Source organism: Cupriavidus sp. HPC(L) (assembly GCF_000307735.3).
Taxonomy (GTDB): Bacteria; Pseudomonadota; Gammaproteobacteria; order Burkholderiales; family Burkholderiaceae; genus Cupriavidus.
This window is the reverse complement of sequence record NZ_AMPR02000101.1, coordinates 1-40,456: the sequence shown is the minus strand read 5'-3', so window position 1 is coordinate 40,456 and position 40,456 is coordinate 1. Positions and strand designations below refer to the sequence as shown.

At 67.7% G+C, this 40,456-nt stretch carries 34 protein-coding genes and 1 tRNA gene; 8 read left to right on the top strand and 27 right to left on the bottom strand.

The features are described from left to right. The 3 genes from B551_RS07695 to hrpA all read right to left on the bottom strand — a co-directional run. A partial coding sequence (locus B551_RS07695; RefSeq protein WP_023263808.1) for a polysaccharide deacetylase family protein occupies nt 1–405 on the bottom strand: 405 nt, incomplete at its 3' end. Between the two features lie 253 nt (nt 406–658). Next, nucleotides 659–1,648 (bottom strand): cytochrome D1 domain-containing protein, encoded by a 990-nt coding sequence (locus B551_RS07690; protein WP_023263806.1) that lies wholly within the window; start codon nt 1,646–1,648, stop codon nt 659–661. A gap of 199 nt (nt 1,649–1,847) precedes the next feature. Next, nucleotides 1,848–5,972: an ATP-dependent RNA helicase HrpA gene (gene hrpA, locus B551_RS07685; RefSeq protein WP_023263805.1), complete on the bottom strand. Its 4,125-nt coding sequence runs from the start codon at nt 5,970–5,972 to the stop codon at nt 1,848–1,850. A 23-nt stretch (nt 5,973–5,995) separates the two neighbouring features. Between hrpA and argA the strand changes: the two genes are divergently transcribed. Beyond that, nucleotides 5,996–7,489 (top strand): amino-acid N-acetyltransferase, encoded by a 1,494-nt coding sequence (argA, locus tag B551_RS07680; protein ID WP_023263804.1) that lies wholly within the window; start codon nt 5,996–5,998, stop codon nt 7,487–7,489. A 115-nt stretch (nt 7,490–7,604) separates the two neighbouring features. Next, entirely contained in the window at nt 7,605–7,877 is a 273-nt protein-coding gene (locus B551_RS07675) for an oxidative damage protection protein (protein ID WP_006577139.1), read from the top strand. A 204-nt stretch (nt 7,878–8,081) separates the two neighbouring features. Here the strand turns inward: B551_RS07675 and rpiA are convergent, their stop codons facing one another. Further along, nucleotides 8,082–8,768, bottom strand: coding sequence for a ribose-5-phosphate isomerase RpiA (rpiA, locus tag B551_RS07670; protein WP_006577138.1), 687 nt, complete (start codon nt 8,766–8,768; stop codon nt 8,082–8,084). 205 nt (nt 8,769–8,973) lie between these two features. On the opposite strand from rpiA, the gene tal reads away from it, so the two are divergent. Next, complete coding sequence (tal, locus tag B551_RS07665; protein WP_006577137.1) at nt 8,974–9,927, top strand: transaldolase; 954 nt, start codon at nt 8,974–8,976, stop codon at nt 9,925–9,927. 43 nt (nt 9,928–9,970) lie between these two features. Here the strand turns inward: tal and B551_RS07660 are convergent, their stop codons facing one another. The 3 genes from B551_RS07660 to rnr form a co-directional block, all read right to left on the bottom strand. After that, nucleotides 9,971–10,714 (bottom strand): NAD-dependent deacylase, encoded by a 744-nt coding sequence (locus B551_RS07660; RefSeq protein WP_023263803.1) that lies wholly within the window; start codon nt 10,712–10,714, stop codon nt 9,971–9,973. A gap of 26 nt (nt 10,715–10,740) precedes the next feature. Next, nucleotides 10,741–11,487 carry a 23S rRNA (guanosine(2251)-2'-O)-methyltransferase RlmB gene (gene rlmB, locus B551_RS07655; protein WP_006577134.1) on the bottom strand — a complete coding sequence of 249 codons (747 nt, stop codon included), beginning with the start codon at nt 11,485–11,487 and terminating at the stop codon, nt 10,741–10,743. Nucleotides 11,488–11,866: 379 nt separating this feature from the next. Then, nucleotides 11,867–14,539, bottom strand: a complete 2,673-nt coding sequence (rnr, locus tag B551_RS07650) for a ribonuclease R (protein WP_023263802.1) — start codon at nt 14,537–14,539, stop codon at nt 11,867–11,869. Nucleotides 14,540–14,609: 70 nt separating this feature from the next. On the opposite strand from rnr, the gene B551_RS07645 reads away from it, so the two are divergent. The 3 genes from B551_RS07645 to B551_RS07635 all read left to right on the top strand — a co-directional run bounded on the left by B551_RS07645 (nt 14,610) and on the right by B551_RS07635 (nt 16,370). Beyond that, nucleotides 14,610–14,696 (top strand) — tRNA-Leu (locus B551_RS07645). A gap of 515 nt (nt 14,697–15,211) precedes the next feature. After that, nucleotides 15,212–15,646 carry an Rrf2 family transcriptional regulator gene (locus B551_RS07640; protein WP_006577133.1) on the top strand — a complete coding sequence of 145 codons (435 nt, stop codon included), beginning with the start codon at nt 15,212–15,214 and terminating at the stop codon, nt 15,644–15,646. 103 nt (nt 15,647–15,749) lie between these two features. After that, nucleotides 15,750–16,370 carry an NAD(P)-dependent oxidoreductase gene (locus B551_RS07635; RefSeq protein ID WP_006577132.1) on the top strand — a complete coding sequence of 207 codons (621 nt, stop codon included), beginning with the start codon at nt 15,750–15,752 and terminating at the stop codon, nt 16,368–16,370. A 198-nt stretch (nt 16,371–16,568) separates the two neighbouring features. On the opposite strand, the gene B551_RS07630 is transcribed toward B551_RS07635, so the two are convergent. From B551_RS07630 to ndk, 16 genes are all read right to left on the bottom strand, one after another. Beyond that, entirely contained in the window at nt 16,569–17,132 is a 564-nt protein-coding gene (locus tag B551_RS07630; RefSeq protein WP_006577131.1) for a phosphoribosyltransferase, read from the bottom strand. 131 nt (nt 17,133–17,263) lie between these two features. After that, nucleotides 17,264–18,604, bottom strand: coding sequence for an adenylosuccinate synthase (locus B551_RS07625; protein WP_006577130.1), 1,341 nt, complete (start codon nt 18,602–18,604; stop codon nt 17,264–17,266). 96 nt (nt 18,605–18,700) lie between these two features. Then, nucleotides 18,701–19,852, bottom strand: a complete 1,152-nt coding sequence (locus B551_RS07620) for an ATP phosphoribosyltransferase regulatory subunit (RefSeq protein WP_023263801.1) — start codon at nt 19,850–19,852, stop codon at nt 18,701–18,703. Between the two features lie 202 nt (nt 19,853–20,054). Then, nucleotides 20,055–20,945 (bottom strand): protease modulator HflC, encoded by an 891-nt coding sequence (gene hflC / locus B551_RS07615; RefSeq protein WP_006577129.1) that lies wholly within the window; start codon nt 20,943–20,945, stop codon nt 20,055–20,057. 13 nt (nt 20,946–20,958) lie between these two features. Continuing rightward, nucleotides 20,959–22,320, bottom strand: a complete 1,362-nt coding sequence (gene hflK / locus B551_RS07610) for an FtsH protease activity modulator HflK (RefSeq protein WP_006577128.1) — start codon at nt 22,318–22,320, stop codon at nt 20,959–20,961. Between the two features lie 102 nt (nt 22,321–22,422). After that, the gene (gene hflX / locus B551_RS07605; RefSeq protein WP_023263800.1) at nt 22,423–23,868 is read right to left on the bottom strand and encodes a GTPase HflX; all 1,446 of its coding nucleotides are present in this window, start codon (nt 23,866–23,868) and stop codon (nt 22,423–22,425) included. A 173-nt stretch (nt 23,869–24,041) separates the two neighbouring features. Next, nucleotides 24,042–24,281 (bottom strand): RNA chaperone Hfq, encoded by a 240-nt coding sequence (gene hfq, locus B551_RS07600; protein WP_006577126.1) that lies wholly within the window; start codon nt 24,279–24,281, stop codon nt 24,042–24,044. A 230-nt stretch (nt 24,282–24,511) separates the two neighbouring features. Continuing rightward, entirely contained in the window at nt 24,512–25,855 is a 1,344-nt protein-coding gene (der, locus tag B551_RS07595; RefSeq protein ID WP_006577125.1) for a ribosome biogenesis GTPase Der, read from the bottom strand. 272 nt (nt 25,856–26,127) lie between these two features. Further along, nucleotides 26,128–27,297: an outer membrane protein assembly factor BamB gene (gene bamB / locus B551_RS07590; protein WP_370646875.1), complete on the bottom strand. Its 1,170-nt coding sequence runs from the start codon at nt 27,295–27,297 to the stop codon at nt 26,128–26,130. Nucleotides 27,298–27,410: 113 nt separating this feature from the next. Beyond that, nucleotides 27,411–28,043: a tetratricopeptide repeat protein gene (locus B551_RS07585; RefSeq protein ID WP_006577123.1), complete on the bottom strand. Its 633-nt coding sequence runs from the start codon at nt 28,041–28,043 to the stop codon at nt 27,411–27,413. A 63-nt stretch (nt 28,044–28,106) separates the two neighbouring features. Next, nucleotides 28,107–29,498 (bottom strand): histidine--tRNA ligase, encoded by a 1,392-nt coding sequence (gene hisS / locus B551_RS07580; RefSeq protein ID WP_023263799.1) that lies wholly within the window; start codon nt 29,496–29,498, stop codon nt 28,107–28,109. A gap of 55 nt (nt 29,499–29,553) precedes the next feature. Next, nucleotides 29,554–30,840, bottom strand: a complete 1,287-nt coding sequence (ispG, locus tag B551_RS07575) for a flavodoxin-dependent (E)-4-hydroxy-3-methylbut-2-enyl-diphosphate synthase (protein WP_006577122.1) — start codon at nt 30,838–30,840, stop codon at nt 29,554–29,556. Nucleotides 30,841–30,904: 64 nt separating this feature from the next. Continuing rightward, entirely contained in the window at nt 30,905–31,924 is a 1,020-nt protein-coding gene (locus B551_RS07570; RefSeq protein WP_006577121.1) for a RodZ domain-containing protein, read from the bottom strand. Beyond that, nucleotides 31,917–32,783, bottom strand: coding sequence for a tetratricopeptide repeat protein (locus tag B551_RS07565; protein ID WP_023263798.1), 867 nt, complete (start codon nt 32,781–32,783; stop codon nt 31,917–31,919). Before B551_RS07565 ends, B551_RS07570 begins: the two co-directional genes overlap by 8 nt. Further along, nucleotides 32,780–33,928 carry a 23S rRNA (adenine(2503)-C(2))-methyltransferase RlmN gene (gene rlmN, locus B551_RS07560; RefSeq protein ID WP_023263797.1) on the bottom strand — a complete coding sequence of 383 codons (1,149 nt, stop codon included), beginning with the start codon at nt 33,926–33,928 and terminating at the stop codon, nt 32,780–32,782. Before rlmN ends, B551_RS07565 begins: the two co-directional genes overlap by 4 nt. A gap of 53 nt (nt 33,929–33,981) precedes the next feature. Then, complete coding sequence (gene ndk / locus B551_RS07555; protein ID WP_006577119.1) at nt 33,982–34,407, bottom strand: nucleoside-diphosphate kinase; 426 nt, start codon at nt 34,405–34,407, stop codon at nt 33,982–33,984. Nucleotides 34,408–34,743: 336 nt separating this feature from the next. On the opposite strand from ndk, the gene B551_RS07550 reads away from it, so the two are divergent. After that, nucleotides 34,744–35,448, top strand: a complete 705-nt coding sequence (locus tag B551_RS07550) for a Bax inhibitor-1/YccA family protein (protein WP_006577118.1) — start codon at nt 34,744–34,746, stop codon at nt 35,446–35,448. Nucleotides 35,449–35,499: 51 nt separating this feature from the next. Here B551_RS07550 and rlmD read toward each other — a convergent pair whose 3' ends face one another. Beyond that, a complete protein-coding gene (gene rlmD / locus B551_RS07545; protein ID WP_371259301.1) occupies nt 35,500–37,068 on the bottom strand; it encodes a 23S rRNA (uracil(1939)-C(5))-methyltransferase RlmD in 1,569 nt (522 codons plus the stop codon). Between the two features lie 40 nt (nt 37,069–37,108). On the opposite strand from rlmD, the gene B551_RS07540 reads away from it, so the two are divergent. After that, nucleotides 37,109–37,969, top strand: a complete 861-nt coding sequence (locus B551_RS07540; protein ID WP_043438012.1) for an endonuclease/exonuclease/phosphatase family protein — start codon at nt 37,109–37,111, stop codon at nt 37,967–37,969. 42 nt (nt 37,970–38,011) lie between these two features. Here the strand turns inward: B551_RS07540 and B551_RS07535 are convergent, their stop codons facing one another. The 3 genes from B551_RS07535 to B551_RS07525 all read right to left on the bottom strand — a co-directional run. Next, nucleotides 38,012–38,854 carry a 3'-5' exonuclease gene (locus B551_RS07535; RefSeq protein WP_006577115.1) on the bottom strand — a complete coding sequence of 281 codons (843 nt, stop codon included), beginning with the start codon at nt 38,852–38,854 and terminating at the stop codon, nt 38,012–38,014. Beyond that, on the bottom strand, nt 38,851–40,017 hold the full coding sequence (gene rpoS, locus B551_RS07530; protein WP_043438004.1) for an RNA polymerase sigma factor RpoS: 1,167 nt from the start codon (nt 40,015–40,017) through the stop codon (nt 38,851–38,853). Before rpoS ends, B551_RS07535 begins: the two co-directional genes overlap by 4 nt. A gap of 6 nt (nt 40,018–40,023) precedes the next feature. Beyond that, nucleotides 40,024–40,456 (bottom strand): murein hydrolase activator EnvC (locus B551_RS07525; protein ID WP_043438002.1); only part of this gene is annotated, 433 nt, incomplete at its 5' end.

The window sequence follows — 40,456 nt, the reverse complement described above, 5'->3', positions numbered from 1 at the left end:
CATGCCGACCCCGGCCAGGCGCTGCAGCGCGGCGGCGCTGCGGTCCAGTTCGGCGCAGAAGGCGGCCTGGTCCATTGCGATGTCCTGGCCGGCCTTCGGGCCGAACTGCGGCCGCATCACGACCTTGCCGCCGCGCGTGCTGCGCAGGTACACGTGGTCGAAGGTGTGCGAGCCGAATACGTGGCCGTCGGCCGCCAGCGCCTTCCAGTACGGCGCCCAGCCGGGATCGAGCGAATGGTCGCCGCGCACGGTCGGCTCGTTGGCCAGGAAGAAGGTCGCGCGCACGCGCTGGCGGCGCAGCACGTCGGCGATCAGCTGCGCCTGGCTCATGCTGCCGGTGTCGAAGGTCAGGTACAGCGTGCCGGCACGGCAGTCGTCGGGCGCGGCATCGGCGGTGGGCGACATGACCGTCAGCCAGGACGTCAACAACGCGGCAATCGTGCGACTGCGTCCGGCGCGGCGTTTCTCGATTGACGATGGGGTCCTCCCTCTCCCCCCCAGGGGGGAGAGGGTCGGGGAGAGGGGGTGGTTTCCGGCGGCGGTGACATAGCCCACGCCGCTTGCCCTCTCCCCCGCCCCGCTCCCGCTGGACGCGAGAGGGGACAAAACCGCGAGCATCGATACCGGCAGCAGGTTCCCTAGCCTCATACCGCCCCCGTCAATACAGCGGCGCCCGCGTGCGGAAATAGATGCCGTGCGGCGAGCGTCCGACGCGGATGGTCTTGATCAGCTTGCGGCTCGGCACGTCGATCACGCCGACCGACCGGGCCCAGCGGAAGGTGACCCACAGCGTCTTGCCGTCGGCGGCCAGTTCCATGTCGTCCGGTCCCGGCGGCAGGCCGGTGATGTCGCCGACCTTGGTCAGCGTCTGCTGGTCCAGGATGCTGATGGTGCCGGAGACGCGGTTGGTCAGCAGCAGATGGCGCTTGTCGCCGAGCGCGCGGAAGTTGTGCGCGCCCTTGCCGGTCTGGATCTGCTTGACCACCGCGCGCGTGCGCCAGTCGATCACGGCGACATAGTCGGCGCCGGTCATGCCGACCAGCAGATAGCGCTGGTCCGGCGTGATCCAGATACCGGCCGGCGCCGAACCGGCCTCCATGCGCCACAGCAGCGTCTGCGTCGGCAGGTCGATCGCCGCGACCTCGTTCGAGTCCTGCAGCGTCACGAAGGCGATGCGGCTGTCGGCGGTGAAGGCGATATGGCTGGGCGTGCGGCCCAGTGGCAGCTGCTTCGCCGCCTTCAGCGCGCGCCCGTCCCAGCGGTACAGGTCGACGCGGTCGAGCCGGTTGCCGGTGACGACGAACCATTTCTGGTCCGGCGAGAAGCCGATGTGATAGGGATCGTCGATGTCCGGCACGCGCTGCTGGACCCGCCCGCTGACCGGATCGAGGAAGACCAGGTCGTTGCCGACCGCGTTGGCGACGATCAGCGAGCGATCGTCGGGCGTGGCGATCAGGTGATGGGGCTCCTTGCCCACCGGAAAGGTCTCCAGCACCTTCTGGCTGTCGCGGTCGATCAGGGTAACGCTTGCGTCACCCGAATTAAGTACCACGACGACTTCGGCATGGGCCGACAGGGCTGGCAATGCCGCCGCGCCAAGACAGGCCCAGGTCAGACAGGCAGCGACGACACGGCGAAAGGCGGGCATAGACACGGCGAACGGAACGGTTGGCGGACCGTTCGGAACGGTCGGCGAAAGGTAGGAACAAGGAAACGGATCAGGCGGAAGGGCACGGTCCGGAGGGTCCGGTTGCCCCCGGATAATGCGACCGCCAAGGCCCACGCATTCTAACGTCGAGCCCCACCGTTTCGATGACCGGGCGCGCCAAAATCGTGCGCCACCCGCCCTACCGTTGCATCGACTCCCACACCTTCTGCAGACGCTTGACAGACATCGGCACTGGCGTTCGCAATTCCTGCGCGAACAGCGCGATGCGCAGCTCCTCCAGCATCCAGCGGAATTCCTCGAGCCGCGCGTCCTCGCCGCCCCTGGCCTGCCGCCGCTGCTTGTCCGCGCGCTGCCACTGCTGCAGCAGCGGCGCCATTTCCTGCTGCCGCTGGGTATCCCGGGACGGATCGCCCTTGAGCTTGTCGATCCGCATCGCGATGCCCTTCAGATAGCGCGGGAAATGCACCAGCCTGTCGTACGGCGTCTCGGCCAGGAAATGCTTGCCCATCAGCTGCGACAACTGCGCCTGCATGTCGGCGTGGGCGGCGGCGAAGGGCTTGGCCTGCAGCAGCTTGCGCGGCAGCGCCGCGTACTCGGCCAGGATGGTGCCCGCCAGCCGGGCGATCTCCTGCGCCAGCAGGCCGAGCCGCCCGCGGCCCTCCTCCTTGCGCGCGGCGAACTCCGCCTCGTTGCGCGGCAGCGGCGCCTGCATGCAGGCGCGCTCGAGCGCCAGCGTCACGATCTGGTCGCGCAGCATGTCCTGCGTGCCCAGCGTCATGTACTGCATCGCCATCTGCGACAGGCCGGGGATGTTCTTCTGCACGAACTTGACCTGCTCGCGCAGCTGCAGCGCGAACAGCCGCCGCAGCCCGGCATGGTGCAGCCGCTCGGCCTCCTGCGGGTCGTCGAACACCTCGACGTCGCAGTGGGTGTCGCGGTCGACCAGCGCCGGGTAGCCGAACAGCGTGCGGTTGCCCTTGCGGATCTCCAGCAACTCCGGCAGCTCGCCGAAGGTCCACCCGGTCAGCCCTTCGTACTGCGCCGCCTCGGCGACCGGCGCCTCGCGCGCGACCAGGCTCTGGAACGACTGCTGCGCCTGCCCGCCCAGTTCGGCGCGCAGCTGGGCCAGGTTGCGGCCCATGTCGAGCTGGCGGCCGTGCTCGTCGACCACCTTGAAGTTCATGAAGTGGTGGGCCGGCAGCGTCTCCAGCTTGAAGTCCGCGCGCCGGATCATCGTGCCGGTCTGCTCGCGGACATCGGCAATCAGCACGTCGATCAGCTCGCCCTCGCCGAATGGCCGGCGCTCGACGAAGCCCGCCGCATAGTCGGGCAGCGGCACGCAGTGGCGGCGCAGCTTCTGCGGCAGCGACTTGAGCAGCAGGTGCACCTTCTCCTTGATCATGCCGGGCACCAACCAGTCGGCGCGCTCGGGCCGAACCTGGTTCAGCGCGTACAGCGGCACCGTCAGCGTGACGCCGTCCCGGTGGCTGCCGGGCTCGAAGTGGTAGCTCAAACCCATGTCGACGCCGGCGACGTTCAGCGTCTTCGGGAACAGGTCGGTGGTGATGCCGGCCGCCTCGTGCCGCATCAGCTCTTCGCGGTTCAGGTACAGCAGCTTGCGGTCGCCCGCGCTCTCCTTCTGGTACCACTGCTCGAACTGCGTCTGCTGATGGATGTCGGCCGGGATATGGCGGTCGTAGAACGCGTAGATCAGCTCGTCGTCGACCAGCACGTCCTGCCGGCGCGCCTTGTGCTCGAGGTTCTCGATCTCGCGCACCAGCCGCTGGTTGTGCGCGTAGAACGGCAGCCGCGTATCGAACTCGCCTTCGACCAGCGCGCGGCGGATGAACAGCTCGCGCGCCTCCCGCGGATTCATCGGGCCGTAGTGCACACGCCGATGCTGGTAGACCGTCAGCCCGTACAGGGTGGCGCGCTCCATCGCCAGCACCTGGCCGGCCTTCTTCTCCCAGTGCGGATCGCTCCAGCTGACCTTCAGCAGATGGCGGCCGACCTGCTCGAGCCAGTCCGGCTCGATGCGCGCCAGCGTGCGCGCGAACAGCCGGCTGGTCTCGACCAGCTCGGCGGCGACCAGCCAGCGGCCCATCTTGCGCGCCACCAGCGAGCCCGGCCACAGGTGGAACTTGATGCCGCGCGCGCCAAGGTACTCGCGGCCGCGGCCGTCGGCCTCGTCCAGCTTCTGGCCGATATTGCCCAGCAGACCGGTCAGCAGCGCCTTGTGGACCTGCTCGTAGGTCGGCTCGCTGTCGTTGAGCTTCCAGCCCTGCTCGGCGACCGTGGTCAGCAGCTGCGAATGGACGTCGCGCCATTCGCGCAGCCGCAGATGCGACAGGAAGTTGGCGCGGCACTGGTCCTGCAGCTGGCGATTGCTCTTCTTGTGCGCGACCGCGTCCTCGAACCACTTCCACAGCTTGACCCAGCCGAGGAATTCCGAGCGTTCGTCCATGAACTTGCGGTGCGCCTGGTCGGCGGCCTCCTGCGCCTCCTGCGGCCGGTCGCGCGGATCCTGCACCGACAGCGCGCTGGCGATGATCAGCACCTCGCGCAGGCAATGCTGGTCGCGCGCGGCGAGGATCATGCGGGCCACGCGCGGGTCCAGCGGCAGGCGCGCCAGTTGCTTGCCGAGCGGCGTCAGCGCATTGGCCTCGTCGACCGCGCCGAGCTCCTGCAACAGCTGGTAGCCATCGGCGATCGCGCGCCCGAGCGGCGGCTCGATGAAGGGGAACGACTCGATCGCGCCGAGGCGCAGCGCCTTCATCCGCAGGATCACCGCGGCCAGCGACGAGCGCAGGATCTCGGGATCGGTAAAGCGCGGGCGCGCGGCGAAATCGGCTTCGTCGTACAGGCGGATGCAGACGCCGTCGGCGACGCGGCCGCAGCGGCCGGCGCGCTGGTTGGCGGCCGCCTGCGAGATCGGCTCGATCTGCAACTGCTCGACCTTGTTGCGATACGAATAGCGCTTGACGCGCGCCAGGCCCGTGTCGACCACATAGCGGATGCCGGGCACCGTCAGCGAGGTCTCGGCGACGTTGGTGGCCAGCACGATGCGGCGCGCGTTCGACGGCTTGAACACGCGCTCCTGCTCCTGCACCGACAGCCGCGCGAACAGCGGCAGGATCTCGGTGTGCGGCGGATGGTGCTTGCGCAGCGCCTCGGCGGCCTCGCGGATCTCGCGCTCGCCGGGCAGGAACACCAGCACGTCGCCGGGGCCGAGCCGGCTCAGCTCGTCGACCGCGTCGACGATGCCGTCGTACAGGTCGCGCTCGCGCGCCTGGGCCGCCTTCGCCGGGCCATCGCCGGCCCTGGCACCCTTGTCGCCCTTGTCGCCCTTGTCGCCCTTGTCACCCCGCTGGTTCGCGCCGCCTTCGTCGGCGATCGGCCGATAGCGGACCTCGACCGGATACAGCCGCCCGCTGACCTCGATCACCGGCGCCGGCTTGCCGCCGCTGCCGAAATGCTCGGCGAAGCGTTGCGCGTCGATCGTCGCCGACGTGATGATCACCTTCAGGTCCGGGCGGCGCGGCAGGATCTCCTTCAGGTAGCCCAGCAGAAAATCGATGTTCAGGCTGCGCTCGTGCGCCTCGTCGATGATGATCGTGTCGTAGGCGCGCAGCAGCGGATCGGTCTGCGTCTCGGCCAGCAGGATGCCGTCGGTCATCAGCTTGATCGACGCGCCGGGCGACATCGTGTCGTTGAAGCGCACCTGGTAGCCGACGTGCTCGCCCACCGGCGAGCCCAGCTCCTGCGCGATGCGCTTGGCGGTCGAGGTCGCGGCGATGCGGCGCGGCTGGGTATGGCCGATCAGGCCGCCGCGGCGCCGGGGCTGACCGTCCTTGTCCTTGCCCTGGTCTTCGCCCGTCTCTTCGCCATGCTCTTCGCCCTTCCCTTCGCCGCCGGCGGCATCGGCGCGCGCCGGTCCGCGGCCGATCGACAGGCAGATCTTGGGCAGCTGCGTGGTCTTGCCCGAGCCGGTCTCGCCAGAGACGATCACCACCTGGTGCTGCTCGATCGCGCGCGCGATCTCGTCGCGCCGTGCCGAGACGGGCAGCGCTTCAGGGAAGGTGATCGGCGGCAGCGGATTGGCGAGCACGGCGCGGCGCGCGGGCCGGCCTTCAAAGCGGCGTTCGGGCTTGCGTTCGGGCTTGCGTTCAGCCTGGTCTTCGGTCGGACCCTGGGACGAGCCCTGGGAGCGGCTCTTCGATGGGCCCTGGGACTGGCGTGCGGACTGCGGTCGGGACGGCCTGCGGCGCGGGGCTGCGGGTGGGACGGGGCGTTGTTCGGACATTGGCGGGGATTATAATCCGCGCCATGAACGCCAGAACCGCCACGACCCCGACAGCCGGCACGCACAACGACGCCGCCGGCGATCCCCTGCCCGACCCCGCCGCCGACGCGCTCGATCCTCCGGCTGCGACCGTGGCCGTTCCCCCCACCCCTGCCGATGTGCCGAGCGTGCCGAGGGCACCGGCCACGCCCGAGCGCGCCGCGCCCGGACCGGACCGCCAGCAGTTCGTCGACTGGCTGCGCGCGGTCGCGCCGTATATCCACGCCTTCCGCGGCAAGACCTTCGTGATCGCCTTCGGCGGCGAGCTGGTCAAGGCCGGCATGCTGAACGCGCTGGTCAACGACGTTGCGCTGCTGCACGCGATGGGCATGCAGATCGTGCTGGTCCATGGCTCGCGTCCGCAGGTCGAGGAACAGCTGGCGCTGCGCCAGGTCGAGTCGCGCTTCGTCGACGGCCTGCGCATCACCGACAACGCCGCGCTCGAATGCGCGAAGGAAGCGTCGGGCGAACTGCGTCTCGATATCGAGGCCGCCTTCAGCCAGGGCCTGCCCAATACGCCGATGGCCGGGGCGCAGCTGTCGGTGGTGTCCGGCAATTTCGTCACCGCGCGCCCGGTCGGCATCGTCGAGGGCACCGACTACCAGCACACCGGTCTCGTTCGCAAGATCGACGGCGACTCGGTACGCATGTCGCTGCAGCACGGCAAGATCGTGCTGCTGTCGCCGCTCGGCTTCTCGCCCACGGGCCAGGCCTTCAACCTGTCGATGGAAGATGTCGCCAGCGCGACCGCGACCGCGCTGAAGGCCGACAAGCTGATCTTCATCACCGAGGTGCCGGGCGTGCTGGACCCGGTCGGCAAGCTGATGCCGGAGATGTCGCTGCGCACCGCGGTCGAACGGCTGCAGAACAACCATCTGCCGCCCGACGTCGCCTACTACCTGCAGCATCTGGTCAAGGCGCTGAAGGGCGGCGTGCCGCGCGCGCACCTGATCCCGTTCGACATGGACGGCTCGGTGCTGCTGGAACTGTTCCTGCACGACGGCGTCGGCACGATGGTGTCGGACACCGACCTCGAGAGCCTGCGCGAGGCGACGCTCGACGACGTCGGCGCGATCGTGCAGCTGATCGCGCCGCTCGAACAGGACGGCACGCTGGTGCCGCGCGGCCGCCATCTGATCGAGCGCGACATCGCCAACTTCTCGGTGATCGAGCACGACGGCGTGCTGTTCGGCTGCGCCGCGCTCTACCCGTATCCGCGCGAAGGCATGGCCGAGATGGCCTGCCTGACGGTGTCGCCCGAGGCCCAGGGCACCGGCGACGGCGAACGGCTGCTCAAGCGCATCGAGCGGCGCGCCCGCGCGCTGGGGCTGGAACGGCTGTTCGTGCTGACGACCCGCACCGAGCACTGGTTCCTGAAGCGCGGCTTCGTGCGCGCCAGCGTCGACGACCTGCCCGAGGACAAGCGCAAGCTGTACAACTGGCAGCGCAAGTCGATGGTGCTGATGAAGAAACTGTAAGGGCGGTAGGGGCGGCGCGCGGCGGACGCGCCCGCTTCGCTACAATGGCCGCCGGACGAACGCGCCACGACATCGCACCGCGATCACACGAACAGAACGATAGAAGGAGTTCCCCATGGCCCGCATGGTCCATTGCGTCAAGCTGAACAAGGAGGCCGAGGGCCTCGATTTCCCGCCGCTGCCCGGCGAACTGGGCAAGAAGATCTGGCAGAACGTGTCGAAGGAGGCCTGGGCCGGCTGGCTCAAGCACCAGACCATGCTGATCAACGAAAACCGCCTGAACATGGCCGACGCGCGTGCGCGGCAGTATCTGCTGAAGCAGACCGAGAAGTACTTCTTCGGCGAAGGCGCGGACCAGGCGGCGGGGTATGTGCCGCCGCAGGCTTGAGTCGGCTGCAGCCGTCGACATCCCGTAGGTGTTCTCCCTCTGCCCCTCAGGGGGAGAGGGTCGGGGCGAGGGGGTGGTTTCGAGCCGCTGCGGCATAACGACCGCCCAATGCCCTCTCCGCTGCCCCTCTCCCGCGAGCGGAGAAAAGAAAAAGGCGCCAGGTTTCCTGGCGCCTTTGTCGTTTATGCGGGCTGACGAATCGGCTCAGAAATCCGTGCGCCGCACCCCGTCGGCCGTGCCCAGCAGCAGCACGTCGGCGCCGCGCAGTGCGAACAGCCCCACGGTCACCACGCCGGGCAGCTGGTTGATCGCCTGCTCCATGCCCTTCGGATCGCCAATGGCCAAGCCGCTGACGTCCAGGATCACATTGCCGTTGTCGGTCTTGTAGATGCCGCCTTCCCTGGTCATGCGCAGGCGCGGCTGGCCGCCCAGCGCCGCCAGCTGGCGCGCCACCGCGGCGCGCGCCATCGGGATCACCTCGACCGGCAGCGGGAACTGGCCCATCACGCCGACCAGCTTGCTGGCGTCGGCGATGCAGACGAAGGTGCGCGCCACCGAGGCAACGATCTTCTCGCGCGTCAGCGCGCCGCCGCCGCCCTTGATCATCGCGCCGCTGGCGTCGATCTCGTCGGCGCCGTCGACATAGACCGGAATCTCGTCGACCTCGTTCAGGTCCAGCACCTTGAAGCCGTGCTGCTGCAGGCGGCGCGTCGAAGCCTCGGAGCTCGATACCGCGCCGGCGAAGCGGTCCTTGAAGCGCGCCACCGCATCGATGAACAGGTTGGCGGTCGAACCGGTGCCGACACCGAGCACCGCCCCTTCCGGGACTTCCTTCTCGACATAGTCCGCGGCGGCCTGCGCCACCTGCGCCTTCAGTTCATCCTGAGTCATTGCCTGCTGCCTTCGGCGCCGCCGCGGACGAGTGCGGTACGGTGCGGCGCCGGAAAAGTCGGTTGCGGAAACCGCGTAGTGTAACGGATTGCGCCCGGGCCGCCAGGGGTCTCACAATGGGCCGGTACAATGGACCGATGCGGCACCGATGCAGCCCCGCTGCGGCAGCCCCGTTCCGATTCCTTTCCCGTCCGACGCAATCATCATGAACCAGCTAGCGCAACTGAAGCAGTTCACCACCGTGGTGGCCGATACCGGCGACTTCCAGGCGATGAAGCAGTACACGCCGCAGGACGCCACCACCAATCCGTCGCTGATCCTGAAGGCCGTGCAGAAGCCCGAATACCGGCCGCTGCTCGAGAAGGCCGTGCGCGATCATCACGACGCCGGCGTCGATGCCGTGATGGACGCGCTGCTGATCGCCTTCGGCGGCGAGATCCTGAAGATCGTGCCGGGCCGGGTGTCGACCGAGGTCGATGCGCGGCTGTCCTTCGATACCGCCGCGACCGTCGACAAGGCACGCCGCCTGATCGCGCTGTACGAACGCGCCGGCGTGCCGCGCGAGCGCGTGCTGATCAAGATCGCCTCGACCTGGGAAGGCATCCGCGCCGCCGAGGTGCTGCAGCGCGAGGGGATCCGCTGCAACATGACGCTGCTGTTCTCGCTGGTACAGGCAGTCGCCTGCGCCGAGGCCGGCGCCCAGCTGATCTCGCCGTTCGTCGGCCGCATCCTCGACTGGTACCGCAAGCAGGCCGGCGACAAGTGGAATCCCGACGCCAACAGCGGCGACGCCGATCCGGGCGTGCATTCGGTGCGGCAGATCTACGACTACTACAAGCGTTTCGGCTACAAGACCGAGGTGATGGGCGCGAGCTTCCGCAATACCGACCAGATCCTGTCGCTGGCCGGCTGCGATCTGCTGACGATCAGCCCCGAGCTGCTGGAGCAGTTGGCGGCCAGCACCGCGCCGGTCGAGCGCAAGCTGTCGGTCGACGATGCGCAGGCCGGCCATATCGCGCGCGTCCATTGCGAAGAGCCGGCCTTCCGCTGGCAGCTGAACGAGGACGCGATGGCCACCGAGAAGCTGGCCGAGGGCATCCGCGCGTTCGCGGCGGATGCCATCAAGCTGGAACGGCTGATCGCCGAGACGTTCTCCTGAAGACGGGCGCGGGCGCGGCTCCGCGGGCCTGCCGGGCCTTGCGTCAGGCGCCCGCCCCGTCCCACAGCATCGGCAGGCATTGGCCGGCCGGTGCCGCCAGCACCAGGTCGGCGGTCGCGTCGAGCGCCGACGGCTGCGGATTGACGACGATCACGCCGGCGCCATGGTCCTTGGCCAGGCCCGGCAGACCGGCCGCGGGATAGACCATGCCCGAGGTGCCGACCACCAGGCACAGATCGCAGGTCTGCGCCGCATGCTCGGCGCGGTAGCGCGCCACGCGCGGCAGGTCCTCGCCGAACCACACCACGCCGGGCCGCATCGGCGCGCCGCAATGGATGCAGCGCGGCGGGCTGCGGCCGTCGTCCGGCGCGGCCTCGCAGCGGCCGCAGCCGTCCAGCCATTTGTTGGCGAACAGGTTGCCGTGCAGCTCGATCACGTCGGGGCTGCCGGCGCGCTGGTGCAGGCCGTCGACGTTCTGCGTGACCAGCGTCACCTTCTTCTGCGCGGCCAAAGCGACGATCGCATGATGCGCGGGATTGGGCTGCGCCGCCGCAACCAGCGCGCGGCGATGCTGATACCAGTCCCAGACCAGGCCGGGCTGGCGGCGGTAGGCCTCCTCGGTGGCCAGTTCCTCGGGATCGAAACGGGCCCACAGGCCCGTCAGCGCATCGCGGAAGGTCGGCACGCCCGACTCGGCCGAGATGCCGGCCCCGGTCAGCACCAGGATGTCGTTGGCGGCGGCGATGCGCCGCCGCGCCTCGGCCAGGTCGGCGGCATCGATCAGCATCGCGCCCCCTTCATTGAACCGTCCGCTCAACGCGCCACGGCGCGGCGCTGGCGCACCGCTTCATAGAGGCAGACGCCGCTGGCGACCGACACGTTCAGGCTCTCGACGCCGCCTGCCATCGGGATCGACACCAACTCGTCGCAGGTCTCGCGGGTCAGGCGGCGCATGCCCTCGCCTTCGGCGCCCATCACCAGCGCGGTCGGGCCCTTCAGGTCGATGTCGTAGACGGTGCGCTCGGCGCCGTCGGCGGTACCGACCACCCAGATGCCCCGCTCCTGCAGTTCGCGCAGCGTGCGCGCCAGATTGGTCACGGTGATGTAGGGCACGGTCTCGGCCGCGCCGCTGGCCACCTTGGCCACCGTCGCGTTCAGGCCGACGCTGCGGTCCTTGGGCGCGATCACCGCATGGGCGCCGGCGCCGTCGGCCACGCGCAGGCAGGCGCCGAGATTGTGCGGGTCGGTGACGCCGTCGAGCACCAGCAGCAGCGGCGTGCCTTCGATGCCGTCGAGCAGTTCGTCGAGATTGAGCGCCAGCGACACGTCCTCGGCGCGGGCGACCACGCCCTGGTGGCGGTCGGTGCCCGCCATGCCGCGCAGGCGTTCGGCATCGACCGGATGGAGACGCACGCCGAGTCCCTCGGCGAGGCGGATGAAGTCCTGCATGCGGCGATCGCGCCGGTTGGACTCGATATAGACGTCGGTAACGCCGGCCGCGTCCTGGCGCAGGCGCGCGGTGACGGCGTGAAAGCCGATCAGAAGTTTTTGTTTGGCCATGGGCGGGATTGTACCCGTCCGAGCTTGCCCTCCCCCCACCCTTCTCCCCACCCCTCTCCCGCTTGCGGCAGAGGGGAGTGAGGTCTGCATGCGGCGGCGCGATGCGGGGCTCAATCTGATGGAAACGCTCACGGCATCCGCATGAGCGGCAGTCGGAGGGGACCGCCTTGCTTTCCGCTCCCGCTTGCGGGAGAGGAGAGTGAGGTCTGCATACGGCGGCGCCTTGCGGGGGGCGCGGCCTATGGAAATCGCGGCGTTCGCACGAGGCGCACTCGCGGATGGCGCGCCGTCTTGCTTCCGTATTGCTCCCCTCTCCCGCTTGCGGGAGAGGGGCCCGGGGGAGAGGCAGCGGCGGTCAATGCGCCACCGCCCGCCTGGCTCACCGCGTCCGCGTGGACTTCTTCGACGCGGTCTTGCGTGCCGTCTTGCCGGCGGCCTTGCCGGCCCGCTTGGCGGTCGACTTCGCCGCGGTCTTGTCGCCCGCCCTGCCGCCCGCCCTGCCGCTTTCCTTGCCCGCCGTCCTGGCCACCGCGCCGGCCGGCTTGGGCTTGGCCGCGCGCCTGGACGGCTTGCCGGTACTACCGGCGGTACCGCCCTCCGGCCTGCCCTTGATCGGCGTGATCACCGCCTCGAACACCGGTTGCTCCTCGAACACGCGATCGAGCGTTTCGTCGAACGACTCCTCGGGCTTGGAGGTGCCGCCCAGCAGCGCCGCCAGCTGGCGCCCCTTCTTGCGCGCGGGCAGCGCATGCGCGGCGGGCACATGCGGCGCCGGCTCGGTGGTCGGACGCGCGCGCAGGCTCTTGGCCGACGGCTCCTGCACCAGGCGGAAATCGATCTTGCGGGCGTCGAGGTCGACGCGCGAGACCTGCACGCGCACGCGATCGGTCAGCCGGTAGCGGATGCCGGTGCGCTGGCCGCGCAACTCGTTGCGCGCCTCGTCGTACTCGAAGTAATCGCTGCCCAGCTCGGTCACGTGGACCAGCCCTTCGACATACAGCTCGTCGAGCTGCACGAAGATGCCGAACGAGGTCACCGCGCTCACCGTGCCGGCAAACTCGTTGCCGAGCTTGTCGCGCATGAAGTAGCACTTGAGCCAGGCCTCGACGTCGCGCGAGGCCTCGTCGGCGCGGCGCTCGTTGGCCGAGCAATGCAGCCCGAGCTCGTCCCACACCGCTTCGTTGCGGCGCGCGCGGCCGGCCATCTTCTCGGCGCGCGCGGCCTCGTCCTTGGCCTGCATGCGGCGGGCCTTCGGCGAGATCGCGGTATTGAGCGCGGTGCCCGGAGCGAAGGCCGGCTGGTACTTGGTGTGCGCCAGCACCGCCTTGATCGCCCGGTGCACCAGCAGGTCCGGATAGCGCCGGATCGGGCTGGTGAAGTGGGCGTAGGCCTCGTAAGCCAGGCCGAAGTGGCCGATGTTGTCCGGGCTGTAGACCGCCTGCTGCATCGAGCGCAGCAGCATGGTCTGCAGCATCGGCGCATCGGGACGCGCCTTGATCTTGTCCATGACCTCGGCGTAGTCGGAGGCCTGCGGCTTGTCGCCGCCGCCCAGCGACAGGCCCGAGGTCTTCAGGAACTCGCGCAGCGCCTTGAGCTTTTCCTCGCTGGGGCCGGCGTGGATCCGGTACAGCGCCGGATGCTTGAAGCGCTCGAGGAAGTCGGCCGCGCAGACGTTGGCGGTCAGCATGCATTCCTCGATCAGCCGGTGCGCGTCGTTGCGCGTGCGCGGCAGGATCTGTTCGATCTTGCCCTGCGCATTGCAGACGATATAGGTCTCGGTGGTGTCGAAGTCGATCGCGCCGCGCTCGCGGCGCGCCTTCAGCAGGACCTGGTACAGCTCGTACAGGTTCTGCAGATGCGGCACCAGCTCGGCACGCTTGTGGGCCTCCGGACCCTTGGTGTTGGACAGCACCGCCCAGACCTCGTTGTAGGTCAGGCGCGCGGCCGAATGCATCACGGCGGGATAGAACTGGTAGGCCTTCAGTTCGCCCTTGGCGGTGATCACCGCATCGCAGACCATGCACAGCCGGTCGACCAGCGGGTTCAGCGAGCACAGGCCGTTCGACAGCTTCTCCGGCAGCATCGGAATCACGCGGCGCGGGAAGTAGACCGAGGTGGCGCGGTCGAGCGCGTCGGCGTCCAGCGGCGTGCCGGGACGCACGTAGTGCGAGACGTCGGCGATCGCGACGATCAGGCGCCAGCCCTTGGCGCGGCCGATCTTGACCGGCTCGCAATAGACCGCGTCGTCGAAGTCGCGCGCGTCCTCGCCATCGATCGTCACCAGCGGCACGTCGCGCAGGTCGATGCGGTGGTCCAGGTCGGCCTCGCGCACCTCGTCGGGCAGCGCGGCGGCCTCGCTCTGCGCGCCCGGCGAGAACGTATGCGGCACGCCGTACTTGCGCACCGCGATCTCGATCTCCATGCCGGGGTCGTCGATCTCGCCCAGCACCTCGACCACGCGGCCGACCGGCTGCACATAGCGGTCCGGATATTCGACGATCTCGACGCTGACGACCTGGCCGACCTTGGCCTTGCCCTGCGCCCGCGGCGGGATCAGGATGTCCTGGCTGATGCGCTTGTCCTCGGGCGCCACCACCAGCACGCCGCCCTCGCTGAGCAGGCGGCCGATGACGAAACGGTTGGCCCGCTCGACGATCTCGACGATCTGCCCTTCGGGACGGCCGCGGCGGTCGTAGCCGATCACGCGCACCTGCGCACGGTCGTTGTGCATCGCCTTCTGCAGCTCGCGCTCGGGCAGGAAGATATCGTCCTCGCCGTCGTCGCGGATCAGGAAGCCGAACCCGTCACGGTGGCCCTGCACGCGGCCGACCACGAAATTGGGCTGATGGGCGAGCTCGTAGCGGCCCTTGCGGTTCAATTCGATCTGGCCGTCGCGTTCCATCGCGGCCAGCCTTTTCTGGAAGCCGTCATGCTCCTTGCGCGTGACGGCGAGGGCCTTGGCGATGTCGCCGGCCGACAGTGGCGAACCGGAGGTACGCAGGACGCCGAGGATTTCTTCCCGACTCGGGATCGGATAGTTGTTCTGATTCAATTTCTTCTAAAGAGGATTTGACAAATCGATTGTCGTCGCTATAATGAGCGCTTCGGTTGTTTCGACACCTGCCCAGGTGGCGGAATTGGTAGACGCACTAGGTTCAGGTCCTAGCGGTGGCAACACTGTGGAGGTTCGAGTCCTCTCCTGGGCACCAGATCAAAAAACCCGCATCGCTTTCCGGCGCTGCGGGTTTTTTCTTTCCCGCGTGCATCTGCGTTTCCATCCGGATCGCTTGCGCGTTCTGCTTTGATCGGGCCATTGGCGCTCCAGTTCGGCGCCGCGAGCGCCGGTTGCCCCGGATCCCCGGGATCGCGTCCCGACGAATTCCGACCATGTGCCGACCTTGCGCGGCCGACGACCATCTTTCACTGCTTGCGGCGCGCTGGCAACCGCTCGAACCGACCAAACCAACCGGCCGAACCGACGCGCGACTGCGCCGCCCCTTGCGCCGGGCACGACCGTCATCGCCGCGCCTCGGCATCAACGCGCAGTGTATCAGCTTCAGTGGCGCTTCCGGCATTCTGTCGAGTTCGTGTCTGCATCGCTTGCCGGCCGCTTGCCCGCCGATCGCCCGCCGATCGCCCGGCGCCCTTCCCTCCATCGTTTTCCGCCGCGGTTGACAGTCGGATTATATGTAACTACGATGGTTTCACTTATTCGTTCTCCGCCATGTCCACCAGCAGCCGATTCGCCGTTGCCGTCCATATCCTGACCCTGCTGGCCAGCGCCGACGAGCCGCTGCCTTCGTCGCTGATCGCCGGCAGCGTCGGCACCAATCCCGCGCTGATTCGCCGTCTGATCGGCGTGCTGGCGCAGGCGGGACTGGTCTGCACCGCGATGGGCGCGGCGGGCGGCGCCTCGCTGGCACGGGCCGCGAACACGATCACGCTGCGCGATGTGTTCCGCGCGGTGGAGTCGGACAGCGTGATCGGGCTGCATGCCGGCGCACCGAATCCGGCCTGCATGGTCGGGCGCGAGATCACCGGCGCGCTGACCCGCATCACCGACCGGGCGCAGGCCGCGATGGAGGAGAACCTGGCGCAAACGACGATCGCCGGCATGCTGGCCGACGTCGAGCGATCGGCGCGCGCGCGGCGGCGCTGATTTTTTGTCCGCATATTTTTTGTCCGCATATGTAACCAAAGTAGTTTCATATGCGAATCTCTCTTTGCTTCCTCACGAAGCCAACCTGTGAAGGAGTTCCATCATGCAAATCGCCATCCTCGGTGCCACCGGACGCGTCGGCAGCCGCATCGCCGACGAAGCGCTACGCCGCGGCCATACCGTGACCGCCATCGCTCGCCACGCCGGCACGCTGGCGGATCGTCCAGGCCTGAAACGGCTGGACGCGGATATCGCCGATCGGGCCAATACCGCAAAGCTGGCGCCGGCCCTGGCCGGTCATGACGCCCTGGTCAGCGCGGTGCGCTTCGCGCAGGCGGGGCCCGAGCCGCTGCTGCGACTGGCCCGCCAGGCCGGCGTCAAGCGCGTGGCGGTGGTCGGCGGTGCCGGCAGTCTGTATGTCGCACGCGGCGTGCAGCTGGTCGACACGCCTGAATTTCCGGCGGCCTACAAGGACGAGGCGCTGGCCGGCCGCGGCTTCCTGAATGCGCTGCGGGGAGAAAACGAGCTGGACTGGGTCTTCCTGTCACCGTCCGCGCTGCTGGAGCCAGGCCAGCGCACCGGCAGCTATCGCGTCGGCAAGGACGAGCTGCTGGCCGACGCCAACGGCAAGAGCTGGATCTCGATGGAGGACTTCGCCGTCGCGCTGGTCGACGAGCTGGAGCGGCACGCGCATTCGCGCGAGCGGTTTACGGTGGGGTATTGAAGAGAAACGCAACAGGTGCGCTGCCCTCTCCCCCGGCCCCTCTCCGGCAAGCGGGAGGGGTAGAAAACCAATTGGGTTCGCCTCTTCCCTCAGGGGAAAAAAAACCGACAAGCGTCGATTCGCGCCGATTGGGTTCTCCCTCTCCCCCTCAGGGGGAGAGGGTTGGGAAGAGGGGGTGGTTTGAACCGGTCAAAAAATTCAGCCCTGACCGCCCTCGCCCTCTGCCCGCTTGCCGCGCTTGAGCCAGGCGGCCAGGTTGTGCGGACGCAGCGTGTCGTATTCCTCGAACGGCTGATGGATCCACGGATTGGTCGGCAGGAAGCTGACGTGATAGTCGGGCTTGACCTTCGAGCACGCCTTGTACCACAGCACCGCCGAACGGACTTCAGTCACCGCGGGATAGCGCTCCTGCAGATGGCGGCCGACGCGCTCCAGCGTCACGCCCGAGTCGACCAGATCATCGACCAGCAGGATGCGCCCGCTGAGCTCGCCGCGCGTCATCGTGATGTACTGCGCGATATCGAGATCGCCCTGCACCGTGCCGGCCGCCTCGCGGTAGCTGCTGGTGGCCAGGATCGCCAGCGGCACGTCGAAGATGCGCGACATCTGGTCGCCGACGCGCAGGCCGCCGCGCGCCAGGCACAGGATCTTGTCGAAACGCCAGCCCGACTCGTGCACGTTCAGTGACAGGCGGGCAATCAGCCGGTGGTATTCGTCCCACGAGATCCACAGGTTTTCGTCATCGTTCTGGGGCAGGGTCATCGCTTGCTCTTCGTCGCTGCTTTGTAATAGGGGGTTCCCGTGCGCGGGATACAGTAAGGCCCGCTTGCGCGGGCCGTCATTCCATCGAAGGCCGCGGTTTGCCGCGGCTCGCGCCGGATCAGATCACCGAATCAGACCAGATACGGATGGCGCAGCAGAATGGTTTCGTCGCGGTCCGGACCGGTCGAGATCATGTCGATCGGGATGCCGACCACTTCCTCGATGCGCTTCAGGTACTGGCGCGCGGCCTCGGGCAACGCGTCCCAGCTCTTGATGCCGAACGTCGATTCGTTCCAGCCGGCGAAGTCCTCGTAGATCGGCTCGCAGCGCGCCACGGCGTCCGAGCCGCGCGGCAGCATGTCGATCTGCTTGCCGTCCAGCGTGTAGCCGACGCACAGGCGGATCGTATCGAGACCGTCGAGCACGTCCAGCTTGGTCATGCACAGGCCCGACACACCGTTGATCTGCACCGAGCGCTTCAGCGCGGCGGCATCGAGCCAGCCGGTGCGGCGCGGGCGGCCGGTGACCGAGCCGAATTCCTTGCCGACATTGGCCAGGCGCACGCCGACCGGATCCTGGCGGCGCGGATTGTCGTTGTCGTACAGCTCGCTGGGGAACGGGCCCGCACCGACGCGGGTGCAATAGGCCTTGGTGATGCCCAGGATGTAGTGCAGCCGGCCCGGACCGACGCCGGCGCCCGCGGTGGCGGCGCCCGCCACGCAGTTGCTCGAGGTCACGAACGGATAGGTGCCGTGATCGACGTCGAGCAGCGTGCCCTGCGCGCCCTCGAACATCAGGTTCTGGCCGGCGGCGTTGACCGCGTACAGCTCGGCCGACACGTCGGCGACCATCGCCGCCAGGCGCGGCGCATAGGCCAGCGCCTCGTCCAGCGTCTGCTGGAAGTCCACCGCCTCGGCGCCCAGGTACTGGGTCAGCATGAAGTTGTGGAAGTCCAGGTTCTCGCGCAGGCGTTCGGCGAATTGCTGCGGATCGAACAGGTCCTGCACGCGCAGCGCGCGGCGGGCCACCTTGTCCTCATAGGCCGGGCCGATGCCACGGCCGGTGGTGCCGATCTTGCCGGCGCCACGGCGCAGCTCGCGCGCCTTGTCGATCGCCACGTGGTACGGCAGGATCAGCGTGGCCGCTTCGGAAATGCGCAGGCGGTTCTGCACCTGCAGGCCGGCCCCTTCCAGTTCCTCGATCTCGCGGAACAGCGCCTCGGGCGACAGCACCACGCCGTTGCCGATATAGCAGACGGTGCCTTCGCGCATGATCCCCGACGGGATCAGCCGCAGGATCGTTTTCTTGCCGCCGATGATCAGCGTGTGGCCGGCATTGTGGCCACCCTGGAACCGCACCACGCCCTTTGCATGATCGGTAAGCCAATCGACGATTTTTCCTTTGCCTTCGTCACCCCACTGGGTGCCGATCACGACGACGTTGCGTCCCTGGCTTACTGCTGAAGCGGACATGTTGAACTGGTCAGAAGGTTAAAAACGTATTCTACTCTTGTTGCGGGCCGATCCCCGATTTTGCGGGGAGAACCGCTCAGTCGGGCGAACCGGCGCTCAGCGCGGCACCACCACCCAGCGGCTACCGTCGCGCACCAGCTGGCGGTCGCAATTGAACTCGTCGAGCTCGTGCGTGTGGCCCGGCAACGACTGGATCACGATCTCGCCGCCCTCGCGCAGCGCCGCGATCGCGGTGCGCAGCGCGGGATCGGCGTCCCACGGCGCGAAGATCGCCAGCGCGCGCACCTCGACCGGCGACAGCGCCGCCACTTCGCGCAGGTCCAGCGAAAAGCCGGTGGCCGGACGCGCGCGGCCGAAGGCCTCGCCCACCTTGTCGTAGCGGCCGCCGCGGGCAACGTGGTTGGGCAGGCCCGCCACGTAGGCGGCGAACATGACTCCACTGTGATAGTGGTAACCGCGCAGATCGGCAAGGTCGATGTTGACCGTGGCGCCGCGCACCTCGCCGGCCAGGAAGGCCAGCTCGTCCAGCGCGCGGCCGATGGCCGGGCTGGCCGGCAGCACCGCGCGGGCCCGCTCGATCACCTCGGGGCCGCCGTACAGCGTCGGCAGCGCCAGCAGCGCGTCGCGCTCGACCTGCGGGAATCCGGTGGTCAGCTCGCGCAGGCCCGGCACATCCTTGTTCTCGAGCGCATCGAACAGTGCCTGCTCGTTGCTGCGCGCCGGCGGCAGGCCGTCGAGCAGCGCCGCGACGATGCCCGCGTGGCACAGGTCCAGCCGCACCTCGCCCAGGCCAGCCGACTGCAGCGCGGCCAGCATCAGGTTCTGGATCTCGACGTCGGCCTCGAGACCGGCATGGCCGTAGATCTCGGCGCCGACCTGGATCGGCTCGCGCGTCGCGTGAAAGCCCGCCGGGCGCGCGTGCAGCACGTTGCCGGCATAGCACAGCCGCGTCACGCCGGGACGGTTCAGCAGGTGCGCGTCGATGCGGGCGACCTGCGGCGTGATATCGGCGCGCAGGCCCATGGTGCGGCCCGACAGCTGGTCGACCAGCTTGAAGGTACGCAGGTCCAGGTCGTGGCCGGTGCCGGTCAGCAGCGACTCGATGTATTCCAGCAGCGGCGGCATCACCAGCTCGTAGCCGTAGGTGCGGAACAGATCGAGCATGCGGCGGCGCAGCTCCTCGATCTTGCGGGCCTCCGACGGCAGCACGTCGGCGATGTTCTCGGGCAGGAGCCAGTGGTTGGACATGGTGCTTCTCAGATTCGTGTGGATCGCGGGCCGGGCGCGGGCGGCTCGCACAAAAGGGGCATCGGTCAGCGGACGGCGCCGATGGCGCACCGTCCTGCGAGCGAACAAAACCCCGGCAAGCCGGGGTTCGGGCACAGCGGACTACCGCATTGACGCACTCACCGAAGACCGGGCTGTCGCACTGCGGAGGCCGGCACGCTCGCTAGCGGCGGGTCGCCGTCTGCGCGCCGCCCGACGAGCGCATGTAGCGGAAGAACTCGGAGTCCGGCTCCAGCACCAGCACGTCGCGCTTGTCGCGGAAGGTGTTGCGATAGGCTTCCATGCTGCGCCAGAACTGCGCGAACTGCGGATCGCGTCCGAACGCGTCGGCGTAGATCTGCGAGGCGCGGGCATCGCCCTCGCCCTTGATCTTCTGCGCTTCGCGATAGGCCTCGGCCAGCACCACCTCGCGCTGGCGGTCGGCGTCGGCGCGGATCTTCTCGCCCTCGGCCGCGCCGGTCGAGCGCAGCTCGTTGGCGACGCGCTTGCGCTCGGCTTCCATCCGGCGGTAGACCGATTCGCTGATCGCCGGCAGCAGGTCGACGCGCTTCAGGCGCACGTCAAGAATCTCGACGCCGACCGACTGGCCGTACTCGGTCATGCTGTTGCGGATGTTCTGCATGACCTTGTCGCGCTCGCCGGCGACCACCTCGGCAACGGTGCGGCGCCCGAACTCCTCGCGCGCGGCGGCATCGATCCGCTGCGTCATGCGGTCCTGCGCGCCGCGCAGGTTGCCGCCGAAGGCGACGAAGAACTTGCGCGGATCGGTGATTCGCCATTTGACGAACCAGTCCACCATCATGCTCTTCTTCTCGGCGGTCAGGAAACGCTCGCCGGCGGCCACGTCGATGGTCTGCAGGCGGCGGTCCATGAAGACCACGTTCTGCAGCGGCGGCGGCAGCTTGAAATGCAGGCCGGGGTCGCGCACCACCTGCTTGATCTCGCCGAAGGCGAACACCACGGCGTACTGCCGCTGGTCGACCACGAACACCATCGAGGAGGCAATCGCCAACACGATGAAGAGGCCGATGGCATAGGAAATCAGTCGGTTCATCTCGGTTCTCTCCTCAACGGGAATCGCGATCGCGATTGCGCAGCGCTTCGCGCGAACGCGTGTCGGCGCTGGCGTCCGGCACCGGTGCCGGCGTGGCCGGCGGCGGCACCGCGCCCGCCATCCCGCGGGAATCGCCCTGCGACTGCGCCATCAGCTTGTCCAGCGGCAGGTAGAGGAGATTGTTGCCCTGTTTCGTATCGACCAGCACCTTGCTGGTATTGGCGTAGATCTGCTGCATCGTTTCCAGATAGATGCGGTCGCGCGTGACCTGGGGCGCCTTGGCGTACTCGTTCTGCACCTGGCGGAAGCGCGAGGCATCGCCCTCGGCCTGCGCGATCACGCGGGCCTTGTAGGCCTGCGCCTCCTCGGCCAGGCGCGCGGCAGTACCCTGGGCGCGCGGAATCACGTCGTTGGCGTAGGCCTGGCCTTCGCTGATCGCGCGCTCGCGGTCCTGGCTGGCCTTGTTGACGTCGTCGAAGGCGGCCTGCACCTGCTCGGGCGGCTGCACGCTCTGCACGTTAACCGAGATCACGCGGATGCCGGTCTTGTAGGCCGACAGGATCGCCTGGATCGACTTGGCCAGGCCCTGGGCGATCTGCTCGCGGTTCTCGTACAGCACGGAATCCATCTTGTTGCGGCCGACGATCTCGCGCACCGAGGTCTCGGCGGCCTGCGTCACCAGTTCCTCGTCGCCGCCGCGGTCGGTCTTGTTGAAGAACAGGAATTCGGTCGCGTCCTGGATGTCGTACTGCACCGTGAAGCGGACGTCGATGATGTTCTCGTCCTGCGTCAGCATCGACGAGTCCTTCAGATTGCTGTCCTTGATCGAGGTCGAACGGCCGACCTCGACCGAGCGCACGGCCGACAGGTTGACGATCTCGGCCGACTGGATCGGCCACGGCATGCGCCAGTTGATGCCGGGGCCGGTGGTGTATTTGAACTTGCCGAACTGCAGCACCACCGCGGTCTGGCCTTCCTGCACCATGAAGAAGCCGCTGGCCAGCCAGATCGCGATCACCGCGACCGCGATGACGCCGGCACCGATGCCCGATCCCTTGCCCGGCGTACGCGTGCCGCCGCCGAAGTTCTGGTTGTTGTTGCCGCCGCCGTTGTCCTTGCGGCCCAGCAGGCTGTTCAGGCGGCGATTGAAGTCGCGCCACAGCTCGTCCAGGTCCGGCGGACCGTCCTGCGGGCGCTGGTTCTGACGGCCGTTGTCGCGTCCGCCGTCGCGCCCATCCTTGTCCTCGTCGTCCTTGTCGCCACGGCCCCAGCGGGGATCGTTCAGCGACAGGATCGCGCGCAGACGCTGCCAGCTGCTCGGCCGACGGGCGCCTCGGGCAAGGCTTGTATCAGAGGTCCGGGAGAACTGGGGCATGTAGGGCACGGTTCCGGGAAAGTTGTAACGAGGGGATTCTAGCAGCCATCGACGCCACTTTTGCTCATTTGATGCCGAAGGCGGCGCATGGCGCCGCCCGCATCAGTCGGCGTCGCGATCGGGAAGACGACGATTGGCCCGTGCCTGGGGGTCCGAACCGGGGTCCGGACTGCGGTCCGAATCGGGGTCCGGATCGGGCTCCGAATGCGGATTGGCGTCTTGCGCATCCGGCCGGGCATCGGCGCCGGAATCGGCAAACTCGGCGCCATCGGCCCCATCGGCCCCATCGGCCCCATCGGCCCCATCGGCCCCATCGGCACCATCGGCACCATCGGCACCATCGGCACCATCGGCACCATCGCCCTCCCACTGGCGGCGTTCGTGCAGGTCCTGCAGCCGCGGGTCGGCGGGGTCCGGCGCGGCCGGCCGCTCGGCCAGCCAGCGCGCGACATCGACGATCGCATCGCGCAAGCCGTCCAGTCCGATGCCGTCGCGCGCGCTGATGTAGACGCGCACCGGCACGCCGTCCTCGTTGCGTTCGATGCGGGGACCGTGCTCGAGCAATTCGGGCGCCGCGTCGATCTTGTTCATCACGACGATCTGCGGAATGTCGGCCGCGTCGATCTCGGCGAGCACGCGATTGACCTGTTCGATCTGCTCGTGGCGCACCGGACTGGCGGCATCGACCACATGCAGAAGCAGATCGGCATGCACGGTCTCTTCCAGCGTGGCGCGGAACGCCGCCACCAGTTGCGTGGGCAGGTCGCGGATGAAGCCGACCGTATCGGACAGCACCACATTGCCCAGGCCATCCAGATAGAGACGGCGCGAGGTCGTATCGAGCGTCGCGAACAGCTGGTTGGCCGCATAGGCGCGCGCCTTGGTCAGCGCGTTGAACAGCGTCGACTTGCCCGCGTTGGTATAGCCGACCAGCGAAATGCTCAGCGTCTCGTTGCGCGCGCGGGCACGGCGCTGCGTGCTGTGCTGGCGCTGCAGCCGCGACAGATCCGTCTTGAGCCGCTTGGCGCGGTCGTCCAGCATGCGGCGGTCCAGTTCGAGCTGGCGCTCGCCGGGGCCGCCGCGCATGCCGATACCGCCCTTCTGCCGCTCCAGGTGGCTCCAGGCGCGAACCAGCCGCGAGGCGCGGTATTGCACCTGGGCCAGTTCGACCTGCACCTTGCCGACGTGGCTCTGCGCGCGCTGGCCGAAGATATCGAGGATCAGGCCCGTGCGGTCGATCACGTGCCGGTTCAGAAAGCGTTCGAGATTGCGCTGCTGCGCGGGGCTCAACGCGTGGTTGAACACCACCACGTCGGCGTCGAGCGCGTCGGCCGCTTCCTTCAGTTCCTCGGCCTTGCCCGAGCCGATGAACAGCGCCGGGTCCGGACGCGAACGCTTGCCGGTCAGGGTGTGCACCGGCGTGGAACCGGCGGTGGACGTCAGCAACGCCAGTTCGCTCAGGCTCTCTTCGAAATCGTGCTTGCCGAAATCGACGCCGACGAGAATGGCGCGGGTGGGTTCGGAGGGGGAAGTCGCTCTAGGTTGCAAGCTCGGGGCGCACAGCGGCGCGGGAAAAAACGGGGATCAGGAACAGGAAGGCGCGCTCCGCAAAACACGACGATACAAAGAACGATGCCGCGCCAGCACCGGATGGCGCTGGCGCGGCGTCGGAGCGTGATTGCCGCGCGTGCGCGCGGCGGGAAATACGTGCGGCGTCGGAATCAGCCTTCCGCGGAGTCGTCGACGCGGAAATTGACCGCGCGCGCGGGAACGACAGTGGAAATTGCATGCTTGTAGACCATCTGCGTCACCGTGTTACGCAGCAGGACGACGTATTGGTCGAACGATTCGATATTACCTTGCAGCTTGATGCCATTGACGAGGTAGATGGAAACCGGCACGTGCTCCTTGCGCAGCGCGTTCAGGAACGGGTCTTGTAGCAATTGCCCTTTGTTGCTCATGGCACACTCCAAATTTATAGATTTAGTGATCAATGATGGGGATCGATATCCCCGGTTTCAAGTCGGACGACGCAAGATCGCGTCAAAAAAAGTCAAAACGGTACCAGGCCGGCATCAACCAGCGGGGGCTCCCGCTAGTGTGAATTTAGCCGCAGTTCCAAACGAACGCAAACGAAACTTCGGCGCCACAGACGGGGCTGCGGCGCCCCCATCTGGCCGCCTTTTCCGACTCAATCCTTCGAGTCCGCGTACGGGTTTTTGTTCGTACGAAATTCGATTCGAAGCGGTGTTCCCTTCAGATTGAAGGCCGCACGGAAACGCCCTTCCAGAAAACGCCGATAGGTTTCCGGCACCGCGTTCAGCGAGTTGCCGTGCACGACGATGATCGGCGGATTGGAACCACCCTGGTGCGCGTAGCGCATCTTCGGGCGAGTCGCGCCGACGCGGCGCGGCTGCTGGAAGGCCACCGCGTCGTGCAGCACGCGGGTCAGCTTCGGCGTCGGCATCTTGAGCATCGCCGCGGCGTACGCCTCATCGACCGAGCGCAGCAGCGGGCCGATGCCGGTGCGCTCGCGCGCGGAGATGAAATGGAAGTTGGCGAAATCGAGGAACTGCAGCTTGCGCTGCAGATCGTGCTTGATCCGGTCGCGGGTATGGCCGTCCAGCCCGTCCCACTTGTTGACGCCGACCACCAGCGCCCGTCCCGATTCGACGATGAAGCCGGCGATATGGGCGTCCTGCTCCGACACGTCCTGCTGGGCGTCCAGCAGCAGCACCACCACGTTCGCATCGGCGATCGACTGCAGCGTCTTGACCACCGAGAACTTCTCGATCGCCTCGAACACCTTGCCCCGCTTGCGCAGGCCGGCCGTGTCGATCAGCGTGTACGGCTTGCCGCCCCGTTCGAACTCGACATAGATCGCATCGCGCGTGGTGCCCGGCATGTCGAACGCGATCACGCGCTCCTCGCCGATCAGCGTATTGACCAGCGTCGACTTGCCGACGTTGGGGCGGCCCACGATCGCGATCTTGGTGCCGCGCGTGTTCTGGTCCTCGGGCTCGGCCAGCTCGGGACGCTGCTCGACCGCGGCCTCCAGCGCCTCCTCGACCAGTTCGCGCACGCCGTCGCCGTGGGTGGCCGAGATCGCATAGGGGTCGCCCATGCCGAGCTCGTAGAAGTCGGCCGCGACCGCGGTGTACTTCATGCCCTCGGCCTTGTTGACCGCCAGCATCACGCGGCGGCCGGTCTTGCGCAGATAGTCGGCGATGACCAGGTCCTGCGGCGCCAGGCCCAGGCGGCCGTCGACGATGAAGATCACGACGTCGGCCTCGACCACGGCCTGCCGGGTCTGCTTGGCCATCTCGGCGACGATGCCTTCCTTGGCCACCGGTTCGAAGCCGCCGGTATCGATGACGATATACGGACGGTCGGCGCCACGCCCCTCGCCATAATGGCGGTCGCGGGTCAGGCCCGGCAGGTCCGCGACCAGCGCGTCGCGCGAGCGGGTCAGGCGGTTGAATAACGTCGACTTGCCCACATTGGGGCGGCCGACGAGTGCGATCACTGGTTTCATGCAAATCGTGGAGGGCCACGCCGGGCGCGGTGCGCCGGGCATGCCTCCAAAGAATCAGGTTGGTCCGACAGCCTGGCGCAACGCGCCGGGCCGGCAATCCTGTCGGGTGAAATCAAGTCGCGGGCCATGGCCCGCATGACGCATGCGGCCGACACCGCCATTGCGGCGGGTCGGCCATGCTGTCGGGTCCGGCGATCGCGCGCACCGACAGGTGAGCGCGCGGTTGCCGGCAGGACGTCCGCCGTGGCGGCCGCCCTGTTTCGGTCAGCGCTTCAATCCGGAATATAGCCGTAGACGTCGCCCCCTCGGCTCTGCACCACCAGGGTCTGGCCGGCCACCACGGGTGCGGCGGTGATCGGGCTGCTGCCGGCTCGCACGCGCGCGACGAACTTGCCGTCCTCGCGCGACAGGAAATGCAGGTAGCCCTCGAAGTCGCCGAACACCACCGAGCGGCCCAGCGCCAGCGGCATGCCGAGCGGACGGTTGCGCAGCTGCTCGTTGCGCCAGCGCTCGTTGCCGTTCTGGCGGTCGAAGGCATAGACCACCGAATTCTCGTTGGCGGCAAACAACGACACGTCGTCCTGGGTCGGGCCCACCGGCGACGAAAAGTCCTTGCCCCACTGCGGCTGGCCGTTGGCCAGTTCCAGGCAGGCGATGCGGCCCTGGAAGGTCGTCGCACAGACCTGGCGGCCGTTGATCATCGGCAGGCCCGTCACGTCGTTGAGCCGCTCGATCTCGGACACACCCTTCGGATACGAGATCGTGCTCTCCCAGCGCAGCACGCCATTGGACGGGGCCAGCACGCCCAGCTTGCCGCCGGGGAAGCCCATCACGATGCCGTCGCCGGCGAACACCATGCCCATCGCGGCGCGCAGGTTCAGCGGCGTCTGCGCGCGCTGGTAGATCCAGCGGCGCTCGCCGGTCTGCGCATCGAGGCCGAGCACGCGGGTATCGGTGGTGCGCACGACTACCAGGTCATGGCCGACCAGCGGCGACGACAGGATCTCGCCATTGATCTGCTTCTTCCACAGCTGCTTGCCGCTGGCATCGAAGGCGAACACCACGCCCTTCTCGCCCGCCACCGCGGTCACGTTGCCGTCGCTGCCGGGACCGGTGGTCAGGTCGACGTCGGTGTCGACCTTCCACAGCGTGCGGCCGCTGGTGGCGTCCAGCGCCATCACGTCGCCGCCGTGCGACGACACATAGACCTTGTCGCCGACCGCGACCGGCTGCAGCGAATACGGGCCGCTCTTCCCGACGCTGGCGCGCCAGGCTTCCTTGACCGTCAGCGTCTGCGTGACCGGCTGCAATTGGGCCGGCGGATTCTTGTCGGCCTTGCCGAACAGCGAGCAGCCAGCCAGGGCGGTGGCACAGGCAACGACGAGCGCCTGGGTCAAGCGAACAGGGCGAGAGATCCGGGCAGCGCCGTTGGGCATCGACATCATCTGGTTGCGTTCCTGAAAAAAGGTGGGAAGCGAAATGGGGAGCGTTCTGTCAGCAATGGAGCACGGCCGATGCAGCGGCCGGGCCGGTGCATCGGTGGCGGCGGCCCTGCTTACGCGGTACCCAGGGCGTCCAGCTTGAACTGGATGATCTGGCGCATGCCGGCCTCGTCGACGCCGAGCTTGTCGAGCGCCTGGCGGTAGGCCGCGCGCGCCTCGTCGCGCTTGTCCTGGGCGGCCAGCAGATCGCCGCGGCGGTCCGCATACAGCGCGACGAACGGGCTCGGCGGCTCGTTCTTCAGCAGCGCCAGCCCCTGGTCGTAGGCCTTCTCGTCGAGCAGCACGCCGGCCAGCCGGACGCGCGCCAGGTGCTGGTACTCGCCATCACCGTGATCGACCGCCCATTGCAGCTGGCTCTTGGCGCCGGCGAGATCGCCGGCCTCGTACAGCACCTTGGCCGCGACCAGCGCGGTCATCTGCCCGTAGGCGGTCTTGCCGTACTTGTCCTCGAGGTCGCCGGCCGCGCGCTTGGTGCGCTCGACATCGCGGGCCTCGGCGGCCTTCAGCACCTGTTCGTACAGCACCGCGGCCTCGCCGGCCTGCTTGCGCTGCCACCAGTTCCAGCCGTTCCAGGCCGCGAAGGCCAGCAGGCAGGCGATCAGCAGCCAGGTCAGGAAGTTGCCGTACTGGCGCCACCATGCCTTGATGTTTTCAAGCTGTTCCTGCTCTTCCAGATCGTAAGCCATCTCGTGGTTTCAACCGCGTTGGTTTGTCGTCGGGCAAGCGCGCGCATCAGCGCGGCGCCTGCGTCATTGAAGGTCGTCGCCGGCCTCGCCGCCCATGCCGGCGACCATCGATTCGACCAGATAGTCGACCAGGTCCTCGGCGGGCACCGTGGCCTGCTGGCCGTTGTTCTCGGTCTGCCCGTCCGCGGCACGCAGGGCCTTGACCTGCACCACGCCGGCGGCCAGCTCGTCCTCGCCAATGATAACGGCATGCGAAGCCCCGCTCGCGTCGGCGCGTTTCATCTGCGACTTGAAGCTGCCGCTCTTGCCGTCCGCGGTGGCGTGCACGACCACGTCGAAACCGGCGTCACGCATGCGCTCGGCGGCGATCATGGCCTGCTGCGCGGCGGCCTCGCCCTGGTGCACGACATAGACGTCGCAGGCATCGGCCTGGCGCGCCAGGCCTTCCTCGCGCATCAGCTCGATGATCCGCTCGATCCCCATCGCCCAGCCGCAGGCCGGCGCCGGCTTGCCGCCCATCTGCGCGATCAGCGGATCGTAGCGGCCGCCGCCGGCGATCGTGCCCTGCGCGCCGAGCTTGTCGGTGATCCACTCGAACACCGTCAGGTTGTAGTAGTCCAGCCCGCGCACCAGCCGCGGATTGATCGTGAACGGAATATTGTTGGCCTTCAGCAGACGCTGCACGCCCTCGAAGTGGGCCAGCGAGGCCTCGCCGAGGAAGTCGATCAGCTTCGGCGCGTTCGCCGCCATCTCCTGCAGCGCGGGGTTCTTGGTGTCGAGCACGCGCAGCGGGTTGGTGTACAGGCGGCGCTTGCCGTCCTCGTCCAGAATGTCCTGGAAGCCTTCCAGATACTGGATCAGTTCCTGGCGATGGGCCGCGCGCTCGTCGGCCTGGCCCAGCGAATTGATCTCCAGCCGCACGCCGGTCAGGCCCAGGTCGTCCCACAGCCGCTGGCACATCAGGATGATCTCGGCGTCGACATCGGGGCCGGCAAAACCCAGCGCCTCGGCACCGAGCTGATGGAACTGGCGATAGCGGCCGCGCTGCGGACGCTCGTGACGGAACATCGGACCGGTGTACCACAGGCGCTTCGGGCCGTCGTACAGCAGGTTGTGCTCGATGGTCGCGCGCACCACCGCTGCCGTGCCCTCGGGACGCAGCGTCAGTTGCTCGCCGTTCAGCGAATCGGTGAAGGAATACATTTCCTTCTCGACGATGTCGGTGACCTCGCCGATGCCGCGCACGAACAGCTGGGTCGGCTCGACGATCGGCGTGCGGATCTGCTGGTAGCCGTAGGCGCGCAGCATCGCACGGGCCGCCTGGTCGAACTGTTCCCACAGCGGGGCGTCGGCGGGCAGCATGTCGTTCATGCCCTTGACACCCTGCAGCGCGCGGGCCTTGCCTGGGTTCTGGGCGCCGCCGTTGGCCGGCGCCGGATTCTCGGATGCGTTCATGGTTGTCATTCTGTTGCTGGGGCGCGTGGCCGATCACTGGCCAATCATTGGCCGATCATTGACCAATACTGGCCGCCGCGCTCCCCTTGCCGTAGTGCGTCCGCACGTATTCGTCGACCATCGCCTGGAATTCCTCGGCGATCCGCTCGCCGCGCAAAGTCCTTACCTTGACGCCGTCGACGAACACCGGCGCTGCCGGCGACTCGCCCGAGCCCGGCAGCGAGATGCCGATATTGGCGTGCTTGCTCTCGCCCGGACCGTTGACGATGCAGCCCATCACGGCCACATCCATCTCCTCGACGCCGGGATACTCGGTCTTCCATACCGGCATCTGCGCGCGCAGGTACGACTGGATGCTGGCGGCCAGCTCCTGGAACACCGTACTGGTGGTGCGCCCGCATCCCGGGCACGCGATCACCATCGGCGTGAAATTGCGCAGGCCCATCGTCTGCAGGATCTCCTGCGCGACATGGACCTCCTTGTCGCGCGACGCCCCGGGCTCGGGCGTCAGCGAAATGCGGATCGTGTCGCCGATGCCTTCCTGCAGCAGCACCGCCAGCGCCGCGGTCGACGCGACGATGCCCTTGCTGCCCATGCCGGCCTCGGTCAGTCCCAGATGCAGCGGATATTCGCAGCGGCGCGCCAGTTCGCGGTAGACCGCGATCAGCTCCTGCACCTGCGACACCTTGCACGACAGGATGATCTGGTCGCCCGGCAGGCCGATTTCCTCGGCGCGCTGCGCGGACTCGATCGCCGACGTGATCAGCGCCTCGATCATCACGCTCTGGGCGGGCCACGGTTCGGCGCGCCGGCCGTTCTCGTCCATGATGCGCGCCAGCAGGTCCTGATCCAGGCTGCCCCAGTTGACGCCGATGCGCACCGGCTTGCCGTGCCGGCAGGCCATCTCGATCATCTGCGCGAATTGCGTGTCGCGCTTGGCGCCCTGGCCGACGTTGCCCGGATTGATGCGGTACTTCGACAGCGCCTGCGCGCAGGCCGGATGGTCCTGCAGCAGCTTGTGTCCGTTGTAATGGAAGTCGCCGACCAGCGGCACGTCGACGCCCATGCGGTCGAGCTGGTCGCGGATCGCCGGCACCGCCGCGGCGGCTTCCGGCGTATTGACCGTGATGCGCACGATTTCGGAGCCGGCGCGCGCCAGTTCCTTGATCTGGATCGCGGTGCCGACCGCATCGACGGTGTCGGTATTGGTCATCGACTGCACGCGCACCGGCGCGTCGCCGCCGATCGTCACCACGTTGTCGCCCCAGACCACGCGCGCCTGCCGGGCGCGGCGGCGCGGCAGCGATCCGGGCAGTACGGGCAGACAGGCCTGTGCGTTCATGGGGTTACCTCGTTGCTTTGGCGTGTGGTCGACGAACGGGAACGATTCGGGACCGACGGATCAATCAGGGCAGCGTCAGGCGCGCCACGTTGTTGCGGTTGGCCGCCTGCAGATCGACCGGCTCGCCGTTGCGGGTCATCGCGGCGACACCCTTGACGTTGCCGATCACGACCTTGTACGGCGCCGTGCCACCACCGACGACCTCGTCGCCGGCCTTGGCGGTACCGCCCAGCACGACCTTGCCGCTGGCGTCGCGGACCTCATACCAGGTCGGCGCGCTAAAGCGCAGCTGCAGCTCGCCGGCGGCCGGCGTGGCGGTCGCGACAGGCGCCGCCGCTCGCGATGCCGCCATCGGCGCCGACTCGTTCGCGGTGGCGGACGGACCGGTCACCGGGGCCAGCGGGGTCGCCAGCGTGGCGGACGCATTGGCAGTACCGGTACCGGTGCCGGTGGCGCCTTCCGTGCCGGTCGCGGCGCCCGGTGCCTCGCTGGCGGCACCGCCCATCACATGCGGCAGCACCGCGGTTACGGTGCCCGATTCGGACTCGACCGCGGTTTCGGAGCCCGACTGCGTGAACTGCTGCTCGCGCGCATCGAGCCATTGCTTGACATGGTCGACGCCGAACAGCGCGCCGGCGCAGACCACGGCCGCGACCAGCGCGAGCCAGACCCAGCGCCCGCCGGTACCCGATGCCGAAGCGCCGCTGCTGCGGAAGCGCCGGCGATCGTCGAAGCTCGCGTTCAGGCTGCCCTGGCGGCGGATCGCCACCTCGGGCGCCGGCGGCGCGGCCTGGGCATGGAACCGGGCCAGCAGCGCGTCGATATCGACCTGCAGCAGGCGCGCGTAGGCGCGCATCAGACCTTTGGCGAACGTCAGATCGGGCAAGGCGTCGACATTGCCGGATTCGATCGCATCGACCTTCTGCGCCGGCACCTTCAGCCGCGCGCCGACGTCGTGGATCGACAGCCCCTGGGCCGCGCGTGCCTTCGCCAGGCTCGCGCCGATCTCCTGTGCGACCGCGTTGGCGCTGCCGCTCGCATTGGTCGAGACGGCCTGGCCCTCGGCGCGCTCGTGCTCATTCATCCCATGCTCCTTGTTGGTATGCGCTCGACTCCCGCGAGTCCGGGAAGCGCTTATGTAATTGCGTCAGCAATGCCTGCTGCGCGGCCGCGTCTCCCTCGCAGTGCGCAATGCGGGCGCCCAGCCACAGCGAGGCCGGACTGGCGAAGCGTCCCGCATTGACCTGCGCCGCCTCCACACGGGCGCGCGGCAGATCGCCCTGCTTCCAATACAGCAGCCCGAGCTGGGTGTGCGCGGCCGCATGGGTCGCGGCATCGCTGGCGGCATCGCTCGAATAGGCGCCCGCCATCGTGGCCGGCTGCGCGACTGCCGCGGTCAGGCTGCGGTGCGCGGCCGCCAGATCGCCCTGACGCAACTGGCAGGCGCCGAGGCTGGTCAGCATCCTGGCTGTGCCACCGGCCGAGGGCGCGGTCACCGCGCGCTGCAGCTGGGCCAGCCCTTCGGCATAGCGCCCCTGCTCGCACAGCAGCCAGCCATAGTTGTTCGCCAAGTCGCCGTCGTCCTGGCGGCGCGACAGCGCGGCACGAAAGCTTTGCTCGGCCTCGGCGGGCCGCCGCAGCGCCATTTGCGCCAGCGCCTGGACGTGATAGGCGTCGGTCAGGTCCGGATCTAGCGCGATCGCCTGCCGGGCCTCATCGAGCGCGATCGCGCTCTGGCCGGCCTGCAGATAGCGCGAGGCCAGTTGCAGCCGCAGCGCGGCGCGCTGATGCGCAGCAGCCGGTGCGGGATCGGCGTCCCGCGCCTGCGGCGCCTGCTGTCCCGGCGTGCCCTGGGTACCGGGTGTGCCGGTCGACTGGCACGCGCTCAGCAGTGCCAGCCCGGCCAGAACCACGGCGGGCAGACCGGCAGGCAGACGCCTCATGCAGATCGCGCCTCCCCGCCCGGCGCCGCCACCACGGGCGGAATCTTGCCGAAGCGGCCGCGCTCGGCAAGCCGGGTGCGATCCTGCACGCGGCCCTCGGCGGCAAGCTGGCCGCAGGCGGCGTCGATATCGTCGCCGCGCGTCTTGCGGATCGTCGTGACGATGCCGGCGTCCATCAGCACCTGGGCAAAGCGCCGGATCTGCTCGTTGTTCGAGCGCTTGAGCCCCGATTCGGGAAAGGGATTGAACGGGATCAGGTTGAACTTGCATGGCACGTCGGCCACCAGCTTCAACAATTCCCGCGCATGCTCGACGCCGTCATTGACGCCGTCCAGCATGCAGTATTCAAAGGTGATGAAGTCGCGCGGGGCGAACTCCAGATAGCGGCGGCAGGCCGCCATCAGCTCGGCCAGCGGGTACTTGCGGTTCAGCGGCACCAGCCCGTCTCGCAAGGCATCGTTGGATGCGTGCAGCGACACGGCGAGCGCGACCGGCAGGTCCCTGGCCAGGCGGTCCATCATCGGCACCACGCCGGACGTGGACAGCGTGACGCGGCGGCGCGACAGCCCGTAGGCGTTGTCGTCAAGCATCAGCCGCATCGCCGGCAGGACCTGGTCGTAGTTCAGCAGCGGCTCGCCCATGCCCATCATCACCACGTTGGAGATCACGCGATCGTCCTTCGGACCGCGCCCCAGCTGCGAGCGCATCGCGAATTCGGCCATCCAAAGCTGTCCGATGATCTCGCCGGTGGTCAGATTGCGGGAGAAACCCTGCTTGCCGGTCGAACAGAAGCGGCAGTTGACCGCACAGCCGGCCTGCGAGGAAACGCACAGCGTGCCGCGCGTTTCCTCGGGAATGTAGACCGTTTCGACCGCATTGCCGTTGCCCACGTCGAGCAGCCACTTGCGCGTGCCGTCCGCCGACACGTGATCGGTGATCGCCGATGGCGCGCGGATCTCGGCGCGCGTGGCCAGCTTCTGGCGCAGCGACTTGGCCAGGTCCGACATCTCGTCGAACTGGCTGGCGCCGAACTGGTGGATCCAGCGCTGCAGCTGCCGCGCGCGAAACGGCTTCTCGCCGAGCTCGCCGCAATAGGCGGCAAGCCCGTCCGCATCCAGATCGAGCAGGTTGACGAGAGCGTTCATGACGGCAGCGGGGCTTCGGGTAGCAGTCTAGTGTCCGGGTTCAGGCCAGACAATCAGCGCGAGTAAACGTTCATGCCGGGGAAGAAGAACGACACTTCGACGGCCGCGGTTTCCGGGGCGTCGGAGCCGTGCACGGCATTGGCGTCGATGCTGTCGGCGAAATCGGCGCGGATCGTGCCCTTCTCGGCCTTCTTCGGGTCGGTGGCGCCCATCAGCTCACGGTTCTTCGCAATCGCGTTCTCGCCTTCGAGGACCTGGATCATCACCGGGCCCGACACCATGAAGTCGACCAGATCCTTGAAGAACGGACGCTCCTTGTGGACCGCGTAGAACTGCTCGGCTTCGCCGCGCGACAGATGCGCCATCTTGGCGGCCACGATCTTCAGGCCGGCGGCCTCGAAACGGGCGTAGATCTGACCGATGACGTTCTTGGCCACGGCATCCGGCTTGATAATCGACAGGGTGCGTTCGATCGCCATAAAAACTCCGAAAAATGAAGGGGTTACCAAATTGGGAAACACAAGATTCTAGCACGAGACCCCAATCGTTTCGAGAGCGGGCGGCGGCGAAACGAAAGGGGCTGCATCCCCTACATTATCGCGGCGCACCATCGCCGCGATATGGGACAAAGGGACGGGAACACCGGCGCCTCCCACCGATCCAAGGCAACGTAAGCGCCTCATCTGTTCCTCGACGGTTTCGCGATTTTTAGTGCCTCTTGAATCACTCTGCACTTGCAATCGTGCAAGGACGATGCCACATTGGCGAGGTGTCCGCCGGCGCTTCCGGCACCGCCCTTTGAATGAGGAGTCATCATGAACGACAAGCTGAATACCTATGGGTTCGGCAATGCCGGCGCGACGGCGGGAGCCGTCACCGTCCGCAATCGGGTCTTGCGCAATACCTACTGGCTGCTGGCGCTGTCGCTGGTGCCGACCGTGCTCGGCGCCTGGATCGGCGTGGCGACCGGCTTCAGCTTCATGGCCGCCAGCCCGGGCCTGTCGCTGATCCTGTTCCTCGCGATCGCCTTCGGCTTCTTCTTCGCGATCGAGAAGACCAAGAACAGCGCCATGGGTGTCGTGCTGCTGCTGGCCTTCACCTTCTTCATGGGCCTGATGCTGTCCCGGCTGATCGGCTCGGTACTGCAGTTCTCGAACGGGCCCGCGCTGATCATGTATGCGTTCGGCGGCACCGCGGCGGTGTTTGCCGCGATGGCGACCATCGCCACGGTCAGCAAGCGCGATTTTTCCGGCCTGGGCAAGTTCCTGTTTGTCGGCGTGATCCTGCTGATCCTGGCCAGCGTCGCGAACATCTGGCTGCAGCTGCCCTCGCTGATGATCACCGTCTCGGTCATCGCGATCGGCATCTTCTCGGCCTACATGCTGTACGACGTGCAGCGCGTGGTGAACGGCGGCGAGACCAACTACATCACGGCGACGCTGGCGATCTATCTGGACATCTACAACGTCTTCGTCAATCTGCTGGCGCTGCTGGGCATCTTCGGCGGCAGCCGCGAATAAGCGATCGCTTCTTCACCGCCATGACGAAGGGCCGGCAATGCCGGCCCTTTCTTATTGCCCCGCTGCTTGCCGCGGCGTTCGCCCGGACCAGGCCGCGCGCTCGAACACCGCGATCGATTCGACGTGCGAGGTGTGCGGGAACATGTTGACCACGCCGGCGCCGCGCAGCCGATAGCCGGCTTCGTGCACCAGCAGGCCGGCATCGCGTGCCAGCGTGGCCGGATTGCAGGATACATAGACGATACGGTCAGGCAACACGTCGCTGCCGGCCTGCGCCAGTTCGGCCAGCGCCTTGCTGACGGCCAGCGCGCCTTCCCGCGGCGGGTCGACCAGCCAGCGGTCGAACCGTCCCAGCGCCGCGATATCCTCCGCGCCGACCTCGAACAGGTTGCGGCACGCGAAAGCTACCTTCTGTGCCAGGCCGTTGTAGTCGGCATTGGCCAGCGCCCGCGCGGTCAGCGCCTCGCTGCCCTCGATGCCCATCACCTCGCGCCCCTGCGTCGCCAGCGGCAGCGTGAAGTTGCCGATGCCGCAGAACAGATCCAGCAACCGGTCGCCCGGCTGGGCGTCCAGCAAGCGCAGCGCGCGCTTGATCAGCACGCGGTTGATCTGATGGTTGACCTGGGTGAAGTCGGTCGGCTTGAACGGCATGCGAATGCCGAATTCCGGCAACGTATAGGCCAGTTCGCGATCGAGCGGATAGAACGGCACCACCGTGTCCGGGCCCTTGGGCTGCAGCCAGAACTGCACGTTGTGTTGGTCGGCGAAAGCGCGCAACAGGTCGCGGTCGGCATCGTTCAGCGGCTCGAGGATCCGCAGCACCAGCGCGGTGACATCCTGGCCGACCGCAAGCTCGATCTGCGGCATGCGGTCGCGAATGGACAGTCCGGCCACCAGCTCGCGCAGCGGCACCAGCATCGCCGACACATGCGGCGGCAGCACCTCGCACGACGTCATGTCGGCGACATAGCTGCTCTTGCGCTCGTGAAAGCCGACCAGCACCCCGCCTTTCTTGGCCACGTGGCGCACCGTCAGGCGGGCACGGAAGCGATAGCCCCAGTCCGGTCCGGCGATCGGCCGGAACACCATCTCGGGCTTCACCTTGCCCAGATGCCACAGATTGTCCTCGAGCACGCGCTGCTTGATCGCCAGCTGCGCGCGCGCGTCCAGGTGCTGCATCGAACAGCCGCCGCAGACGCCGAAATTGACGCAACCCGGCTGCACCCGCATCACCGACGGATCGCGAACCTCGACCAGATGCGCCTGCTCGAAGCTCGGCTTGCGGCGATAGCTCTGGTAGGCCACCGTTTCGCCGGGCAGCGCGCCCTCGACGAAGATCACCTTGCCGGGCGTGCCGTCCTCGTTCACCAGCCGTCCGACACCGCGCGCCTCCATGTCGAGGCTGTCGATCCTGACGGTCGGATGGGCCTGGGCCTCAGTACCGGTGGCCGACGCGTTGGCCGATGCGGCGGCACCGCCACGCTTGCGGACGGGAGCGGGCGAGGCGACCGGCTGTTGCACCGGCTCGGGAGCGGATTGCGGGGAAGACACGGCTTGAGACACCAGCGGGACCTGACGTATTGTTTTGCGAAAGCGCGATTGTAGACCAGTCGCCGCGATCGGAATGGGCGAGGCGACGGCCGTCCGGCAGAGGCAAGCGATGGAACTGATCAACTGGAACATTCAATGGGGGCGCGGCTGCGACGGTCAGGTCGACCTCGCCCGCACCGTGGCGACGCTGCGCGGACTGGCCGACTTCGACGTGCTGTGCCTGCAGGAGGTGACGCGCGGCTTCGGCGAGATGCCGGGCGACCCGGGTGCGGACCAGGTCGCCGAACTCGCGGCCCTGCTGCCGGGTTACCAGTTGCTGTTCGCGCCGGGCGTCGACCGCTTCGGGCCCGACGGCATGCCCCGCCAGTTCGGCAATCTGATCGCGACGCGGCTGCCCGTAACCGAAGTATTCCGCCATGCGCTGCCGTGGCCGGCCGATCCGACGGTCGCATCGATGCCGCGCGTCGCGCTGGAAGAAACGGTGATGGTCGGCGGCCAGCGGGTGCGTGTCATCTGTACCCATCTGGAGTACTACTCGGCCTTGCAACGCAATGCGCAGGCCGAGGCCCTGCGCACCTGGCATGCCGAGGCCTGCCTGCATGCGGCAAGGCCGGGCCCGGCGGAACAGCGCTTCGGCCCGTTCACGCCCGAGCCGCGCCCGCGCAGCGCCATCCTCTGCGGCGACTTCAACAGCAAACCGGACGACACCGCCTACCAGAGGCTGACCGCGCCGTTCGACGACGGCACGCCGGCGTGGCGCGATGCCTGGCTGCATCTGCATCCCGGCCAACCGCATGCACCGACCTGCGCGCTCTACGACAAGGCGCAATGGAACGAGCCGCCATTCGCCTGCGACTTCGTGCTGGTGACCGAGGATCTGCTGGAGCGGGTGACGCGGTGCGAGGTCGACGGCAGTACGCAGGCATCGGACCATCAACCGCTGCGCCTGTCGCTGCGCGACTTCGATTAAGGAAGCAAGGGAACGACGAGCGCAGCCGCGCCGCCTGACTGCTCAGTCGATCGGTTCGTCGTCGGCCACGCGGCTCGCCGGCTGCAGCTGGAAGGCGCGCAGATATTCCATCCATTGCGGCCCGGGCAGTTCCGCTAGCGATTCCTGGACCAGTTCGACTTCGGCATCGAACTCGCGCGGCGTCAGCCCGCCGCGCATCATCTGGAAGCGGCAGTACATCAGGTAGGTGTTGACGACGTCGGTCTCGCAGTAGGCGCGGATCGCGCCGATCTGCCCTTGCTGGAACGCCTCCCACACCTTGCTGCCGTCCATGCCCATCTTGCCGGGGAAGCCGCACAGCTTGGCGAGGTCGTCCAGCGGCGCGCTGGCACGCGGCTGGTACATCGCCAGCAGATCCATCAGATCCAGATGCCGCATGTGATAGCGGCTGATGTAGTTGTTCCACTTGAAGTCGCGGCTGTCGTCGTCGCGGCCCTCGCCCATTTCCCAATAGCGCGGCGCGCTGACGCCGTGGACCAGTCCGCGATAGTGCAGTACCGGCAGGTCGAAGCCGCCGCCGTTCCATGACACCAGTTGCGGACTGTAGCGCGCGATCAATTCGTAGAAGCGCTGGATCAGCGTCGCTTCGCCATCGTCCTCGCTGCCTAGCGAGCCGACGTGGAACAGCGCGGTGCCGTCGCGTTGCGTGCGGCGCAGCACGCAGGAGATCGCGACCACGCGTTGCAGATGCAGGGGGAGAAAATCGCTGCCGGTCTTTTCGCGGCGGGCGGCGAAGGCCAGCTCCGCGACTTCGGCATCGGAAAGGCCCGGCGGATGGTCGTGCAGACGGCGCAGGCCGGCGACATCGGGAACCGTCTCGATGTCGAATACCAGCACAGGCGTCATAGCACCGCGTCCTTGCGCACCCCTTGCGAAGCGAAATGCCGCTTGAGCTTGACCAGCGCTTCCTGCTGGATCTGGCGCACGCGCTCGCGCGTCAGCCCCATCTCCTCGGCCAGCTCTTCCAGCGTGGCCGGCTCGATATGGTTCAGGCCGAAACGGCGCTCGACGACATAGCGGTGCTTCTCGGACAGTCGCGCCAGCCACAGCTTCATCAGGTTCTCGAGCTCGCGGTGTGCGACCTCCTGGTCCGGCGCGGCATTGTGTTCGTCCGAGAGGAAGTCGAGCAGGCTCGAACCCGGATCGAGATCGAACGGCGTATCGAGCGAGGTCGTGTGTTCGTTCAGTGCGAGCACGTCCTGCACTTCGTCGGGGGTCTTGCCGAGCAGATGCGCGATGTCCTCGAGACTGGCATCGCGTCCGTCGGTACCGCCCTTCTCCAGATGCCGCTTGGCGCGCAGCACCTGATTGAGTTCGCGGATCACGTGCACGGGCAACCGAACGGTACGCGCCTGGTTCATGATCGCCCGCTCGATGCTCTGCCGGATCCACCAGGTGGCATAGGTCGAGAAACGGAAGCCGCGCGAGGGATCGAACTTCTCGATCGCATGCATCAGGCCGAGGTTGCCCTCCTCGATCAGATCGAGCAGCGGCACGCCGCGATTCAGATAGCCCTTCGCGATGCTGACAACCAGGCGCAGGTTGCGCTCGATCATGACCTGACGCGCGGAGAAATCGCCGTCCTTGGCCAGCGTCGAGAAATGGAGTTCTTCGGGAGCCGACAACAGCGGCTTGATGCTGATGCGGTTCAGATAGTGCTGGACGGTATCGGCGGCGAGTTCGGTATGCAGGGCGCTGCGGAATTCGTCCTGTTCGGTGGCGACCGCTTCGGTCGCGCCCTCTTCCTCGTCGTTCTCGCGCTCGCTTTCGTCATCGTCGCGCGCGACCGCGTCGCCGTCGTCCGCCATCAGGTCGGCCTCGCGCAGACCTACCGTGCCCGCACCGGGCGCGATCGGTTCGTCGGTCAGGGGAATCAGCTCGGCCGCCAGGTCGTGATCGTAGCCATCGGCTTGCCCGTCACGATGTGCCACACCAGAACGTGTTTCCGGTTGCTTGGCGCGACGGGTGCGGCTGGCGGTTCCGGAGGAGACTGTTTTCTGGCGTGGCATGAACCCTCACTGTGGCGGCAAATACCGCATCGGATCGACCGGTTTCCCGTTCCTGCGAACTTCGAAATGCAGTTTCACGCGATCGGCATCGGAGTTGCCCATCTCTGCAATTTTCTGACCCCGGCGGACCGTTGCCTGTTCGGTCACGACAACCTTGTCGTTGTGGCCGTAGGCAGTAAGAAAAGTCTCGTTGTGTTTGATGATGACAAGATTCCCGTAGCCGCGCAAGGGGCCTACGTGAATCACCCGACCGTCGTCCGCGGCGAGCACCGCATCGCCGCGCTGACCGCTGATATCGATGCCCTTGTTGCCCTTCTCGTCGAAGCGTCCGAGCAGCGAACCACGCGCGGGCCATGCCAGCTGGATCGCGCCGTCCGCGGCCGCACCCGGGATCGGCGCTGCGGCGGCGGGAGCCGACGCGCCTGCGGGCGGGGTCACG

Bases quoted from the DNA above. Each gene is read 5' to 3' on its own strand.
- ndk (WP_006577119.1), bottom strand. From the start codon at position 34,407: ATGGCGATCGAACGCACCCTGTCGATTATCAAGCCGGATGCCGTGGCC.
- B551_RS07565 (WP_023263798.1), bottom strand. From the start codon at position 32,783: ATGAGGCGTCTGCCTGCCGGTCTGCCCGCCGTGGTTCTGGCCGGGCTG.
- ispG (WP_006577122.1), bottom strand. From the start codon at position 30,840: ATGAACGCACAGGCCTGTCTGCCCGTACTGCCCGGATCGCTGCCGCGC.
- hflK (WP_006577128.1), bottom strand. From the start codon at position 22,320: ATGCCCCAGTTCTCCCGGACCTCTGATACAAGCCTTGCCCGAGGCGCC.
- B551_RS07660 (WP_023263803.1), bottom strand. From the start codon at position 10,714: ATGCTGATCGATGCCGCCGACCTGGCCGAGGCGCGGCGGCGCATCGCC.
- B551_RS07570 (WP_006577121.1), bottom strand. From the start codon at position 31,924: ATGAATGAGCACGAGCGCGCCGAGGGCCAGGCCGTCTCGACCAATGCG.
- B551_RS07540 (WP_043438012.1), top strand. From the start codon at position 37,109: ATGGAACTGATCAACTGGAACATTCAATGGGGGCGCGGCTGCGACGGT.
- hfq (WP_006577126.1), bottom strand. From the start codon at position 24,281: ATGAGCAACAAAGGGCAATTGCTACAAGACCCGTTCCTGAACGCGCTG.
- rpiA (WP_006577138.1), bottom strand. From the start codon at position 8,768: ATGACTCAGGATGAACTGAAGGCGCAGGTGGCGCAGGCCGCCGCGGAC.
- hrpA (WP_023263805.1), bottom strand. From the start codon at position 5,972: ATGTCCGAACAACGCCCCGTCCCACCCGCAGCCCCGCGCCGCAGGCCG.
- B551_RS07630 (WP_006577131.1), bottom strand. From the start codon at position 17,132: ATGACCCTGCCCCAGAACGATGACGAAAACCTGTGGATCTCGTGGGAC.
- B551_RS07620 (WP_023263801.1), bottom strand. From the start codon at position 19,852: ATGTCCAACCACTGGCTCCTGCCCGAGAACATCGCCGACGTGCTGCCG.
- B551_RS07585 (WP_006577123.1), bottom strand. From the start codon at position 28,043: ATGGCTTACGATCTGGAAGAGCAGGAACAGCTTGAAAACATCAAGGCA.
- tal (WP_006577137.1), top strand. From the start codon at position 8,974: ATGAACCAGCTAGCGCAACTGAAGCAGTTCACCACCGTGGTGGCCGAT.
- hflC (WP_006577129.1), bottom strand. From the start codon at position 20,945: ATGAACCGACTGATTTCCTATGCCATCGGCCTCTTCATCGTGTTGGCG.
- hisS (WP_023263799.1), bottom strand. From the start codon at position 29,498: ATGAACGCATCCGAGAATCCGGCGCCGGCCAACGGCGGCGCCCAGAAC.
- B551_RS07625 (WP_006577130.1), bottom strand. From the start codon at position 18,604: ATGTCCGCTTCAGCAGTAAGCCAGGGACGCAACGTCGTCGTGATCGGC.
- B551_RS07675 (WP_006577139.1), top strand. From the start codon at position 7,605: ATGGCCCGCATGGTCCATTGCGTCAAGCTGAACAAGGAGGCCGAGGGC.
- rpoS (WP_043438004.1), bottom strand. From the start codon at position 40,017: ATGCCACGCCAGAAAACAGTCTCCTCCGGAACCGCCAGCCGCACCCGT.
- der (WP_006577125.1), bottom strand. From the start codon at position 25,855: ATGAAACCAGTGATCGCACTCGTCGGCCGCCCCAATGTGGGCAAGTCG.
- rlmN (WP_023263797.1), bottom strand. From the start codon at position 33,928: ATGAACGCTCTCGTCAACCTGCTCGATCTGGATGCGGACGGGCTTGCC.
- rlmB (WP_006577134.1), bottom strand. From the start codon at position 11,487: ATGGCCAAACAAAAACTTCTGATCGGCTTTCACGCCGTCACCGCGCGC.
- argA (WP_023263804.1), top strand. From the start codon at position 5,996: ATGAACGCCAGAACCGCCACGACCCCGACAGCCGGCACGCACAACGAC.
- B551_RS07690 (WP_023263806.1), bottom strand. From the start codon at position 1,648: ATGCCCGCCTTTCGCCGTGTCGTCGCTGCCTGTCTGACCTGGGCCTGT.
- B551_RS07535 (WP_006577115.1), bottom strand. From the start codon at position 38,854: ATGACGCCTGTGCTGGTATTCGACATCGAGACGGTTCCCGATGTCGCC.
- B551_RS07640 (WP_006577133.1), top strand. From the start codon at position 15,212: ATGTCCACCAGCAGCCGATTCGCCGTTGCCGTCCATATCCTGACCCTG.
- B551_RS07550 (WP_006577118.1), top strand. From the start codon at position 34,744: ATGAACGACAAGCTGAATACCTATGGGTTCGGCAATGCCGGCGCGACG.
- bamB (WP_370646875.1), bottom strand. From the start codon at position 27,297: ATGTCGATGCCCAACGGCGCTGCCCGGATCTCTCGCCCTGTTCGCTTG.
- B551_RS07635 (WP_006577132.1), top strand. From the start codon at position 15,750: ATGCAAATCGCCATCCTCGGTGCCACCGGACGCGTCGGCAGCCGCATC.